The following is a 57671-nucleotide window of genomic DNA, read 5'->3' as shown; positions in this document are numbered from 1 at the left end:
AGGACCACTGACCGGCGCACGCGTCGACGATGGCCGGGCTTCTGCCCGGCCATCATGCTTTGACGGGTCATCGTGTTTTTGCAGAGCCATCGCGCCTTTCGGCTTTCGCCGCGCCATCGCGCTTTTCGGCTTTCTCGGGGGGCCGTCGCGCTTTCCGGCGGAGCCGCCCGCGGCGGGCGTCAGATGCTGATGGTGCTGACCAGGCCGTAGAGGCCGACCACGGAGCAGGCCACCGGGATCACCGCGATCACGGCCAGGCCGTCGAGCAGGTCGGCGGCGCGTCCGAGGTACGGCGACGGTGCCCGACGCGACCAACTAGCCCCCGCGGCCACGGTGGCCACCGCCAGCAGCAGCCCGGCCACACTCAGGCCGAGCAGCATGACCTCACCCGCTCCCACGAGCAGGTCGACGCCGAGCACGAAGGCGCCGAACAGGCCGCCGACGAGCAGCGGCACCCGCTGACGCAACGTCACGAAGAGCCGGGACCGCAGCAGCAGGGCGGCGACCGCGAGGCCCGTCAGGATCCGCGCGGCCATCCCGTCCGACGACGCGAGCACCACGAAGGCACCCGCGGCGAGCACGGCGTGGCCGATCAGCATGCCGGTGAGCAGTTCCTCCGTGCGGCTCACGGCGACGAACACCCGCCTGCGGTCGGGCAGTTCCCGCGCGGCGTCGTCGCCCGCGGGCCGAGCGGCGGTGAAACCCTGCTCGGCGTCCGTGCCGGTCGGCAGGGTGACCGGCGGCGTGGGCAGCTTGCCGAAGCGGATCGCCAGCAGCGGCAGGGTGCCGATGCCGCAGACCAGCAGCGACATGAGGACCGCCGCCGCCCCCGCCGCCGTCGTCAGCAGGCCGGTCAGCGCGGTGAGGGCGCCGAGCAGGCCGACCGTCACGCCCGCGGCGAAGATCCGCAGCGAGGCGGCCACGCCGACCCCGCCCAGCGCCGCGAACAGCAGCACGGCCGCCGAGCCGGCGAGCAGCTCCGGGCCGCCGAGCCACGGCAGCAGCGGGAAGACGCCCGCCCGGTCCACCACCCCCTGGCCGACCAGCACCGCGCCACCGGCGAACGCGTACGGCAGCGCCAGGCCGCCGAGGGCCGCGCCGGCGCGCGCGTCCCCGTACGCCCGGGATGCGGTGATGCCCGCGAGCGTGAGCAGCAATGCCACGCCGAGGCCCGCGAACGCCGCGCCGCCCCACCCCGGCCCGGCCGTGAGCACCGCGAAGAGGCCGAGCGAGAGCAGCACCGCGGCCGCGGCGAGCGTGGCCGTCCGGGTCGCGGCCGCGGACCACACGGTTCCTCGGCGGCGCGCGCCCTCGGCGATCGCCTCCACCACGTCGTCGTACTCGAGCTCGGGCCATTCCTCGCGCGCCGGGACGAGGTGCAGCACCTCACCGTCGCGGACGCCCTGGGGAAACAGGCCCTGGGCGGTGGCGAGCGCGACACCGTCCGTACGCCGCAGCACCCACCCGCCGTGCTTCTCGCCGTCGTCGGCCAGGCCCTCGCCCGCGTGGCGCAGGACCTCCGGCAGGAGCTCCACGAGCGGTACGTGCTCGGGCAGCGCCACGTCGACGCGGCGGGAGGGGGCGCTGATGGTGATCCGGGCCAGGCCGATGCTCATGCCGTCACCCCGCCGCGCCCGGCGTCGAGGCGAGCCGTCATGACGCGAAACTCGATGACGAGCACGCTGGGCTCACTCATGGCCAAATTCCCATCGGTGGTGACGAGGCTGCGGAACTGCAGGAACTTTACCTATCCTGGGCCGGGCGCGGTGATCCGGCGACGGCCGCCGCGGACGGGAAGGCCGCCATCGGCCTTTGTGGACAAGTGCCACGAAAGCCCAGAGTGCGGACGAAAGGGATAACTACGGTATGAGCACGGTGGTGATCAAGCGGGCCGCACGACGGCCGGCACCGGAGATCCCGACCGGCGAGCTCGCCGTGGATCCGCCGCCCGAGATCCCGCAGGCGGTCGGCGGCCGCTGGCAGCAGGCGTTCATGGTGCTGCCCATGCTCGGCGGGTCCGTGGCCATGGCGATGATGATGGGCCGGGGCCAGGGCGGCGCCTTCGCGTACGTGATCGGCGGACTCTTCGGCATCTCGTCCCTCGCGATGCTCGCCACCTCGTTCGGCTCCAGCGGCTCGCCCAAGAAGGCCGAGATGATGGCCGCCCGCCGCGAATACCTGCGGCACCTCGCCGGCCTGCGCCGCCGGGTGCGCGACACGGCCACCCGCCAGCGCGTCGGCCTCTACTACCGGCATCCCGACCCGGCCCGGCTGTGGTCGACGGTCGGCAGCCACCGGGTCTGGGAACGCCGGGCCACCGACCCCGACTTCGGCGTCGTCCGGCTCGCCGTCGGACCGCAGACCCTCGCCACCCCGCTCGTCCCGCCGGTGACCCGGCCCCTGGAGGACCTGGAGCCGATGACCGCGGGGGCGCTGCGGCGGTTCCTGGACGCGTACTCGGTCGTCCCGGATCTCCCGGTCGCGGTCTCGCTGCGCGGCTTCGCGCGGGTCTTCCTGCGCGGCGACGGCCCGGACGCCGAGGCCGACGCCCGGGCGCTGACCCGTGCCGTGCTCACCCAGCTCGCCACCTTCCACGCCCCCGACGACCTGATCATCGCGGTGTGCGCGGGGCCCGGACGCCGGGAACGGTGGGAATGGGTCAAGTGGCTCCCGCACAACCTGCACCCCACGCGGACCGACCGCCTCGGCCAGGTACGCCTGGTCGCCAGCGCCGGTCCGGACCTGGAGAGTCTGCTCGAGGACGTCATCGGCAACCGGCCGAGGTTCAACCCGGCCGGTTCCGGCACCTCCGCGCCCCACGTGGTGATCGTGCTCGACGGCGCCGACCTCAAGGGCGCCACCCAGCTCGACGACGGCATCGACGGCGTCACCGTGCTCGACCTGGACGACGTGCCGCCGCGGCTGCTCGACCGGTCCCTGCTCGTGCTCGAGATCCGCGCCGACGGCAAGCGGCGCGAGCTGCACACGTACGCGATGGACCACGCCGCCGAGGTGGGCACGCCCGACCGGCTCAGCGAGGAGGAGGCCGAGGCCGTCGCCCGCCGTCTCGCACCGCTGCGGCTCGCCGCCCTGTCGAAGTCGGCGGACACGCCGCTGGCCGCCGAGATGGGCCTCGCCGAGCTGCTCAACCTCGGCGACCCCGACTCGTTCAGCGTGGCCCAGGCCTGGCTGCCGCGACCCGACCGCGACAAGCTGCGCGTGCCGATCGGTCTCGGCGGCGACGGTTCCGCGATCGAGCTCGACCTGAAGGAGTCGGCCCAGGACGGCATGGGCCCGCACGGCCTGCTGATCGGCGCGACGGGCTCCGGCAAGTCGGAGCTGCTCCGCACGCTGGTGCTCGCGCTGGCCGCCACCCACTCCTCCGAGACGCTCAACTTCGTCCTGGTCGACTTCAAGGGCGGCGCGACCTTCTCCTCGCTGGACCGGCTGCCGCACACCGCCGCCGTCATCACCAACCTCGCCGACGAACTGCCCCTGGTCGACCGCATGGTGGACGCGATCGACGGCGAGCTGATCCGGCGCCAGGAACTGCTGCGCAAGGCCGGCAACTACGCCAGCCTGCGCGACTACGAGAAGGCGCGGGCCGGCGGCGCCGCCCTGCCGCCCCTGCCGTCCCTGCTGATCATCTGCGACGAGTTCTCCGAGCTGCTGTCGGCGAAGCCCGACTTCATCGACCTGTTCGTGCAGATCGGACGCCTGGGCCGGTCGCTGGGCGTGCACCTGCTGCTCGCCAGCCAGCGGCTGGAGGAGGGACGGCTGCGGGGACTCGACACCCATCTGTCGTACCGGATCGGTTTGCGGACCTTCTCGGCGCTGGAGTCCCGGGCCGTGCTCGGCGTGCCCGACGCCTACGAGCTTCCGCGCTCGCCCGGGCACGGCTACCTCAAGTTCGGCACCGAGCCGCTCGTACGCTTCAGGGCCGCGTACGTCTCCGGGGTCTTCCGGCAGGCCGGCAGCCGCCGTCCCGGCGCGACCCGTGACGGCGCCGCGCCCGAGATCCTGTCCTACTCCACCCACTACGTCCCGGCGCCGAAGCCGGTGCGGCTCCCCGAGCCGAAGCCGGAGGAGGTGCCGGCCGGCGAGAGTCTGCTGGATGTGATCGTGGCGCGCCTCAACGGCCAGGGGCCGCCCGCGCACCAGGTCTGGCTGCCCCCGCTGACCCGGTCGGCGACCCTCGACGAGTTGCTCGGCCCGGTCGCCGCCGACCCCGCGCGCGGCCTGTCCTTCGCCAACCCGGAGCTGCACGGCGCCCTGCAGGTGCCGATCGCCCTCATCGACAAACCCCGCGAGCAGTTGCGCGACGTGATGTGGCTGCAGCTCGACGGCGGCTCGGGTCACGTGGCCGTGGTGGGCGGCGCGCAGTCCGGCAAGTCCACGGCGCTGCGCTCGCTGGTCTGCGGGCTGGCGCTCACCCACACGCCCGCCGAGGTGCAGGTCTACTGCCTCGACTTCGGCGGCGGCTCGCTCGGCACCCTGCGCGACCTGCCCCACGTCGGCGGCGTGTACGGGCGCCTCGACGCGGTCGGCGTCCGGCGTACCGTCGGCGAGGTCTCCACCCTGCTCACCGAGCGGGAGCGCCGCTTCGGCGAACTGGGCATCGACTCGATGGCCTCCTACCGGCGGCGCCGCGCGGCCCGCACCGAGCTGGGCACCGGCGCCGACGCGGACCCGTTCGGCGACGTCTTCCTGGTCGTCGACGGCTGGACCACGCTGCGCAAGGACTACGACGAGCTCGAGGGCGTCATCACCGACATCGCGACCCGCGGCCTGTCGTACGGCATCCACGTCGTGACCAGCGCTCCCCGCTGGATGGACTACCGCCCGGCGATCCGCGACCTCTTCGGCTCGAAGGTGGAGCTGCGCCTCGGCGATCCCACCGACTCCGCGGTCAACCGGCGCCAGGCGATCACGGTGCCGGAGAAGCCCGGCCGCGGCATCGTCGAGCACCCGACCGACAAGAACAAGGCCCTGCACTTCCTGACCGTACGGCCGGAGCTGAGCAACGCCGAGTCCACCGAGCTGGTCAAGATGATCGCCGCGTCGTGGACCGGGCCGGTGGCGCCGCGCGTACGGTTGCTGCCGCCCTCGCTGCCGTACGCGGACATCGACCTCACCCGCTCGACCGGCCTGCGCCTGCCGATCGGCATCGCGGAGTCCGACCTGCAACCCGTCGAGATCGACTTCGCGGGCGAGCCGCACTTCCTGCTCTTCGGTGACGCCGAGTGCGGCAAGTCGTCCTTCCTGCGCGCGCTGGCCACCACCATCACCCGGCGCTTCCAGCCGACCGAGGCCCGCATCATCCTGGTCGACTACCGGCGCAGCCTGATGGACCTGCCGGAGAGCGAGCACCGCATCGGGTACGGCATGCAGGCCCAGAAGACCCTCGAGCTGATGGAATCGGTCGCGGGCTACATGGAACGCCGCCTTCCCGGGCCGGACGTGACCGCCCAGCAACTGCGCGAACGCTCCTGGTGGAACGGCCCCGAGCTGTTCGTGCTGGTCGACGACTACGACCTGGTCGCCTCGGGCCCGACGAACCCCCTGCAGCCGATCCTGGAATACCTGGCCCAGGCGCGGGACGTGGGTCTGCACCTGATCGTCACCCGCCGGGCCGGCGGCGCCAGCCGGGCCATGTACGACCCGGTCATCCAGCGCCTGCGCGAGCTGTCCTCGCCGGGGCTCGTGATGAGCGGTCCCGCGGACGAGGGTGCGCTCATCGGCCCGGTCCGCCCGGCCCTGATGCCACCGGGACGTGGCCGCCTGGTGACCCGGCGTGAAGGGGTGCGGTTGGTGCAGTTATCGCATCTCCCCCCGTACTGAGCCGTCGCCCTTGCCCGGACGCACCTCCGGTGCGATCCGCATAGACAGACCACCGCGACAACGCGCGGATTCGGAGTAATCTCGCTCCATCGACCGTCCATCCTCAGAATGGCCCGCCGTCCAGTGAGCGCTGTGAGCGAAGCACCGATCGCGTCCCGTCCAGCCCGGCCTGACGCTTCCGCGCCCCGCGCGCCCCGCGGCGGTGCCCGTTGGTGAGATACCTTCCCGCGCGGGTCACAGCGGCCTGCCTGGCCGCCGGCCTGACCGCGGCTCCCGTCCTCGCTCCCGCCTTCCTCCCCACCGGCTTCTCACCGGCCTCGTCGCCGGGCTCCTCCGCGGCCTCGTCGTCGGCCTTCCCCGGGGGCTCGTCGAGCTACTCCGCGGGCTCGTCGAGCTTCTCCGCGGGCTCGTCGAGCTTCTCCGCGGGCTCGTCGGGCTTCTCTTCGGCGGGGGCAGGTGGGATCGCGGGTCCGCTGGCCGCGCCCGAGCCACTCCAGGGCGACACGGTCCGGGCCGAGCAGTGGCACCTGAAGACGCTCAACGTCGCCGGCGCCTGGAGCCACTCCGCCGGCGAGGGGGTGACCGTCGCGGTCATCGACTCCGGCGTCGAGGCGAGCCATGTCGACCTGCAGGGCCAGGTGCTCAAGGGCCTCGACCTGGTGGACCCGGACGGCGACGGCGACACCGACCTGGTCGGCCACGGCACCACCGTCTCGGCGCTCATCGCCGGCCGCGGCGACGACAGCTCCGGAGTCGTCGGCATCGCGCCCAAGGCCAAGATCCTGCCCGTCCGCGTCCTGGACCGCGACAACCGGTACGACGACGCGATGATCGTCGCCAAGGGCGTCCGCTGGGCGGTCGACAACGGCGCCCGCGTCGTCAACCTCTCCCTCGGCGGCAACGGCAGCAGCCCGGCCCTGGCCGCGGCGCTCGACTACGCCTTCGCCAAGGACGTGGTCGTCGTGGCGTGCACCGGCAACGCCAGCACCTCGACCTCGTCCGGCGTCTGGTATCCGGCCCGTGAACCCGGCGTCATCGCGGTGGCGGGCATGGAGAAGGGCGGCGACACCCTCTGGAGCGGCTCGATCACCGGCAAGGAAACCGTGGTGACGGCCCCGGCAACCCAGCTCACCGGCGCCCGCCCGGACGGCTACTGGCGGGTCCAGGGCACCAGCTTCGCGGCGCCCATGGTGTCGGGCACGGCGGCGCTGATCCGCGCCCGCTGGCCCGCCATGTCCGCGGGCGAGGTGGTCAACCGGATCATCAGGACCGCCCACGACCGGGGCCCGCTGGGACGCGACAGCGATTACGGCTACGGCATGGTCGACCCGGCGGCGGCGCTCACCGCGGATATCCCCGCGGTGACCAGCAACCCCCTCGACACGACGGCCTCCCCGGGCATCGCCCGATTCGGCAGCGCCCCGGCCTCGGGCGAGGCCCAGTCGGCCCCGGACGCCGCCACGTCAAGCTCGGCCGGCGCCCCCGCGTCCGGCGCCAACGCGGGCACCGCGATCACCATGAGCGAGACCGGCACGACCGAGGAATCCCGCGGCTGGTGGGCGGCCGCAACCCTCTTCCTGGCATCCCTCGTCGCCGCGGCCTGGACCATGCGCCGCTTCGCCGGCGTCACCTGACGACCCGCCACCCGCTCGCCCGCGCGGCCACCGCCGCGCTCGGTCACCGCCGCGCTCGCCTCCCGGCCGCTCTCCGCCGGCACACCCGCCCGCGGGCCAGCACGCCCGCTCGCCGTCCGAACCCGAATCCCCGGCGTCGAGCACGGTCGCTGCACGGCCACCGGAAGGCGCCCGCCACCGGCACAGTGCGCACGGGAAGCCCACACCGGGCACCGGGCACCCGGGACAGCGTCACCGCCGCCCAGTGGGAGTGCCCTCGCGGCAGCGTGTCCAGGTCCGCCTACGCGCGCGGCCGTCCGGCCGGCGCAGCGAGGGTCAGTCCGGCGCAGCGGGAGTCAGGCCGGCGCAGCGAGGGTCAGTCCGGCGCAGCGGGAGTCAGGCCGGCGCAGCGAGGGTCAGTCCGGCGCAGCGGGAGTCAGGCCGGCGCAGCGAGGGTCAGTCCGGCGCAGCGGGAGTCAGGCCGGCGCAGCGAGGGTCAGTCCGGCGCAGCGGGAGTCAGGCCGGCGCAGCGAGGGTCAGTCCGGCGCAGCGGGAGTCAGGCCGGCGCAGCGAGGGTCAGTCCGGCGCAGCGGGAGTCAGGCACAGTCGCCCGTCTTCACTCCTCGGGTGCGTTCGATGCCGAGCTTGGCCGTTCCGGCCGCCTCCGCCGCGGTCAGGGCGAAGCCGACGTTGCGGTCGTCCGCGGCCGCCGCGAAGATGACGCCGAGCACGTCGCCGTTGGGGGCGATCAGGGGGCCGCCGGAGTTGCCGCTCTGGACCAGGGCGCGGATCGTGTAGATCTCGCGGGTCACGTTGCCCGAGTCGTAGATGTCCGGCCCGGTGATCTTGCTGACGTCGCGGACCCGGGCGCCCTGGGCGTTGTACGGGCCGTCGAGCGGGAAGCCCAGCACGATCGCGTTCGCACCGGTGCCCGCGGGCTTCCTCACGAACGGCATCAGCGGCGCCTTCAGGCCCGGGACGTAGACGACGGCGAGGTCACGGTCGGGGTCGTACACGACCACTTTGCCGTCGAGGCGGTCGTTCTGCGTCTCCACCTGGACGTTGCGGGTGCCCGCCACCACGTGGGCGTTGGTCATCACGCGCTCGTCGGCGTACACGAATCCGGAGCCCTCGATGCGGCGTGAGCAGCTCGGGGCCGTACCCAGGACCTTGATGACCGACTTGCGGGAGTTGACCACGACCTGGCTCTTCGCCAGGGCCGGGTCCGGGGCCGCCACCTCGCGGGCGTTGGTGCGCCTCAGGCCGCCGAGGACGTCCGGGAAGCCGTTGGTGTTCAGCGACTGCTGCAGCCCCGCCGACAGCGCCTGCGCCTGCTCGGGCATGAGTTTGTTGATGCCGTTGAGCACGGCGCTGCTGCGGACCTGCCGGTTGATCTCGGGGAACGGCGTCGATCCCAGCGGTACGGCGATCAGCCACGCGACCAGCAGCACGGCGACCAGCGACACCATGGCGCCACCCGCGTCGTCGACGCGCTGCAGCGGCCGGCTCTCGATGGTGCGGCGCACCTTGGTGCCGAGCCAGCCCGCCAGGGTCTGCCCGAGCACCGCCAGCGCGAAGATCGTCACGAGCGACACCACGAGCCGGACCGTGCCGTCGGCGAACTGGTTGGCGATCAGCGGCCCGATCTGGAGGCCGATCAGCACGCCGCTGAAGAAGCCGCCGAAGGACAGCGCGCCGATGACGAAACCCTGCCGGTATCCGCTGATCGCGAAGACCAGCATGAGCAGGATCAGGAATCCATCGACCACGGGCACTCGCTCCAGGTAGAAGTGACGGTCACGAGACCACCTCGTCGGAGGTGGCGGCGGCCGACGCGTCGGCGACCGGAACGGATCCGTTGGGCAATGGCGCGGGGCCGGGCAGGTGTGCGGGATCTGGTAGCTCCATGATGCGACCCGGATGCCAGGGTCGGCTCCAGCCGGCCATGTCGAGTAGCGCGGAGATGACGGCGGCGGTGAAGCCCCAGACGAGCATGCCGCTGGTCTGGAAGGCCGGGCCGATCCAGCCGCTCGGGTGGCGTACCCGGATCCGGTTGTCGGGGTCGACCAGGTCGGCGATCCGCAGCCGCGCGACGTGCGCGACCTCGGCGGGGTCGCACGGGCGCACCGGATGCGGGGCGTGCCACCAGGCCAGCACCGGCGTGACCACGAACCCGCTCACCGGGATGTACAGCTCCGGCAGGGTGGTCAGGACGGTCGCCGTCGCCGGATCGAGCCCGACCTCCTCCTGGGCCTCCCGCAGCGCGGTCGCCGCGGCGTCGTGGTCCTCGGGATCGGCGGCGCCGCCGGGGAACGCCGGCTGACCGGCGTGGTTGCGCATGGTCGCGGCTCGCTGGAGCACCAGCAGGTCCGGCTGACCGGTCCGGTCCTCGCCGAGCAGGACGAGGACGGCGCTCGGCCGGGCTCCGGACGCGGGTGGCCGCAGGCTGGTGAAATCCTCGGCACGTGCGGCGGTGGCGCGGGTCAGCAACGGCTCCCACCAGCCCGGAAGCCCGCCGGGACGCTCGTTCGGCGGCCCGCCGGACCGTGCGCTCGCCGGTCTCATCCGGTCACCGTCACGCCAGTGTGGGTACGCACGAGCGTCCCCAGCGTCAGCTTGTCGAGAGCCTTGCCGGTGTAGACGAACTGCTTGCCCTGAGCGTCGAGGAAGACGGTCACAGGCAGGGATGCACGTCCGAGCGCCGACAGGAGCTCCTGATCGCGGTCGAACAGCGTCGGCATCGTGACGCCGTGGTCGGCGGCGAACGACGCCCCGGCGTCGCGGTCGTCCCTGGTGTCGACGCCGAGCACCCGCAGCCTGCCGGATGTGGCGTCGGCCAGCTCCTGCATCAGCGGCAGTTCCTGGCGGCACGGGCCGCACCAGGAACCCCAGAGGTTGATGACGGCGGGACCGCGCAGATCGCTGATCCGCACCTGCGCACCCCCGGTGAAGCAGGGCAGCGAGACATCCGGAAGATCCGAAGAGCCGGGGGGCGAGGAAGAGGCCGCGGCCAGGATCGCGCAGTCGGCGAAGGGCGACGGCCTCTCGGGGTCCGGCGTGCCGACGGAGGTCGTGCAGGCGGCGAGGAGCAGCGCCACCGACGGGACCAGCCACAGCGACGGGTTGAACCACCTCGCAGGGCCGGCCCGACGTGCATCCGCGGTGTCACAGCGCCGCACAGCCCCCGGGACGCGGCGCCCAGGGCCCAGGGAGTCACTGCTCACGGCGCCTCCGGGGTCGCCACGGCCGCCGCGGGGACGAGGCCGGGGTCGATGCCCGCCTGCACGGCCAGCTCGCGTGCCCGGGGGCCCTTGAGCAGCCGGGCGGCCGGGGCCGCCTCGGTCGGGCCGGTGCCGTACGACGGGCACACCGCGGCCAGGGTGCAGGCGCCGCAGGCCGGCTTGCGGGCGTGGCAGACGCGGCGACCGTGGAAGATGATCCGGTGCGACAGCATGGTCCAGTCGCGCTTCTCGATCAGCTCGGCGACCTGAAATTCGATCTTGACCGGATCCTCTTCCTGGACCCACCCGAAGCGGTTGACCAGGCGGCGGAAATGCGTGTCGACGGTGATGCCCGGGACGTCGAAGGCGTTGCCCAGGATGACGTTGGCGGTCTTACGGCCGATGCCCGGCAGCGCGACCAGCAGGTCCAGCTTGCCGGGCAGCTCGCCGCCGTGGCGCTCGACCAGCGCCTGGCCCAGCTTGATGAGCGAGTCGGTCTTGGCACGGAAGAAGCCGGTCGGCCGGAGGATCTCCTCGAGCTGCGCGCGGTCCGCCGCCGCGTAGTCGGCCGCCGTCAGGTAGCGCTTGAAGACGACGGGCGTGACCTCGTTGACCTTCTTGTCGGTGCACTGCGCCGACAGGATGGTCGCCACGGCGAGCTGCAGAGGCGTCTCGAAGTCGAGCTCGCAGTGGGCGTCGGGATGGGTCTCGGCGAGCAGCCTGGCCGTCTTACGGGCTCGGCGCTTGCGTCCGACGGGTGTCTCTCCCGCGAACCGCCTGGCCGACCGGTCGAGCACGGCCGCACCGGTGGACGCGGCAACAGGAGGACGACTCACGCGAGCAAGAGTACGTCGCGCCTCCGACATTCCTCGCCCGCAGAAAGGTCATGAAAACCCCACAAACGGGCGGGATATCGGGCAGTACGGTACGGCATCCATCAATGGAAGGCGCCACGATTCGATTACGCAAAGTGATTACCGCCGAACGGCCGAGGGCCTCTCACCGAGAGCGACGGATTTTTGGGTCTTCTGCGGCTGGAGCGGTTACGCTGCGAGATCCAGATCGAGGGGTGCCCGCCCGTTTGAGGGTCGCGTACGCCTAGACTGATCGTGCGCGGCGAAGCGCGTAGTCGGAGGTACAGCGATGGATGAGGTACTGGCTCGCAGCGGGATCTTCCAGGGCGTTGACCCGGAGGCTGCCGAGGCGCTCGCCAAGGAGATGGAGACGATCGAGTTCCGCAAGGGCGACATCGTCTTCAATGAGGGCGAGGCGGGCGACAGCCTTTACATCGTTCTCTCCGGCAAGATCAAGCTGGGCCGCCGCGCCGCGGACGGCCGGCAGAACCTGGTCTCAATCATGGGTCCGTCGGACATGCTCGGTGAGCTGTCGCTGTTCGACCCGGGCCCACGCACAGCGACGGCAACCGCGGTGACCGACACCCGGCTCGCCCGGCTCAAGAAGTCGTCCCTGCGGCCCTGGCTGAACAACCGTCCGGAGATCGCCGAACAGCTCCTGCGTGTCCTCGCCCGCAGGCTCCGCCGGACGAACGACGCGCTGGCGGACCTCATCTTCACGGACGTGCCGGGCCGCGTGGCCAAGAACCTGCTGCAGATGGCGGGCCGTTTCGGCACCCGGGACGGCGGTGTGCTGCGGGTGACGCACGACCTGACCCAGGAGGAGCTGGCCCAGCTCGTCGGCGCCTCGCGCGAGACGGTCAACAAGGCGCTGGCCGACTTCGCGTCGCGGGCCTGGCTGCGGCTCGACGGCAAGAGCGTCATCATCCTGGATCCGGAGCGCCTGGCCCGCCGGGCCCGCGTCTAGGTTTTCCGGCACCGCGCAGCAGTACGTAAGGGGTCGTCCCGACGGACGACCCCTTCGGCGTGTCCGGATAACGGTCATAGCGCCGCATAGTTTGCGAATCGCCACCTGATTGGAGGACAGAACCCGCCCGTCAAGATCCGTGTCGCACCCGGTCAGCCGCTCGTTACGGAGGTGGTCGATAGGCACTACGACGGTCGAGAGGGCGCGGCTTTGAACGAGGTGGCGGGCGTGCAGCGCAGCGGGGTGACGACGTGACCGTGCTGGACACCGCGATCGACCCGCGCACCCCCGCCTATCTGGCCAGCCGCAGCGCGATGCTGGAGCGGCTCGCCGAGCTCGAGACGGCGCTGGAGGCGGCCCGCGCGGGCGGCGGCGAGAAGTGGGTGACCCGCCACCACGCGCGCGGCAAGCTGCTGCCCCGCGAGCGGGTCGAGATGCTGCTCGACCAGGACAGTCCCTTCCTCGAGCTCTCACCGGTGGCCGCGTGGGGTTCCGAGTTCCCCGTGGGCGCCAGCGTGGTGACCGGCATCGGAGTCGTCGAGGGCGTCGAGTGCGTGGTCATCGCCAACGATCCGACGGTCGACGGTGGCGCGGTCAACCCGTACACGGTCGAGAAGATTCGGCGGGCCGCGCGGATCGCCTCGGTGAACCGGCTGCCGCTGGTGAACCTGGTCGAGTCGACGGGCGCGGCCGCGCCCGCGGGTCCGCCGCCCGGCGGCGCGATCGCCCGCGATCTCAGCCAGTTGACCGCCGACCGGGTGCCCACGGTGTGCGTGGTCTTCGGCGCCACGACCGGGGACGCGGCGTACCTGCCCGCGCTCTCCGACTACACGATCATGGTGCGCGGGCACGCCAAGATGCTCACGATCCACCCGCAGCCGGTCCGCGCCTCGGGTGCGAACGGCCGGCCCGCTCCCGAGGTACGCAGCGCGCCCACCGTCCCGGCCGGAGTGACCGGCCCGGCCGACCAGTTGGCCGAGGACGAGCGCGACGGGCTGCGCCTGGCGCGGCAGTGCGTACGCCGCTTCAACTGGCGCAAGCGCGGTCCGGCCCCGCGCTCGTACCCGCCGGAGCCGCCGAAGTACGACGCCGAAGACCTGCTGACCATGGCGGGTACGGATGCGGCGCCGCCCTTCGACCCCCGCGAGGTCCTGGCCCGGATCCTCGACGGCAGCGACTTCGACGAGTTCAAGCCCGCCCAGGGCACCGGGCTGGTGACCGGCTGGGGCGAACTGCACGGCTATCCGATCGGCGTGGTCGCCAACCTCGGCGGCGCGTTCTCGCCGGCCGAGACGCAGAAGGCCGTGCATTTCATCCAGTTGGCGAACGCGACCGCGACCTCGCTGCTGTTCGTCCAGTACACCGGCGTTCCCACGGCCGAGCCGCACGAGGCCGCCGACGTACGCCACGGCGCGCCCCTGGTCCACGCGGTGGCCAAGTCCACGGTGCCGCACCTGACGTTGATGATCGGCGCCACTCCGGCCGGGGAGGCCGGGGGTGTCTACGGGCGCGCGTACGAGCCGCGGTTCCTGTTCAGCTGGCCCGTCGAGCGGCCTGCGGACGGGCCCCTCGGGAAGCTCCCGGACGACGGCGTCATCGACCCCCGAGACACCCGTACGGTGCTCGGGCTCTGCCTGTCCGCGGTGCACAGCGCGGCCGTCGAGGGCGCCGAGCACATCGGCGTGTTCCGGCCCTGACGCGATTTTCGAAAGGTAGAGCAGAGCAGTGATCCGACGTCTTCTGGTGGCCGATCGTGGGGAGATCGCCCGCCGGGTCTTCGCCACCTGCCGCCTGGTCGGCATCGAGACGGTCGCCGTCTACTCCGATGCCGACTCCGACGCGCCGCACGTCACGGAGGCGGACTACGCGGTCCGCCTCACCGGCGGCTCGCCGTCCTCGACGTACCTGCGCGGCGATCTCATCATCGCGGCGGCGAAGCGGGCCGGTGCGAACGCCGTCCATCCCGGCGACGGCGTGCTCGCCGAGGATCCGGCGTTCGCGGCCGAGGTGGCCGACGCGGGCATGATCTGGGTCGGCGCACCGGCCAAGACGCTCGGCACCCTGCACAGCAAGATCGAGACGAAGGCGGTCGTCGCGGAGGCCGGCGTGCCGGTCCTGCCGACGTTCACCGATCCCGAGGCGGTCGACGACTTCCCGGTGCTCATCAAGCCCGCCGGCGGCAGCGGCGGCGCGGGCATGCGGGTCGTCCGGGACCCGGTCACCCTCGCCGAGGCGGTCGCCTCCACCCGACAGGAGACCGGCGACAAGGTCTTCTGCGAGCCGTACCTGGAGAACGTGCGGCACATCGAGGTGCCGATCATCGCGGACGCGCACGGTGCGGTGGTGCCGTTCGGCGAGCGCGAGTGCTCGGTCCAGCGCCGCTATCAGAAGATCATCGAGGAGACGCCGTCGCCGGCGGTCGACCCGGCGCTGCGCGAGCAGCTCTGCCGGGCGGCGATCATCGCGGTCCGGTCGATCGGGTACGTGGGCGCCGGCGCCGTGGAGTTCCTGCTGGAGGAGGACGGCGACTTCTGGTTCGTCGAGCTGACCCCGAGCCTGCAGGTCGAGCACGCGGTGACCGAGTGCGTTTCCGGGTACGACCTGGTCCGCCTGCAGTTGCTGGTCGCCGAGGGCGGCAACCTGCCGATGCCCGGCCCGCCGCCGATCCGCGGCCACGCCATCGAGGTGCGGATCTGCGCGGAGGATCCGGCGTACGCCTGGCTGCCCGCCACCGGCACCCTGCACCGCTTCAAGGTCCCGGACGTGGCCGGCTCCTTCCGCCCGCTGCCCCAGCCCGGCCTGCGCCTGGACGCCGGCGCGGTGGACGGCTCGGTGGTCGGCGGCCAGCAGGACTCGATGCTGGCCAAGCTGGTGGCCTGGGCGCCGACGCGGCAGGAGGCCGCGCGGATGCTGGCCTCGGCGCTGACCCGTACGGAGCTGCACGGCGTGGTCTCCAACCGGGACCTGCTCGTCCGCGTGCTGCGGCACGGCGCGTTCCGGGCCGGCGACGTGGACACCGGCTTCCTCGACCGGCACCCGGAGGTGTTCGCGCCGTTGCTGTCGTCGGTCGACGCCGTCCGCATCTCCTGCCTCGCCGCCGCTCTCGCCGGCGCCGCGGCCCGGCGCTCGTCCGCGCCCGTGCTGCGCTCGCTGCCGTCGGGCTGGCGCAACGTCCCGTCCGGCTCGCAGACGGCCGTGTACGACGGCCCGGCCGGTCCGGTCGAGGTCGGCTACCGGATGAACCGGCACGGCGAGCTGGCGGGCTGGTGGGTGCGCGCGGTGGATCCCGAGGAGCTCGACCTCGCGGGGCTCGGCCAGGCGCCGACCCTGGACGACCACCCGCCCACGGTCGTCGTGCGCGCCGACGGCTCGCGGGTGGACCTCGACGTCAACGGCATCCGGCTCAGCCTCAAGGTGCACCGGGTCGGCGAGGTCTCGTATGTGGACAGCCCCGAGGGTTCGGTCGCCCTGCGCGAGCTGTCCCGCTTCCCGCTGCCCGCCCCGGAGGCGACCGAGGGCTCGTTGATCGCCCCGCTCCCCGGGGCCGTGCGCCGGGTCCTCGTGGTGCCGGGTCAGCGCGTCCGCGCGGGCGAGCTGCTGCTCACCCTCGAGGCGATGAAGCTGGAGCACCCGGTGCACGCGCCGTCCGCGGGGGTAGTGGCCTCGCTGCCGGTGCATCCGGGCGCCGAGGTCGACACCGGCGAGCTGCTGGCCGTGCTGGACCCCGAGTAGGACCGGGCCGGGTCAGCCGCGGGCCAGGACCGGCCCGTGGAGCTGGTCGGTGCCGCGCCCGGCGAGGCAGCGGAAGGTCCGGTCGTCGGTCGGCGGGAGCACCGACAGCGCCCATTCGGTGCTGTCGGTGCGCGTGGTCGTACGCCGGAACATCGCCCGGCTGCACACCCGCCGCACGCTGGGATTCGTGGTCACGGCGGCCCGGTCCTGCGGGTCCACGTACGACGGCAGGGAACCCACCGCGAAGACCTCCCAGGTGTGCCTCCGGGCGCAGGACACCTCGCGGGCGACCGCTCCGGACTCCGGCCGCAACGCGAAGCATTCCAGCTCGCCCGGGCAGTGCGCGCGGACGGCGAGGCAGCCCGGCAGGCGCGACATCGCCGTCGGCAGCGTCGAGGTGGCCGGGACGGCGAGCCGGGAGGCGAACGAGCGTACGGCCGGAGCATGCGACGACGTCAGCAGCGCGCCGGCCACCGACGCGCCGATCAGCAGGGATACCCCGAAGCCGCCGAACAGCCAGCGGCGCTTGCCGCGCTTGGGGTTCCCGGTGTGCACGGTCGGGGTCTCGTCGGCCGCATCCCGGGTGGGCGTCACCGGCGGCACCGGACGCGGCTGCGGCGAGGGCGGATACGGCCGCGGCACGGGCGGCACGAACGTCGACGACCGATAGACGTTCGGCGCGGGGTGACCGGCGGGGTGCATGTGCAGGCCGGCGAGCATCTCGCGCAACTGCTCGGCGGTCGGGCGGTCGCGCGGGTCGTTGGCCATCCCGTACCGGAGGACCTCGGTGAGCGCGTGCGGAACGCCAGGAAGGTCCGGGATCGGCTGGTTGAAGAGGTCCATCAGCGAGATCAGGCTGGGGCTGCGGTCGGACTCCCAGCGCGGCGGCCGTCCCCGCATGACGGCGTAGAGGGTGGCGCAGAGCGCATACACGTCGACGGCGCCCGAGGGGTCGGCGTGCGAGAACATCTCGGGCGGCGCGTAGGCGGGGGTCAGCACCTCGAGGGTCACCGACGAGTCGCGCATCTCGCCGAGCACGGCGAGCCCGAAGTCGGCGAGCACGGCCGGGTTGAAGTGCGAATACAGGATGTTGGCCGGCTTCACGTCGCGGTGCAGGACACCGTTCGCGTGCGAGTGCACCAGCGCGTCGGCGATCTTCACCCCCAGGTCGCGGGCCTCCACCGCGCCGAGCGGGGAGACGCGCATGCGATCCAGGTACGAGCCGTCGCACAGCTCCATGATCAGGTACGGATGCTGATCCACCGTGACACCGACGTCGAAAAGGTCGACGACGTGCGGATGCGAGGACATCCGCCCGGCCGCCTTCGCCTCGCGCAGGAAGCGGGCCTGGTCACGCGGATTGTCCAGAGTCCGGTTCTCGACCTTGATGGCGACGTCGCGACCGACCGAGTCCTGTGTCGCTCGGTACACGGTCGCGTACCCTCCGCGAGCCATGACGGTCAAGCCGGACATACCTGGCACGTAGGGCACGGGCAGGCGACCAGGCGGGGTATCCGTCACGGCTTAGAAAATACGCGACCCGCGTGCGGGATCATCCCGGCACGTCAGACGCGAACGCGACAGATTCCGGCGGTTCCACGATGGAGGATGCCAAAGCGTCCCGCAGATCCTCCGCGACGACCCGCTCACTCGCCTGTTCGGTCGCGTACGCCAGCAACACCGCCTCCTCCGCCGCGCCCCGCGCGGCCGACATGTCCCCGGCGGCCGCGCTGACCCTCGCCTGCACCATGGCCGCGACCACGCCGCTGCGCACGTCCTCGGCCGGGATCTCCCGCGCCCGCCGGATCCACGCACCCGCCTCGCCCACCCGGCCGTCGGCGAGCAGGGCGGACGCGTACGACGCCAGCGCCTGCCGCCGTGAGAACAGCAGCGAGCCGCTGGTGTCGCTCGCGATCGGGGCGAGCAGGCCGATCGCCGTGCCCGGATCGCCCGCCCGCAGGCGCGCCTCGGCGAGCAGCACCCGCGGTCCCACCTGCGCGGGCGCCAGCGGATTGTGCGGCTCGACGGCGGTCATGACCCGGCGTGCGTCGGCCTCGGCGGCCTCGCCGTCGCCGCGCTGCAGCGCCACGAAGCCGCGGATCGTGCCGGCCATGCCGAGCAGCAGGGGGTGACCGGTGCGCCCGGCGTGGTCGAGGGCGTCGGTGAGCAGGTCGTCGGCGTGGTCGAACTCGCCCAGGCCCCGGGCGATGACCCCGCGGACGACCAGCGCGAGGCCGCGGCCCCAGTCGTCCGAGACCTTGTCGAAGTCCCGGTACGCCCGGCGCGCCTCGCCGTCGGCCTCCGCGAGGTCGCCGAGCTCCGCGGACGCGTACGCCTCCACCGCCCGCAGCGTGCCGACCGCCCAGCCCTCGCCGACCCGGTCGCCGAAGGGCAGGAAGATGCGCGCCAGCCGCCGCGACTCCTGCAGCCGCCCGGCCAGCAGCCGGGCGAACGCCGTCGTGCCGCGCAGCCACGCGCGTCCCACCGGGTCACCGAGCTCGGCGAAGAGCCGGGCGGCCCGGCCCAGCACCGCGTCGGTGCCGGGGAAGTCCCCGCGCGTGGTCGTCACCCACGCGAGGTTCTGCAGCGCCCACGCCTGCCCGTGCCGGTCGCCCGCGGCCAGCGTCACCTGGTACGCGGCCGCGAACCGGCTGCTCGCCTGGCTGAGCTTGCCGGCCAGGAAGTCGGCCATGCCCAGCCGGCGCATGGCGTTGGCCCGCTCCGGAGCCAGCTCGGCGTCGGTCGCCACCTTCAGGGCCTCCTGCCAGGCGGTCACCGCCCGGGGCACATCGCCCATCGCCTCCCGCGCCCGGCCCACCACCAGCAGCGCCTCCGCCCGGCACACCGGCTCGTCGTCGGCGGTCTCGGCGATCTTCTCGCCGCAGGTCAGCGCCTCGTCGGCGCGGCCCAGGCGCAGCAGCGCCCGCGCGTGCACGAGTTGATCGGACAGGGGCAGAGCGTCCTTGGCGAGCGCTGCGGCACGCTCGGCGTACGCGATCGAGGAGGCCGGTTCGATGTTGGCGAGCGCCCGCCGGGCCAGCCGGCCGAGCGCCGCGACGCCCAGCGGCGCGACGTTGCGGACGCTGGCGTCGGGGCGCAGCCGGACGGCGTCGGCCAGCTCCATCGCGCACTCGGCGTGGGTGGCCACGAACGCGTCCCGCTCGTTCTCGCCCAGACTCAGCCGGGAGGCGCCGTCGTAGCCGAGCGCGTCGATGGTCTCCGGCGCCGCCCAGCGCGCGAGGTAGGCATGCCGGCCCGCCAGGTCGGCCTTGCCGATGCCCGCGTAGGCCGCCTCGCGCATCAGCGGCGTGGTGAACGCGTATCCGCCCCGCACCCGGTGCAGCATGCGGCGCTGCAGCAGCTCGTCGACCGCTCGCTCCAGCTCGACCGCGGCGACCGCGCCCGAGCGCGCGTCGCCCGGCGACCGGCGCTCGCGCAGCGCCTCCACCACCCCGGTCGGCACGGTGTCGCCCACCACGGCGGCGTCGCGCAGCACCGAACGGGGCTCGCTCGGCAGGGCGTCGATACGCGCCGCGAGCACGGCGGCGAGGTCGCGGGAGAGCAGCCGGCTGTCCATCGCCCCGCCGGCGAGCTGCCACTTCCCGGCCGCGTTCGCACCGACAGCGGGCATCAGCGCGCCGCGCTCCAGCAGCAGCGTGACGAGCTCGGCCAGGTAGAAGGCATTGCCCTGCGCGGTGGCCAGCAGGCGGTCCGCGTCCGCCTGCGGAAGCTTCCCGCCGTTCAGGTACGACGTGAGCAGCCGGGACGCGTCCGCACCGCGCAGCGGCGGCAGGGTGTGGATCTCGGCGTCCGCGAGGCGGGTCAGGGCGCCCGCCGTACGCACCAGCTCGGGGCGACCGAGCAGCAGCATGACCACCGGCCCGTCGAGGCGCGACAGCACTCCGCCGAGCGCGTCGATGGTCTCGGCGGTGGCGTCGTGCAGGTCGTCGACGATGACGACCAGCGGCGCCTCCCTGGCCAGCGCGGTCAGCAGCCCCGCGACCGCGATCGGGATCGTCTCGGAGTCGGGCTGGGCGCCGCCGGTCGGCTGCCACTCCGCGACCGCGGCCACGCCGACCGGGTTCGCCGGCACCTCGCCGTACCCGAGCAGCGCGAGCAGCCGGTCGATGTCGATCTCCGGCGCCTCGCCGTCGCGGCTCAGCCGGGCGACCAGCTTGCGCAGCCGCTCCTCGACCACCGCGCGGCTGATCGTCGAGGCGACGTCCTTGGGCAGGCCGACGGACTTGCGCACCAGGTCCGCCAGGGGTGCGAACCGCCGCCGCTCGCCGAACGCCCGGCACCGGGCCCGCAGCACGCGGGCACCGGTGTGCGCGGCGAACCGCCCGGCGCCCACGTCGTAGCCGGCCGCCAGGCGCTTGACCTCCCCCGCGAACCGGGTCTTGCCGATGCCGGCCTCCGCGGTCATCACCATCACCCGCGGATTGCCGGAGTCGATCACCTCGGCGAGCCGGCCGGCGACCCGGCCCAGCTCGGTCTCCCGGCCCACGAAGGGCGCCTCGTCGCCCACACCCGACCGGGTTCCCGGGGCGTCGTGCAGGCCGAGCAGCTCGTACGCCGGCACCGGCTCCCGCTTGCCCTTGAGCCGCAAGGCCCGCAACTGCCGCCAGGAAGCGACGTGCCGGGTGCCGGCGGAGGTGCGCGCGCCCGCGTAGACGGCACCGACCGCGGCGGCGTCGGCCAGCCGGGCGGCGGTGTTCACGGTGTCGCCGATGACCGTGTACTCGATCGAGGCCTGGATGCCGGCGACGACCTCGCCGGTGTTCAGGCCGACGCGCAACCCGAGCGGGGCGCCGCCGCCGCGCTCGTCGTCCAGCACCCGCCGGACCGCGCGCTGCATGCTCAGCGCGGCGCGAACGGCGCGCTCGGCGTCGTCCTCGTGCGCCACCGGCGCCCCGAAGACCGCCATGATCCCGTCGCCGGTGAGCTTGTCGACGTGCCCGCCGAAGGTCTTGACGGCGCCGGCGAGCGCCGCGAGCACCCGGTCGGTGACCGCGCCGACGCGCTCGGGGTCGAGGTCCTCCGACCAGGAGGTGAAGTCCGAGAGGTCGCCGAAGAGCACCGTCACGATGCGCCGCTCCGCCGCGGGCAGGGTCGCGGCGGCGGGCAGGGCCGCACCGCAGTTGTGACAGAACCGCGCGCCGGGTACGGCCACGGTTCCGCACACGGGACAGGTCACAGCGGGTCCAACCGTTCCCGGGTGGGCGGTGATTCCCGCCTCAGAAACTCGAGTTGGGCGCGCGCGGACCACTCGGCGGCAAACCGCACGCCAGGATCGATGTCGGGATAAACCGCGTCGACGACCTGCTCGGCGGTCCCGGCGCCCGCGGCGAGCGCGGCGCGGACCTGGTCGAGCCGCTCCCGCCGGTGCGCCAGATAGGCCGTCGCCACCTCGGCGCAGTCGGGCCGCACCGGGCCGTGACCGGGCAGCATCAGCAAGGGGTACGCCCGCAGCGTCTCGAGGCTGTCCAGGTACGCCCCGAGGTCGCCGTCGGGCCACGCCACCACGGTCGTGCCCCGGCCCAGCAGGGTGTCACCGGTGAACACGGCGTCCTCGACCACGAAGCACACCGAGTCGCCGGTGTGCCCCGGCGTCGCGACGACCTCGATGTCCAGTCCCGCGAGCCGCATCCTGGGCGGCAGCGGATCGCCGTGTCTCGGATCGGCGGCGAGGACCGGCACCCCGCCCAGCATGCGGGAGAGCGTCTCGGCGCCCTCCACGTGATCGTGGTGGCCGTGCGTGATCAGGATGGCGCTCAGCGGCCGGTTCTCCGCGATGGAGGCGAGATGCCCTGCGTCGTCGGGGCCGGGGTCGACGACCACCGCGTCGTGGGCGCCCGGCGCCCGCAGCACCCAGGTGTTGGTGCCGTCCAGCGTCATCGGCCCCGCGTTGGGTGCCAGCAGCGTCGTGACCCACTCCGGCAACCGCTCGACCTGCGACGACACAGACGCCACCCCCCAGCGCATGGTACGTCCCCACGGCCACGGGACCGAACACACGTGGTGCGACCGGCGGTCACCCGGCGCCCGGCCCGGCCCGGGATCTCGGCCCGGGCCGGACCCGGCGTCAGGCGACCTCGGCGATGACCTCCACCTCGACCGGCGCGCCCAGCGGCAGCTCCGACACGCCGACGGCGCTGCGGGCATGCCGTCCGAGCTCTCCGAAGACGTCACCGAAGAGGTTCGAGGCACCGTTGATGACCGCCGGCTGCCCGGTGAAGCCCTCGGCCGACGCCACGAAGCCGGTCAGCTTCACGATCTTGGTGATCCGGCCCAGGCCCACCAGCGCGTCGATCGCCGCGAGGGCGTTCAGGGCGCAGTACCGGGCCATCTCCGTGCCCTGCTCGGCGGTGACGTCCGCGCCGACCTTGCCGGTGAACGGCAGCTTCCCGTCCACCATCGGCAATTGCCCGGAGGTGTAGACGTAGTTTCCGGACTGCACCGCCGGCACGTACGACCCGATGGGCGCCACCACGGTCGGCAGGGTCAGGCCCAGCTCGGCCAACTTCGCGTACGCGTCCGCGCCGCCCTCGCCGCTGACCGGCGTCGGCGCGCTCACGCCTTCGCCCGCTTCATGTAGGCCACCAGTTGCTCCGGGTTCGGGCCCGGCACGACCTGCACCAGCTCCCAGCCGTCGTCACCCCAGTTGTCGAGGATCTGCTTGGTCGCGTGGACCAGCAGCGGCACGGTCACGTACTCCCACTTCTGCATTGCTCGCAGCTCCCAGAGATAGTCCGCTCGAGCCCGCCGGCCCGCACTTCGGCGACAGCCTAGCCAGGCGGGCGGAGCGGCCTCGCGGCCGACCGGATTCCATTACCCTGACGTGGGGGTGGTGCGACTCCTCCGCAGGTGGAAGACAGGGGGGCACGATGACGCGACCGTCGCAGGGAGAACCCGGGCGGACCTCATCGATCGCGGCCGCGGAGGCACCCGCCACCGACTTCATCGACGCCACCGCGCCGAGCGCTCCCCCGGCCTGGCCGCCCATGGGCGCGTACCCGGGCGAGCCCGGCCACCCCGCTGTCCCGGCGACGGCTCCGCCGGAATGGCCGCCGAACGGTCCGCAGACCGCGGAGCCCGGTCACGCACAGCCCCCGGCGCAGGCTTCCATCGGGCTGACGGCGGTGGTCGGGGAGCCGCTGCAGGGCGACGCCCTGCACGCAGAGACGGTCGAGGGCGAGGTCGTCTGGCATCAGCCGCCGCCGACCGAGCCGTTCCACGCCAAGCACGAGAAGCCCGGCGAGTGGCACACGCACCCGCCCGACCACCTCGCCTTCGAGCACTCGCCGCCGGCGGAGGTGCAGCCCGGCGTCCAGCACGACCAGCCGACCGAGGCGATCCCGCTGAGCATGCTGCCGCAGCCGTGGCAGGTGCCGTTCGACCCGCACCACACCGAGACGGTCGCCGAGGAACAGCCGCGCCGCGGTAAGCGCCCCGGACTCTGGATCGGGCTGGCCCTGGGGGTGCTGCTCCTGCTGTTCGGTGGCGGCACGTTGTCCGCGCTCCTACTGCTCCGCAACGCCGACAGCGGCAAGGGCTCGCCGGATCCGGGCACGGCCGTCGACCGCTTCCTGACGTCGGTCTACACGCAGAAGGACGCGACCTCGGCCGGCGACCACGTCTGCCGCGAGGCGCGCGACGAGGACAAACTCCAGGAGCGGGTCGACCAGATCAAGGGGTACGCGAACGAGTACCAGGCGCCGACCTACCGCTGGAGCGAGCCGGCCGTGTCGGGTCAGGACGAGGAGAAGGCCACGGTGGCCGTCCAGCTCACGGTGACCACCGACGACGAGAAGAGCGCACAGCAGCAGTTGACGTTCACGGTGGTCCGCAAGACCGGCTGGCTCGTCTGCGACGTCGCCGGCTGAGCTTCGCGACGTGAGCCCGTACGCTCGAAGGCGTGGGTAGAAGCGATTGGCCCGCTCGGCTCCACGTGGTGACGGGCAAGGGCGGCACCGGCAAGACCACCGTGGCGGCGGCGCTGGCCCTGGGCCTGGCCGCCGGCGGGCACCGCACGCTGCTGGTCGAGGTGGAGGGACGGCAGGGCATCGCCCAGCTCTTCGGCACCGAACCGCTGCCCTACGCGGAGCGGCGCATCGCCATCCCGCCCGATGCGCACGGCGAGGTCCGGGCGCTCGCCGTGGACCCCGAGGAAGCCCTGCTCGAATACCTCGACATGTTCTACAAGCTCGGTGCCGCCGGGCGCGCGCTCCGCAAGATCGGCGCCATCGACTTCGCCACCACCATCGCTCCCGGCCTGCGCGACGTGCTGCTCACCGGCAAGGTCAAGGAGGCGACCACCCGCTCGTCGGACGGGCGCCGGGCGTACGACGCGGTCGTGCTCGACGCGCCGCCGACCGGCCGCATCGGACGGTTCCTCAACGTGACCGCGGAGACCGCCAAGCTGGCGAAGATGGGACCGATCAAGACGCAGAGCGACGGGGTCGCCTCGCTGCTGCGCTCGCCGATCACCTCCGTGCACGTGGTCACGCTGCTGGAGGAGATGCCCGTGCAGGAGAGCCTCGACGCCATCGCGGAACTGAACGCCCTGCACATCCCGGTCGGCCGGATCATCGTCAACGGCGCCCGGCCTCCGCTGCTGGCCGGCGCGAAGGTGACCAAGGCGGAGCTCAAGCGCGGCCTGACCGCGGCCGGGCTGCCGACCGACCCGGCGACGGTGGCCGCGCTGCACGCCGAGGCGAAGGCGCATCTGACCCGGCGCGAGCTCGAGGAGTCGCTGCGCGCCGATCTCGCCGAGAGCGACCATCCGATGGTGGAACTGCCTCTGCTGGAGGGCGGGGTGGATCTCGACGGGCTGAACCGGCTCGCCGACATACTCATGGGTGTCTGAGCTCATGCTGATTGTCTGACCGGCCACACAGCACCGCGCTCCACCCCGCGACCCGAGCCCCGAGTCAGTACGCTCGAATCGTGGCCGCTGATCAGACCGCCCCGCGCCTGGACGTCGACGCCCTGCTGGCGGACCCGTCGACCCGCATCGTGGTGTGCTGCGGCGCCGGCGGCGTCGGCAAGACCACCACGGCGGCCGCGCTCGGGCTACGCGCCGCCGAACGGCACGGAAGGCGCACGGTGGTGCTGACCATCGACCCGGCGCGCCGCCTGGCCCAGTCGATGGGCCTGACCGAGCTGGACAACACGCCCCGGCAGGTCAAGGGCATCGACACCGAGGCGGCCGGCGGCGAGCTGCACGCCATGATGCTCGACATGAAGCGCACGTTCGACGAGGTCGTGCAGGCGCACACCTCGCCACAGCGCGCCGCGGAGATCTTTGGGAACCCCTTCTACCAGGCCATGAGCTCCACCTTCTCCGGCACGCAGGAATACATGGCGATGGAGAAGCTCGGTCAGTTGCGCTCCCGCGACGAGTGGGACCTGATCGTGGTGGACACGCCGCCGTCGCGCTCCGCGCTCGACTTCCTCGACGCGCCCGCGCGGCTGTCGCGCTTCCTCGACGGCCGCATGCTGCGCATGCTGATGGCTCCGGCGCGCGGCGGGCGGAGCATGTTCAGCCTGGTCACCGCCTCGTTCGGACTCTTCTCCCGGGCGGTGCAGAAGATCCTCGGCGCCCAGCTCCTCACCGACCTGTCCGGCTTCGTCGCCGCGCTGGACTCCATGTTCGGCGGCTTCCGGCAGCGCGCCGACGAGACGTACCGGATCCTGCAGGACCCGCAGACGGCCTTCCTGCTGGTCGCCGCGCCGGAGCGCGACGCGGTCCGCGAGGCCGCGTACTTCGCCGAGCGGCTGGTCGCCGAGCGCATGCCGCTCGCCGGTCTGGTGCTCAACCGCACCCACCGCGCGGCGCTGGAGTCGGTCCCGCTGGCCGCGGCCGAGGCCGGGGCGGCCGCCCTCGACGCCGAGGGCGATCAGCAGACCACGGCCGACGCGCTACGGGTGCATGCCGGGCTGCTCCGGCAGATCGATCGAGAGGTACGCGTGGCCGCGCAGTTCACCGGCGCTTTCCCGGACGTGCCCACGGTGTCGGTGACGGCGCAGCCCGCCGACGTCCACGACGTCGACGGGCTGCGAACGATCGGCGATACGCTCACCGCCGGAATTTCCACCTAATCAGCGGGTGGAGACGAGCACCTTGTCGGCGCCCTTCTCACGCAGTGCGGCTTCGAACATCTTGCGCCAGCTCGCCACGTGCGGGTGCCGGCGCAGCAGAGCCCGCCGCTCCCGTTCGGTCATGCCTCCCCAGACTCCGAATTCGATCCGGTTGTCCAGTGCGTCGGCGAGGCATTCGTAGCGGACCGGGCAGCTTCGGCAGATTCTCTTCGCCACGTTCTGCTCGGCGCCCTGCACAAAAAGCGCGTCAGGGTCGCCACTCTGACACGCCGCCATGCTGGGCCAGTCGCTGATCATCCCCATCTGTTCACGTCCCCCCTTGCAATTACCCCCTGACGCCGACGCGCTCATGTCCCCCAAGCCGCGCAGACGTCGTGCGATAGCTCGCCGGACCCATCATGCTCCGTAGTCAGGCGATTACGCAACGTTGTCCCTCAAATACGTATACCTCGGAAGTTCCGGGCATCACACTCTGACCGGACGGAGAAAACCTCGCGGGATATCTCAGAAAACGCTCCGCCCGGCCGATCGAGGGGGCAGAATCATTCTGGGCGAACCGTGACCAACTCGTCGCGTGGTCACGGGCCTCTTTCGCGTACCCTGCTGTCGTGACCTCCTGGATGCGCAGACGCGATCACAACATCTTCGCCAATGCGACCTCGTTGCTGATCTGCGGCCTTCTGGCCGGAGTGGTGGTCGCCGCTGCCGCTTTCCCCGCCGTAGCGATGTCCGGATTGGCCGCAAAGGCGGGCGGGGAGACCTTCGCAAGCCTTCCCGGCGAACTCAAGCAGGCGAGCGCGCCCCAGATCAGCCGAATCTTCGCTTCGGACAACAAGACGCAGATCTCGGTCTTCTACGACGAGTTCCGCAGCGACGTCCCGCTGAAGGACATCTCGAAGCACATGCAACACGCGATCGTCGCGGCGGAGGATCACGAGTTCTACAAGCACAACGGCGTCGACCTCAAGGGTGTCGCCCGCGCGTTCGTCAACAACAACAGCGGCAAGTCCTCCCAGCAGGGCGCCTCGACGCTGACCATGCAGTACGTGCGCATGTCCCTGGCCTACTCGGCGACGAACCCCCAGGAAGTCGTCAACGCCACCAAGGACACGCCCAAGCGCAAGATCACCGAGATGAAGTACGCCATGCAGGTCGAGAAGGAGCTCACCAAGGACCAGATCCTCGAGCGCTACCTCAACCAGGCGCCCTTCGGCAACGGATCGTACGGCGTCTACGCCGCCAGCCAGGTCTACTTCAAGAAGAAGCCCAAAGACCTCACGATCGCAGAGTCGGCCCTGCTCGCCAGCATGGTGAAGGCGCCCACGGCGTTCAATCCGACCACCGCCAGCGGCCACCCGCAGGCGCTGGCACGACGCGACTACGTCGTCGCGGACATGCTCGAGCTGAAGTTCATCACCCCGGAAGAGGCCAAGAAGGCCACCGAGACGAAGATCGCCAAGACCGTCCAGCGGGTCGGCAACGGCTGCGTCTCCGTGGTGACGAATAGCTGGGGCTTCTTCTGTGACTACTTCTACCGCTGGTGGCTGAGCCGCAACGAGTTCGGCGCCACCACGTACGACCGCGAGCGGCGGCTCAAGAGCGGCGGCTACCGCATCCAGACCTCGATGGACGTCAAGGCGCAGAACGCCGCCCGCGAGAACATCACCGACCGCATCGGCGACAAGAACAAGAACGCCCTGCTCCTGGCCGGCATCCAGCCCGGCACCGGCAAGGTCCGCACGCTCGCGGCGAACCGCCGCTTCAAGCTCGACGATCCGGCGCAACCGAAGAACAAGCTCTCCTCGGACCCGGCCAAGGCGAGGAAGGGCATCCGCGGCACGTACCCGAACACCACCAACCCGCTGATGAGCGGCGGCGGCGACATCACCGGCTACCAGGCCGGCTCGGTGAGCAAGATGTTCACCATCGTCGCGGCCCTGGAGAACGGCTACCCGCTGGCGTACTCGATCAATGCGCCCAAGAAGTACGTGTCGAAGTACATCATCGCCCCCGGCCCAGCTACCTGTAACGGCAAGTACTACTGTCCCGAGAACGCGAACCGGCAGGCCGGCGGCGTGCTCAACATGTGGAGCGCCTTCGGCAGATCCACCAACACCTACTTCGTCCCGCTGCAGGAGCGCGTCGGCGCCGAGAAGGTCGTCGACGTCGCCAAGCGCTTCGGCATCCAGTTCCGCACGCAGACGGACATCGACCTCTCCTCCACCGAGGAGGCGGCACACCAGTGGGGTGCCTTCACGCTCGGCGTGAACTCCACCACCCCGCTGGAGATGGCCAACGCGTACGCAACCCTGGCCGGCGACGGCATGTACTGCACCCCGACACCGGTCGAACAGATCACGTCCCAGGATGGCGACAAGATCGACGTTGGCAAGCCGCACTGCGTCCGGGCCACCAGTCCCGACGTGGCCCGCGCGGCCCTCGACGCCGCCCGCTGTCCGGTCGGCGACCGGGCCCAGTTGGGGAACTGCAGCGGCTCCACCGAGGCCCAGGCCTACAACACGATCCGGCATCCGATCTACGGCAAGACCGGCACCACCGACGGCTTCAAGACGGCGTCGCTCATCGTCGGCAGCAGCTCATTGACCGTCGCCGGCTATCTGGTGAACCCGGACTATCAGAACCACCGGGATTACATGTCACACAACATCGTCAATCCCGCCGTCTATCGCACGATGGCGGACTACCTGGACGGCACGCCCAAGGTCGACTTCAAGAAGCCGGACAGCAAGAAGATGGCCTTCGGCGACCAGCGCCTGATCCCGGAGGTGACCTGCGCGACCCTTGACGGCGCCCGGGCCCGCCTGGAAGGCGCCGGCTTCAGCGCCACCGTCGGCGCCGAGGTCGAGTCCAACTGTCCGAAGGGCACCGCGGCCGGCACCAACCCGAGCGGCCGCACCATCAAGGGCGGCTTCGTGAGCATCGAGGTCAGCAAGGGCCGCGACGGCAAGCCCGACGACCCGGAAGAGGACGACGGCGGCAACCGCCGGCGACCCGGACGCCGCTAGCGCACGGTTTCACGGGAAACGGGCGAGTCACCCTTCGATGGCCCGCCCGTTTCCGATCGCCGGGCGGACTTCAGCCGAGCTGCTTGCGTACCTCCGCGGCGACGCGGCCACCCTCCGCCCGGCCGGCCACCGCCGCCTGGGCGGCCTTCATGGCCGGACCCATCTGCCCCTTCCCGCTGAAGCCACCGGCGCGCAGCGCCTCCGCGACCAGCTCGACGATCTCCTCGTCGGAGAGCTGGACCGGCAGGTACCGGTCGAGAATGCCGCCCTCGGCGTTCTCCCGCGCGGCCTGCTCGGCACGCCCGGCGTCCTCGAAGGCCGTCGCGGCCTCACGGCGCTTCTTCGCCTCCTTGGTCAGCACCGTGAGCACCTCGTCGTCGGAGAGCTCCCGCGCGGCGTCACCGGAGACCTCGGCGTTGCGCACCGCCGAGAGCGCCATCCGCAGCGTCGAGGTGGTCAGCTCGTCGCGGCCCTTCATCGCGGCACGCAGGTCATCGTTCAGGCGGTCCTTCAGCGTTCCCATGGACGGTCAAACTACTCTGACCGTCATGCGCAAGCGCCCCTTTATCGCCCTGGCCGCCGCGATCGCCGCCGTCGGCGGCGCCACCTTCGCCTATGCCTCCCTGGTCGAGCGCAACCTCTTCACACTGCGCCGCTTCAGCGTCCCGGTGCTCGAACCGGACGCGGAGCCCCTGCGCATCCTGCACCTGTCGGACCTGCACATGATGCCGTCCCAGCACCGCAAGCAGGCCTGGGTCGCCGCCCTCGCCGGCACCGACCCCGACCTCGTGGTCGTCACCGGCGACAACATGTCCTCCCCCGACTCGGTGCCCGGCGTCCTGCGCGCCCTCGAGCCACTGCTGGGTCTCCCGGGAGCCTTCGTGTTCGGCTCCAACGACTATCGCGGCCCGGTCTGGAAGAACCCGCTGCAATACCTGCTGCCCGAGCGCGAGTACGTCCAGGGCGTCGACCTGCCGACGGAAACCCTGCGCCAGGCCCTGTGCGAGGCGGGCTGGGCAGACCTCAACAACGCCCGTACGGTGCTCAAGGCCGGCGGCCGGTCGATCGAGTTCGTCGGCGTCGACGACCCCCACGTGGACCGCGACGACTACCCCTCGGTGGCGGGCGAAGCCTCCCCCGGCGCCGACCTGCACATCGGCGTCACCCACACCCCGGCCTCCCGCGTCCTGGACGCGATGGCGGCGGACGGCTTCTCTCTCCTGCTGGCCGGCCACACGCACGGCGGCCAGGTCTGCGTCCCGGGCTACGGCGCACTGACCACCAACTGCGACCTGCCGCAGGCGATGGCCAAGGGCCTGCACCGCTGGCCGGGCTCCGAGGCGTGGCTGCACGTATCGGCAGGCCTCGGCACCCACCCGACGGCCCCGATCCGCTTCGCATGCCGCCCGGAGGCCTCCATCCTGACGCTGATCCCCCGCTGAGCCGGCGACAGATGCTCGTCCCGCCGCCTCTGCGCTGTTGTCGGTCGCCCGAAACTTCTCCCGAGCGTCCCCACCTCGGTCTTCACCCTGGCTGAACCGGCGGCACCGGCCCGCTTTGAGCCTCACGCCTCACCCTTGCCCGAACCCGCGACACCGACTCGCCCTGAGCCTCACGCTTCGCTCTCGCTGGACCGGCGGCATGAGCCCGTCAGTGGAAGAACTTGAGGCCGACGACGCCGCTGATGACGAGGAGCAGGCAGAGGAGCCGGGGCAGACTGGTGGACTCACCGAGGGCGACCATGCCGACCAGCGCCGTGCCCACGGCTCCGATCCCCACCCAGACCGCATAGCCGGTGCCGATCGGGACGCTGCGCAGCGCGTAGCCGAGCCCCGCCATGCTCAGCACCAGCGCCACGGCGAACACGACGCTCGGCACGATGCGGCTGAAGGACTGGCTCTTGGCGAGGGCGACGGCCCAGACGGTCTCGAGCAGGCCGGAGATGATCAGGACGATCCATGCCATGACGAACTCACCCCTGGGGCGGTCGTCTTGTCAGGCCGGGTACGACACGCACTCGTCCGGGATGTCCGCGATGCGGCATCACCCCCAGGGTAGCCACCCCCGATGGCGGCGGCAAAACGCCGGTGGTGGCACACCGTGTTCGGCGTACCACCACCGGCGTTCTCTACATTCCGATCGGCTACATCGGCCGGCGACCGGCGACGCTGCCCCGGTCCTGCCTGCGCTGTCGCGCGCGGAGCGCGGCGGCGCGCCGGCGATGCGCTTCCTGGCTCAGGTCTGGTCGTCGGCCAGGTTGATGCTGCCGTACGAGCCGAACGTGGCGGAACTGTACGCCTTGACCGGGGCGGCGAACGCGCCCGTGGTGTCGGCGGTCAGGCTGTGCAGGGCGACCGTACCGTTGTCGTATCCGTGGAGGAATGCGACGTCGTCACGGCCGTCGCCGTTGAAGTCGCCGGCGGTGAGGCGGGTGCGATCCCAGGAGCCGAATGCCGCGGTCGTCGACTTCCAGGAGACGAGCGCGTTGTTGAAGCCGCCGCCGAGCTTGGCGGTGAACGTGAACATGGCCAGCTTGCCGTCGGCGTACCCGTAGAGCCCGGCAGCGTCGCCGAGGCCGTCGCCGTTGAAGTCACCCGCGGTGATGGTCAACCGCTTGACGTCGCCCCAGTACGGGGTCGACGGCGCATGCCAGGCCCGGGTCGGGTTTCCGAAGCCGCCGCTGGTGTTGGCGGTCCAGGTGTAGATCGCGACGCTGTGGTCGGCGTGCCCGTAGAACGACCCGATGTCGGTACGGCCGTCGTTGTTGAAGTCGCCGCTGAAGATCTTCATCCGGCCGACCTCGCCCCAGTACGGCTGCGCCGGGGCGAACCAGCTCCGCGTCGGGTTGCCGAAGCCACCGTCCTCGCGCGCGAGCCAGGTGTGCAGGCCGATGGAGTAGTCGGGGTAACTGAGGAACCCGGCGATGTCGGTACGCCCGTCCTTGTTGAAGTCGCCGCTGGTCAGCCGCATCCTGTCGTACGCGCCGAACGTCTTGTGCTGCCACGAACGCAGGCCGGCCTGGTAGGTGCCGTCGGGCTTGGCGAGGAAGGTGTCCAGCGACATCGACCCGTCGGCCGCGCCGTTGAGCACCGCCTGGTCGACGATCTTGTCGCCGTTGAAGTCGCCCCGGAACGTCTTGATCTTGCTGATGTTGTAGGCGCCGTCGGCCGTCTTGGTGCCCTTGCTCGACGTGAATGCACCCGTCGGCCCGGTCGTGAACGTGAGCGGCGCGATGGCGCCGGTGGCGTACCCGTAGACCACGGGGATGTCCGCGCGGGCGTCCTCGGTCAGCGCGTCTGGCCCGACCTCGAACTGCCCGGTACGCCGGAACCAGCTCACGTCATCCCGGGTGCCGGCCAGCGCCGCGCGGGCCGCGGCGGCGAGCTTGCGGTGCCGGATCTTCTCTGCCCGGACCAGGATCTCCTCGACCTGGCGGCGGTCCTCGGCCGCCGCCGCCTCGAAGGCCCTCTGGGTGTCGCGGTCCTTGGCCTGGTGAATGCCCACCTCGATGAAGGACTTCCACACGGCCGGGTCGTTGCTCCGTGCCGCGGCGATGGCGGCGGCCTGGACCTCGCTGCCGCCGGCGGCGTGGTTCCACACCTCGGTGACGAAGTCCCGGTCCGGCAGGTTGAGGAGCTGAGGTGTGGGCTCCAGCCCGATCTTGTGTGCGGCGGACTCCTTCGCGGCGCGTGCCAGCGCCGCGGCCTTCTCGGCTTCGGACTTCTCCTGGTCCTTGGCGATGATATCGGCGATGTCCTGCTTGGCGGCGGCGGCCAGGCCGGAGGCGATGAACGTACGCTGCTGCTCGGCGGTGCCCGCGAGCGCGGCGGCGGCCGCCTCCTTGACCTTGGGCCAGTCGGTGTCGTTCTCGACACGCTTCCAGATCAGCTGGGCGAAGGCCCTGTCGTCGCCGTTGAGCATGGCCGCGTCGGCGACGACGTGGATGCTGGCCGCGGCGGCGGCACGCGCGAGGTCGCTCTGCCGCTTGGCGTCGGCCTCGGCCTTCTCGCGGGCGAGGTCCCGTTCGAACGCCGCGAACACGCCGGTGACGATGAACTCCCGGCAGGCCGCTGCGGTGGCGTCCGAGCCTTCCGGCGCGGACAAGGTGCCGTACGCCAGCTCGGCGGCGGCGCTCACTTCGAGGTGGTCCGGATCGTCCTTGATGAGCTTCCAGAGCCCGATGACAAAGTCGCGGTCGGTCCGCTCGATCAGGGCGGCGTCGTCACCGCGGCCGAACTTCACGGCCACCTTCAGCTTCTGCTCGTAGCTGGCCGGACCCTGGTCCGCCACGTCCGCGGCCAGCACACCCGCCATCGGCGCGGCCTGCGCCACCGTGGGCACGCCCAAAGTCAGAGACACCGCGGTCACGCCTGCGGCCATCAGGCGACGAGCCGACCCCAAGGTCGAAAAATTCATGAAAGCGTTCCCCCGTAGCGAAAGGACTGGTGGCCCGGGCTGTCGATGCCATCGGAGCCGCGAATCGAAACGGGACCGTATCGGCCGCGAGCAGCGCCGAGCAAGAAATGTGGATGAGACGATCGCCTCCCCCCGGTCCGGAGCACTCAGGTGGACTTCGCCGAAGTTCCATGTTTAGATGCCGACCATCGCCGGGCCCGCGCGCCGAGATCGATGATCGCCTGGCTCCACCACCTTCGATGCCACCGCTAGAACGCGCTGGTTGTTCCGGGCTTGGTGCGGAGGAGCTCGCGGGCCTGTTCTGCTGCGCGGATGATGCTTTCGCCGATGAAGTCGAGGAAGCGGGCGATGTTCTCCAGGCGGGTGGCGCAGTCACGAGGACGCAGATGCAGGAGCTTGGCGTTCCCGCCGTTCTTCAGGACGGCGACGGGCGGCGGGAAGCGGCCTCCGGCGTTGACACATCACTAATTCGGCGGGTCGTTCTCACGCCGTCCTGCAACGGCTCCAACGACTCGAACAAGCGTTATCAGAACCATCACGGTAATCGTTGCCTCGAAGGCTGACTCCGCCCGCTCGGCGCTCCAGAACAGCAGCATGAGCCCGACAATGGTCCCAGCGAACACGAGCACGATGGTGACGGTGGCCAGCCACACGCCCCAGGCGTCGCCAGCCATCTCGCGCAGCCTCGCTACCGGTGCGGCGATCAGCCCGGCGGCTAAAGAACGACCCCCATCCGACCGTGCACGCCTTTGATTCGGACGAACAGCCCTTTTCGTCGTCGAGACCAACGAGACACAGTCCCACTTCAAGATCATTTAGCCGCCGGAGTGTGGGCGTCCGACGACGAGCGTCAATCTGGTCGCAAAAAAAGGTAGCGGGTCGTCCGAAATTGACTGGGTTCACGGCATTCTGCCAGCGCAACGTCCGTGGACGCATGTAGATCTTGCGCGCGTGGACGGAGAGCGCGATGTTAAATCGATACCGAGAACATCTTGCCGCCCTGCCGGGGCAGGACCACGATGGCAGGAATGCCCCTCCACTCACTCCGGTTCCATCTCGTCGATTCGCCGACTTCCTATGGCGCGAAACGGCGTGCGCTGCGCGCTGCCTGGCTGTCCGACACCTTCCCGGACCTTGCCCAGATGACCGTCCTCGATCTCGGCGGGCGGGTCAGCAGCTGGACCCAGGTTCCCGTGCGCCCGGCACGCGTGCACGTGGTCAACCTCGAGCCGTTGCCCACCGAGCTGCCCGACTGGGCCGAGGCCGACCATGCCGACGCTTGCGAACTGCCCGCCAGCATCGCATCACGCCGCTATGACCTGGTCTTCAGCAACAGCGTCCTGGAACATGTCGGTGGTCACGAACAGCGCCGGCGGATGGCCGAGGCCGTCAGCACCCTGGCGCCGCGCTACTGGGTACAGACCCCGTACCGTTATTTCCCGATCGAACCGCACTGGGTCGCACCCGGAATGCAGTTTCTTCCGGTGGCAGCCCGGGTCGCCGTGGCTCGGAAATGGCCGCTGGCTTATACCCCCGGCAAGTCCTGGGAGCTGGCGATGAAACAGGTGCTCACCACCGAGCTCGTCGGAAAGGCGGAGATGCGCTATCTCTTCCCCGACGCCGAGATCCGCTCGGAACGACTGCTGGGGATGACGAAGTCGCTGATCGCCGTCCGCACCGTGTGAGCGGGCAGCTTCCGTGAAGCGTCGACCGCCGCATCATCGCCCCATGGCGACGGCCGGCGGGCTTGACAGGGTGGACGATTCGGTAGGGCCTTTCACCAGGGGAGGGGCGCTGACGGCATCTATTAGCTGTGCGGCCCGCCGCTTCGGAGGTACCTCTCAGGGGGAATCCTCATGCGTTGGGCATGGAGCTCTTGAAGCCGGGCTGTCGTTCTAGGTGATGCCAGTGGTTGTCCGAATCGAGCTGCCCAGATGGCTTCAAGAATCGCCCGCAGGTCTGCGTCCAGAAGTTCACCTCGCTCCACTTCGGCCGGGGGGATACGGCCGAGTCCTTCGAGCGCCCATCGCCGACTTTCTGGTTCACGGACAGCCTTGAGAAGTTCCGTTGTCCGTCGTGCGTGGGCAAGGAGATACGCGGCTATCGCGGAGCGGGGCAACCTGTCGGACAGTGCATCCACAAGGATCGCGGCGAAGTCATCGGGCACTTCGCCGATGGCGGCGACGGCGTGTGTGCGAATGTCGTCGTCATCGGAGGTCACATGCGGCCACACGTCAATCGGTCGCTGGAGGCCCGCGCTTCCCAGCCCCCAAACTGCGGCACACCGCATCTCGACAGAGAGCCCTTCGTCAGCAACGACGTGCCGCAGTTGCTCGGCCGCGGCCGGATGCTCGGCCTCGCCGAGCATGAGGACGGCCTCCATCGCCATCCCATCCCGGCGTATGAAGGATGACGCCAAGCTGAGTCTCGTCTTCAGCAACTCCTCGGGCCGCCTGTGGGCACTGGTGCAACGGGCGATCCGCCAGGCGGGGTTCCGGATCGAAGACGACGGGATTCGTCTGCTGGACAAGGGGCAGCGGTCGGTAGAGGGGCTTGCCTCCGGGTTCGAGAACGTCGTGACGATGGATCTCATTCTGACGATGCGTAAGTGCCCCGACGAGACCCGCGAGTGCCCCGACGAGACCCGCGTGCTCCAGGAGATCGAGTCGGCCGAGGCCGCCGCGGCCGGATGCAGCGATGAATGGGCCGCCATGGTCTGGGTGACCGGCACGGACAGCGCCACGAGGCCGGCCGAAGACCTGGCCGACCTGGCCGGCGACGGTGCCCCGGTTCACGTGTGCATCTACCGGGTCCCGGCGGGTGAGCAGCGCAGTGACAAGCCGCGCGGTGAGGTCATCTTCCGGGATCTGCTGCCCGCCGGACGATGGGCGGCCATCAAACGGCAGGTCCAGGCAGCCGGGCCGGTGCAGGCGTGCAGCACCCCGGCGAGCCGCTTTGCCCTGCTGACGCCGGATGAGATCTACGTGGAACTGGACGGCTGCCGACGAATCCTGGCGCCGGCGTCCCCCCGCGGCGACGACACCAGTTCCGACACGCTCCGGCAGGCCCCTGCGGCCCTGCCTGCCCTGCTCTCCAAGCCATAGGTCGGGAGGCCGGCGGTCCGCCCCGGCTCCCTGCCACCGCGCCCACTATGGGCTTCCGGAGCGTCGACCAGATCACTCCCCAGAGCGGGCCGGGTGACAGCTCAGGTCCGGTCGGCGTTGCCGACGGTGTTGACGTGGTGCCCGGCGCGGTGCAGAAGCGAGGTCGGGAACGTTCTCGCCGACGAGGATCGTGGTCACGGTTGTCTTCCTTGGAGTCGGGGTTGCGGTGTGCGGCTGCGGCGCGGCAGCCGCAGCCGCACGCTCGCGCCGGGCTGGTGATGTTTGATGTCGAAGCTGATGTCGCCGCGGTGCAGGGCAGTGATGGCGTGCACGAGGGCAAGGCCGAGGCCGGCGCCGGGGAAGCCCTGGTGGGCGACGTTGCTGGCGCGGTAGAACCGGTCGAAGAGATGGTGGTGTTCGCCGGCGGGGATGCCGATGCCGGAATCGGTGATGCGCAGTTCGGCCATCTCGGGGCGTGCGGTGAGGCGGATACGGACGTCGCCGCCGTGAGGGCTGTAGGTGATGGCGTTGGACAACAGGTTGTCCACGGCCTGGCGGAGCCGGGCGGGGTCGCCGTGCAGGGATAGGCGTTTGGGGAGTTTGGTGTGCAGCCGTACGCCGTTGGCCGCCGCGGCCGGTTCCGCGGCGGCTACTGCGGAGGCGACGATGTCGACCAGGTCGTGCTCGGTGACGGCGAGCTGGAGGTGTCCGGCTTCCAGGCCGGACAGGTCCAGCAGGTCGTCGACGATGGTGCGCAGACTGCCGGCGTTGCGGGCGATGACGTGCAGCATGTGGCGGGCCTCGTCGGCACCGATGGTGGGGTCGTCGGCGAGCATGGTGGCGTAGCTGGTGATCGAGGTCAGCGGGGTGCGCAGTTCATGGCCGACCAGGGTGAGGAAGTCGTTACGGGTTCGTAGCAGTTGCTCGGCCAGGTCGGCGCTGCGGCGCAGGGCCACGAACATGCCGAACTGGGCGGCCACACCGCTGAGGAGCACGGTGAGCAGGTCCTGGTCCTGCTCCCGGGTGCCGCAGTAGTAGGCCAGCACGCCCAGCACGGCGTCGCCGTCGCGGATCGGCACCGCCAGGAAAGTGTGCAATCGCGTGTGGGCGCAGGTCTGCGCCTGGACGAGGGACTGCTCGGTGGCCGAGTCTGCGGTGTCGGTGATGTCCGGCACCCACAGCGGCTGGCCGGTGGCCCACACGGTGCCGATGACGCCGACGCCTCGGGTCACCGGATCGAGGTGCAGGTCCCCGCACTGCCCTTCGGCGGTGCTCCAATGCCCGGTCATCTGCAGGGTGTCGGTGAGCGGGTCGACGAGCCACAGTTCGCCGTGCGGCCAGCCCAACGTCTCGGACACGGCGCGCAGCGTGGCGGGCGCGGCGTCGCCGACGGTGGCCGCAGCGGCCAAGACCTGCCAGACCTGTTGCTCGCAGTCCCGGAATCCTTCCGCGCGGCGGATCGCGGTCACGTCGTGCAGCGCCGCTACGGCGCCCAGTCGCGTCCCCTCGCTGGTGGTGATGGGTTGCGCGTGGGAGACGAAGATCCGGTCCGGGACGCCGGGCATTCTGACCAGCACGTCGGCGGCCCGCACGTGTTCACCACGGAGAGCGCGCAGCAGCGGCGTTTGCGACAGCGGCAGCGGCGTGCCGTCGAGATCGCAAACGCTCTCGGCGACTGCTTGGGTCACCTCCGCGGCGCTCCAGTCCTCGCCTATACCGTGCACCCGGCGCAGCGCCCGGTTGACCACCAGCGGCGTGCCGTCCGGGCCTAGCGCGACGACTCCGACGTCGAGGTTGTCCAACAACGTGGCCAGGAATCGGCGTTGCCGCTCGGCGTCGTTCTCGGCCGCGGTCTGCTGCGACAGGTCGGTGACGAACACGCAGGCCAGCGCTCCGGCGGCGCCGCGGATCACCGACAGCACCATCTGGGCGGGCAGCCGGCGGCCGTCACGGTGGCGCAGGCTGACCCGGCGCGGCACCGAACGGGGCCGTGCGCCGGCCGCGAACAGCCGGTTCAGCGCTTTCCCGATCGGCTCACCGTCGTAGTCGGGTAGCACCGTGTCGGCGAGATGCCGGCCGAGGACCTCCTCCGCGGGCCAGCCCAGCAGGTCGTGCGCGGCCCGGTTGAACTCCACCACCACGCCGTCCGGATCCACCGCAACGAACGCCTCTTTCATACTTTCCACCAACGCGGCCGAATTCAGCGCCGCCGTTGCCGCGCGGGGATGGCCGGTCGGTGTGGCCGGGGTCTGGTGCGGGTGGGCGTTGGCGAGGCCGACGGCGGCGAACCCGGCGAACGTCTGGGCCAGCGTGATCGCGTCGTCGTCGAAGGCGTGCGCCTCGGTGGCGTAGATGTTCAGCCCGCAGGCTGCCTCTTCCCGCATCGGCAGGCCGATCGACAGGGAACTACCCACACCGGCCTGCCGGGCCGTGGCCGTCCAGTCAGGCCAGCGGTCCTCGCTGGCGATGTCGGGCACGGACAGGATCGTGGTCCCGACGGAGGCATCCAGGCACGGACCGTGTCCGCTCTCGTACTGCCTCTCATCGAGCTTGCGGGCGAGCTCACCGGTGACCGCGGCAGTGTGAGCCTGGTCCCCCTGCAAAAGGGTTATGCTGACCTCGCTCGCGCCGGCGATGGAGCGCTTGGCCAGCTGTGTGATCTTGACCAGCAGCGTGTCGACGTCGGGGTCGGCGAGCCGGATGCGGCCGAGCTCAGCGAACGCCTCCGTCACCGTCATAGGTTCGACGTACGTCATGCAAAAGCGCCCCTCGAACGGCGTACCACCAGCCGGCTGACGACGACGGTGGTGCGCGACTCGCTGCAGGACTCCTGACTCGGAGCTCAAGATCCACGCCGGTTCTCGACGCCGGTCTCGGCGGCGCCTACCGCAGGCACCGCACCACAGATTGCCTGGCTACCCCCCATGCCGGGCGGTAAACGGAACCCGGCTTCGCCAGCCGCCTCAGTCGTCGATGCACCGAACCGCTCAGATGACCACCTTCCCACCCTCGAGGACGAGTCCCCGTACCGCGAACTCCTCGATGGCTTGCTGCGGAGCGGGACCGGGCTGCCCGGCGGACATGTCCGCCACGGTGGGTAGTACAACCTCGTCGTTGTAGCGGTCGAAGTGCGCCCGCGACTGCCATACCTCGAGGACCTGGAATCCTGTGGCGGTCGGGCGGCCGACGTGGACGAGCAGCCCGTCCACGGTTCCGCCGCTGCGGCGGACGATCTCCGCGTGCAGCGCGTCGTACATGTCGATCGGCCCTGGGACGTCGACGACGTGGGCGTATGTCACGGTGACCTCCGGCATCTGGATTGGTACGATGTTCTGACTATTTCATCAGGTCGTAGAAGGGTCAAGGCTGGCGTGGTCGTACGCACGAAAGGGTCCTCCCGGAAATCGGCGCCGTCCGGCCGGGCAACGCCGTCGTCTGCGGAACCCGAGCTGAACCTCGGGTTGCTGATGTTCATCCCGTACCGGGCCATGGAGAAGGAGGTGCTGGATGCGCTCGCCGCGGCCGGGTTCGATGACGTCACGCTGGCCCAGGCGCGGGTGTTCCAGCGCATCAACCCGGACGGGTCGCGGCTGACCGAACTGGCCGAGGCGGCGCAGTTGACCAAGCAGACCGTGGGTTTTCTGGTCGACCAGCTGGAGCGGGCAGGCTACGTCGAGCGGACACCGGACCCGCGCGACCGGCGTGCGCGGCTGGTGCGTGTCGCCGATCGGGGCGCCGCGGCGGTTCGGGCGAGCGCGGGTGTCGTCGCCGAGATCGAGGCTCGGTGGGCGGAGCATCTCGGTCCCGCCCGGACCGCCCATCTGCGGGAAGCGCTCACCGCACTCCGCGAGATCACCGATCCGTACGCCTGAGCGAGCCTGGACTAAGTCAGATTATCTGACTAATATAGTACGAGTATCGAACCACATCCCGGAGGTCGACGAGGGAAGGCAGGCGGCCATGGACGCCGAACAGACGTGGCACCTCATCCACCAGCAGCGCCTGGCGATCGGCGACCTGCTCGACGGGCTGATCCCGGCACAGTGGGAATCACCGTCCCTGTGCGACGCATGGCGGATCCGCGATGTAGCGGCGCACCTGACGACCGTGCCGATGCCACCGTCACCCGGCTCCCTGTTCGTGGACCTGGTCCGGGCGCGCGGCAGCTTCCACCGGTTGAACAACCTGGCCACCCGGCGCCGCGCCGCGCGGCCGACCGCGCAGATCGTCGCCGACCTGCGCGCACACGCCGCCTCCCGCGAGGTGCCCATCGTCTCCAACGTCCGTAACGTCCTGTTCGACGTGCTGGTCCACGGGCAGGACATCGCCATCCCGCTCGGGATTCACCTGCCGGTGCCGCTCGACGCTGCGGCCGCCGGGGCCAGCCGGGTCTGGTCCATGGGTTGGCCGTTCTGGGCGAAACGCCGCCTGCGCGGCATGCGACTGACGGCCACCGACACGGAGTGGTCCGTCGGGTCGGGAGCGGAGATCAGGGGGCCCATCCGTGCCCTGCTCCTGTTGCTGACCGGTCGCACCTCCGCCGCGGCGCCACTGCTGTCCGGCGAGGGGGTCACGCACGCTGCCAACCGCAGCACGACTAACCGCAGCACGACCTGATCAGCTCGCCGTGGTTCCATGGCGTGAGGCTTGACTGCCCTCGGCTAGTGTGCTGCGCCGGAAATTCGCCTACAAAATCGGGCGAGTGATTCGAGGATCTCTTCGGCGGTCTTGGTCCAGATGAACGGTCGCGGATTGCTGTTCCAGTCGGCGATCCAGGACCGGATGTCGGCTTCCAGGGCCTGGACGCTGTTGTGGGTGCCGCGGCGGATCTTCTGGTCGGCGAGGAAGCCGAACCAGCGTTCGACCTGGTTGATCCAGGACGAGCCGGTCGGGGTGAAGTGCATGTGGAAGCGGGGATGTTTCGTCAGCCAGGCCCGGATGGCGGGGGTTTTGTGGGTGCCGTAGTTGTCGCAGATCAGGTGCACGTCCAGGTCGGCCGGGACGGTCTTGTCGATGGTGATCAGGAACTGTTTGAACTCGGTCGCGCGGTGCTGGCGGTGCAGTTCGCTGATGACGGTGCCGTCGGCGGTGTCGAACGCGGCGAACAGGCTGGTGATGCCGTTGCGGTGGTAGTCGTGGGTGCGGCGTTCGGGCATGCCGGGCATCATCGGCAGGACCGGCTGGGAGCGGTTGAGGGCCTGGATCTGGGACTTCTCGTCCACGCACAGCACCACGGCTCGTTCGGGCGGATGATGGTAGAGGCCGACGACGTCGACGACTTTCTCGATGAACTGCGGGTCGGTGGACAGTTTGAACGTCTCAGCCCGGTGCGGCTTGAGGCCGAAGTCGCGCCAGATCCGGCCGATCGTCGACTTCGACAGCCCGGACTTCTCCGCCATCGACGCGCGTGACCAGTGAGTGGCGTTACGCGGTGTCTGTTCCAGGGTGGCGACGACGACTTCTTCGACCTTGTCCAGGGCGATCGACGGCGGCCGGCCCGGACGTTGTTCATCGATCAAACCGTCGAGACGTTCGGCCAGGAACCGCCGCCGCCACTTACCCGCAGTGGACAGGTGTACGCCCAGAGCCGTTGCTACATCAGTGTTCGCGGCACCTTCGGCGCACGCCAGGATGATCCTCGATCGCACAGCGAGGGCCTGCGAAGACTTCGCCCGACGCGACCACCGGGTCAACGTCGCGCGTTCCTCATCGGTCAACACCAGCGGTGCAGTCGGGCGCCCGGTACGTGCCATCAACCCACCCTACACCGACTTATCAGGCGAATTTCCGGCGCAGCACACTAGTACGTCGCCAAGTTGCCTGCCGGCCTCCGGCTCTGAGGGGACGGGAGGTCGTCGAGCCTGTGTCACCCGACAAGGCGGCAGCTTCCGCTGTCGCCCGGCTGACAGCGGGCCTGCTTCTCGTGTGGCATCTTGGCGTCTTCGGCATGCCGGGAAGCGGGAAGAAGGACAATGATCCGATCCAGCCTGCGGCTCGCCTCCATCGTCGGAGCAGTGGCCATAGCGTTGGTCGTCGGCCTGTGGATCATTCCGCCCCTTCTCTATCCGCCGCTGTCCGCGTCCTCCCTGGTCGGCGTCGTGGACCCACAGGCACGTATCGAGCTGCAGCAGGCGCAATCCAAGCTCCAGAACGAGTTGCGGTCGAGCTTGCTGCAAGGACTGGCGGGAATCCTGGTCATCGTCGGCGCGGCAGCCACATGGCGACAAGTGCAGATCAGCCGGGACGGACAGATCACCGACCGGTTCTCCCGCGCCATCGAGCACCTTGGCAGCGACAACTCCGACGTCCGGATCGGCGCCATCTACACGCTGGAACAGGTTGCTGCCAACTCACCCGCCGATCGGACCCCGATCCAGTACCTCGTCGCGGGGTTCGTCCGCCGACACGCCCAGTGGCATGACGGCGCACCGGATTGCCCGATGCACCCCGATATCGACATGACCCTGCCGTGGCTCTACATGCGTGCTCCGGACGTCCAGGCGGCGATGAGTGTGTTGGGCCGCCGACCACCATCCCTGCAGGCACGGCGCTTGTATCTGTCGCGGACCGACCTACGCAGCGTTGAGCTCGGCGGCGCAGACCTCACGGAAGCGCAGATCCGGTACGCCAATCTCGCCCGCGCCTGGCTGCCGGGCGCCACGCTGAACCGCAGCGACCTCAAGGGCACGGACCTCCGGCACGCGAATCTTGCCGGCGCTCGATTGGTCAACTCGTCGATGGCCGGCGCCTGCCTGATGGAGGCCGATCTCACGGGGGCAGACCTGCGCGGTGCAGACCTCCGAGGTGCCGACCTCCGCGCTCGGAACCTCGATGCAGCACGCCTGGACGGAGCGCACTGGGACGCGACGACAAAGTGGCCCGAAGGTCGCCCATAGGGCCACAGCGGCGGCCAGATCCGAGCGTCGGTTGGCGCGTAGGCGGCTCGCCACGACCGCGGACTCGATAGCCACCCGTTGCAGTCGCGTGGTTGCCCATCGGCGGGTGCAGCGCTCCACCCGCTCAAGATCGCTGTCACCTTGGTCGATGCTGTCCAACAGGGCGAGCAGGTCACCAGGGGTCCCGGACCAACGTCCTCTGCCTGGCGTCGTCGGGCCTGACCAGCGACGGGTTCGAGGGCCGGGAGGAATGGGTGCCGCCGGGCCGGCTGAAGACGCATGGGGCCAGCGTCGAGGAGTTCCTGTTCGAGGAACGCCGCTGGGAGGCGGTGCGGCAGGCGTCCGCGCCCGCGCTGGAAATCCGTTGAGCACCGGGCGGCGGATCTTGTTATCGACCTGGTGGAACCGACCACTTTCGTCGATCAAATGGACTTCATGGACGCACTATCGGCACGATCTATCGCCAACTTGAGAGCCCGCTTGCTACCCATGCTCTCCATAGAGCTGGACATCCTCCCGGAGCCCTCCGGCTCCTGATCGATGTCCGTCAAAGCGGGTCAGGTCCAGAATTGCACGCCTCGCATCCCACGGTCCGCAAGGTCTGGGTCGATGGCGGCTACCAGACCACCGTGTGGCGGCGCGGAGCCCGACATGGCATCGACGTCGAGAGAGTCACCCGCCGCCCGGCGGAGAGAGGCTTCCGCGCGTCGCCTCGCCGCTGGGTGGTCGAGCGAACCTTCGGCTGGCTGATGCAACACCGCCGGCTCGCCCTCGACTACGAGTCCCCGCCCCAAGGATCACGCGCCATGATCCTCTGGGCCATGGCTAACACAATGTCCCGCCGACCGGCGGGAGAATCCACACAAACCTGGCGCGACTGAACCCCACCACGACAGGTCAGATCCGGCCCCCGGGATCAGATGCCCTCTAACTGGACGTTTCGTTCGCCTTACGCGGTGGCGGGAGCACCAGGTCGAGGGCGCCGTCGTCCGTGCGCACCGGGCCGCTACGCCCGGCGGCGGTCGCCCGCGCGGTGTACAGCGCCTGGGAGAGCTCTACGCTCTCGATCCTACGGTCGGCTGTGCGGCGTCATCCGGGTTCGGGTCAGGCCGGTCGCGGTGACCGGAGCGCCGCGGCGTCGTGAGGTCCCCGGCTCTATCTGTTCTGTCATCCGAGCGGGTCGGCCACGACCCGGTTGCGCCCCATGCGCTTCGCCGCGTAGAGATTGTGGTCGGCCCGGGCGAGCAGCGCGGACGGCGTACTGTTCCCGTCGCCGATAGTCGTCACACCGACGCTGACGGTGACCTGCAGGTTCCCGGTGACCGGGTGCCATGGATGGCCGGCGATCGCCAGCCGCAGCCGCTCACAGCGGCGCACTGCCTCGTCGATGCCGGTGTCCGGCAGGAGGAGCAGGAACTCTTCGCCGCCGAGCCGGGCGGCGACAGCCGAGTCGGTGGCCGTGTCGGCAAGGAACGCGGCGACCTGCTTCAGGACCGCGTCGCCGGTGGCGTGCGACAGGGTGTCGTTGATGCGCTTGAAGTGGTCGAGATCGATCAGCGCCGCGGAGAGCGGGGTTGCGCGTTCGGCCGCCTGCTCCAACAGCAGCGCCAGGTGTTCGTCGACGAAGCGGCGGTTGTAGAGGCCGGTAAGCGAGTCGCGCTGCGCCATCTCCCGGAACCGTACGCTTTCCTGGCGCGCCTCGTCCGTTTCGAAGACCGCCTGGAGGGTGCGGGCGCGCGCCTCGCGCTGGGCGGACTGCAACGCCTGGGTCTCGGCGTGGAAGCGCCGGTGCTCCTCGTACGCCTCACGGTATCGACCGGTCGCCGCGTACAGCTGGGCCTGCTCGCCGCGTACCCGCGCCCGTGCTGATGCGATCTCGTACTCCTCGCACACCACGACCGCCCGGTCCAAGGTGAGCTGGGCAGCCGCGACGTCACCACGCAACCGCTGCGCCTCCGCCACGGTCAGCAGAGACTCGGCCAGGGTGTGGCTGTCGACCGGCGGTCCCTCGGCCGCGGAATCCAGGACCGGGCGCAGGGTCGCCTCCGCCTCGGCGTACCGGCCACGCGTCACCTCGATCCGCGCGATCGTGTCGAGGTACGCGGCTTCCAACGGCACGCCGTGACGGGCCGCGAACGCCCGCATCTCACCGACGAGAGTCTGGACCTCCTCGCCGTCGTTGTTCTTGGACGCCGTGTAGGCCAGGTTGTTGAGCAGGCGAAGGGACAGCTCGAAGTCGCCGATGGCGGTGGCGACGGTGAACGCCTCGCGGTACCGGCGCGAGGCCTCGTCCAACGAGCCGCTCTCACAGAGCGTCACGGCGAGGTGCGACAGGTGCCGTGCGCGGATGCCGGCGGGCACCTCGTGGCCAGTGAGTGCCAGGCACTGGACGGCGTGGCCGAGGGCGTCGGACGGGTCGCCGAGGTGGCGGCGGAAGCGGGACAACACGAGGTGGCTGCGGGCCAGCACGTAGGCGCGGTCGTGCTCGGCGGCCCACGCGCTGACGTCGCGCGCGATCCGGCCCGACGCCGTCAGGTCGCCCTGCCGCATGAACGCCTCGGCGCGCACCAGCCGCGCCCTCATCACCAGGTCGGTGCGGCCCAACTCAGCCGCCAGCCGCTCCGTGCGGTCGGCCGACTCGGCGAGGGTCCGGAGCTCTGCCACGGAGGCCATCTCCAGCGCCTGGACTGCGGCCGCCAGTCGCGCCTCGGCATGCGGCGCCGACGCGGACAGTTCGGCGACGGCACCGGCGATGCCGGTGATCGTAGCCGGTCGATCATCGGTGTTCCCTGCGGTCCGTGTCTGGACCGCCGCGTTGGTGCCCACTCGGATCCCACCTTCGTTGACGTCAGCCACGTCAAGCTATGCGAGACCGGTTGCCGACGCAGGATGGTCGGGTTGCAGAAGGGATGCGACGGGCGGCGTCGGGAATGTCGCGCCCGGCGGTTCGCGTGACCGATGTCGTGCGGGGGCTCCACGCGCCGAGGCCCTGGCCGGGGCACATGTCCCGGCCAGGGCCTCAGTCGATCCCGAGGTCAGTTGAAGGTCAACGGACCGCTGGTTCACCTGGACGGCTTCGCGATGATCCCGCGGCGGTGGTGCGTCGAGCGCACCCGGGCCTGGATCACCGCTCACCGCCCCCTGGCCCGCGACTACGAACGCCTGCCGGCCACCTCCGAGGGGTTGATCCGCTGGGCATTCATCGCAGGCGCGCTCAACCGCCTCGACTCCGGCCACCCCGCGGTCCGACAACCCCGCTGGCGCTGGCTCCGACACCCACGACTGACACCTATGTCAAACACGCACTGAGCACCCGAACAGCTAGATCGTCTCCAAAACTGTCTCCAAAACAGCGCCGAAAACCACTCAGGGCCGGTCCCCTTGTGCGGAGGACCAGCCCTGAGCTGGTGTTTCTCTGGTCGGGGTGGCCGGATTTGAACCGACGGCCTCTTCGTCCCGAATTAGGATCATGACCCGCCGGGGTCCCGTGTTCCATCCAAAGGCCCAGGTCGTGACGTGGGATCACGTCGGGATGACCAGGACTGTGAGGGCCAGCTTCTCAAGATCCACTCCCCGATCACTCCCAAGGCTCAGAAGATCGTCCGGTGGAGGCCGGTCTGTCCGAACGGCAGCTGATCGGCTCGGGGAAGGTGTTCGTCCGTGCCCGTTTGTGACCGTATGCGAGCTCGGCTGCTGTCCCGCAGCTGGCCCGGCTGTTCTAGCCTCGCACGATGATCGAACAGCGGATTCAGCCATCGGGATCGTCGCTGTGATCGGTCGACGCGGCGCAGCGCTCGCGGCCACCGTGCTACTCACCCTTTCCGTCTTCGGCTGCGCGGACCAGACAGGCAATACCGCACAGCCGCTCGCGCCGGCCGTGCCCGCGCAGGACCTGCGGTCACCAGGCGCACCGCAGGTCCACCCGCGGTGGCAATCGTGCAGCAAGGAACCGTCTAGCTACCAACGCGGGGACGACGACAGCGCCGCGTTGACGATGCCTCGCCTCGCCGGCAACTTCCACCCGGTGGCCGCCATCATCTGCGGGCTGGGACCACAGCACCGGCCAGACGGCGGCATCGACGCGATCGCCGCCGAGGACCGTGTCGATGACGTGGCGGCCCTGCTCACGGCGCTACATCTGCCCGACGAGCCGCCACTGCCCGAGCCCTCCGACGATGACGAGTCACCTGTCAGGGCCTGCACCATGAATCTTGTTCTCCCGCCGTGGCTGGCGCTGCTCGACGCCGAGGGTCGGTGGGTACGTCCGGGAATTCCCCTCGACGCATGCGGCCATCCTCGCTACGAAGTCATGACTGCGATCGACAAGGCGCGGCGGACGCGCATCGCCACCCGCGTACTCCAGGAGATCGAGTCGGCCGAGGCTGCTGCGACCGGATGCAGCGATGTGTGGGCCGACATGGTGTGGGTGACCGGCATGGACAGCGCCACGAGGCCGGCCGAAGATCTGGCTGTTCTGGCCGATGACGGTGCATCGGTTCACGCGTGCATCTACCGGGTCCCGGTGGGTGAGCAGCGCAGCGAGAAACCGCGCGGTGCGGTCGTCTCTCGGCATCTGCTGCCCGCCGGACGCTGGGCAGCCATCAAACGACAGGTCGAGGCAGCCGGGCCAGTGCAGGCGTGCAGCACACCGGCGAGCCGATTTGCCCTGCTGATGCCGACTGACATCTACGTGGAACTGGACGGCTGCCAACGAATTTTGGCCCCGGCGGCCCCCCGCGGAGACGGCACCAGCTCCGACACCCTCCGGCAAGCCCCTGCGGCCCTGCCTGCGCTACTCACCAAGTAGTAGATCGTCCAGCACCTGTCCGAAAGTCGAAGGTCGGCGACTCGACCTCACCCCTGGCCACCCAGCCGCGAGTAGCCCCCAAGCCATCCCGTCCGCCGTCGACCCACCTACCGGGGAGCGGGCCTGCTCCAGGGTGCCAAGGTGGAGCGCCCTACCGGACGAACGACCTTGGCACCCTGGAGCAGGTCTGCTCGGCTTCGCTGGGTCGGCGGTGGGCGGGATGGCGCACCATCCCAGAAGCTCGAGCGCTCCCGCCGGAGGCATCGTCTGATGCTGGCACCGTCGCAAGATCGGCCGGCGCGCCGGCCGATGCCGGCCGAAGGCCGCCAGCAGGCCGAGTGCGTCCGGCCGCGCCGCGCTCGCGCGGCGCCTTGATTCAGAAAAGATCAATTCGGCAGTTGCCTATCTTCCGGAGTGTGACCTGCCAACTGATGTGCGACGCGGATCCGCCACATGATGTGCGACGGTGGAACGCGCCTTGTCGGCGGCATGTGAGTGCGCCGCCCGAGGGGCAGCATCCGGGATGTCCAAGGGTCGAGGTCAGTGGCCGGGCACGATTCGTTCGATCTTGCTTAGTTCCTCGCGCAGAAGGTCGTCGTGGGCGATGGCGAAGTCGCCGTTGGGTAGCAGGTCGTGGGAGAACTCGACGCCGGTGACCCTGTCCGACAGGAATTGGCGCAGCTTGTGCCGGATGCCGGCGGGATATTCGACCGATGCTCCCCAGCCCTCCGGCGCGGCATCGCTGGCGAGCAGCACCCAGTGATCCGGTCTGACGAGGGAGCCGAGGTCGGGAACGCCGCCGGTGTGACAGTCCAGTGCGGGTAGTACGAGCCGGTCGGGGTCGGCGGGCGGGTACCACATGAGAAGCGGCTTGGCCCGCTGCGCCTGGGCGTTGTCGAAACAGCACAACGCGATCGTGTAGCCCGGGAACGCATCGGCGTAGAACTCGAACAGCTCGCGATTGAGCGGTGGCCGCTTGTGTGGCGGCACCTGCAGCAGCGCGGCTGGGATCTGTGTCGGGTCACCGGCCAGTACGACGGTGTAGATATCGTGGTCGAACACCTCGACCGCTGAGTCGGCGCCCATCCACGCGATGCCAGCGCTACGCGCCACGGGCTGCGCGCGGGCCGCCACATCGCGCATCCTGATCAGGACATCGGCGCTGTGGCCGACGGAGATGAAATTCCGCGGGGACATACGGGCGGCGGGAAGGTGCAGCAGCATGGCGTTCGGGCCGTCGGCCAGATTGACAGCAGTGTTCTGGTAGCCGAGGACCTGTACCAGCCCATGCTCAGGATGCCAGCACCGGCCGGCGTACAGGATGGTCCCGGTGAACTCCGCTTGATCCACCGATACACACATCCGCACCAGCTTATCCGCCCGGCGGCCGTGACAGCGAGACGGTCTGATAGCTGCCCACTCGGCAGTCGCCAGGGCTTGCCAACCGAGTCCACGCCGCCGGACATGTCGCTTGCCGACCAGCAGGACCGGCGCCTGCCGGCTGGTAGGGCAACCGCGCACCCAGCGGTGATCCGCACGATCGGCGGATCCGGATGGCTGTAGATGCCTCCATGCCTGTGCCATTAGGTACTGGGTCATCACCCGCTATCGTCTGACCGTCTCTCGATCGATGCAGGCAAGGTAGCGGAGGGCTCCATGCCAGACGCGTTGGCAGCGCTTGTGAGCTGGATGTCCGTGGTGCTGGGCGTCGTTGGCCTGTGGCGGGGCACGACACTAGTTCTCCGTGGCAAACAGGCTCGTGATTCCCTTGGCACACCAGGCTGGATGGTATTGACCGAAAGTGGCAGCCTCGCCCTGCTCGGTGCCGCATTCCTGTCCGGCGGCGGCTGGATGCACCTGATCTGGCCGGCGTTCGCCCTCATGACCGTCGGCACCGTCGCGCGGGTCAGAACCCGGCTACATCGCCGACCACCCCGACCACCCGCTGTGATCCGCGATGGTGGCACTGCGGCGTCTTGATCTGCAAGTCGGACTGACTGGATCCAGCGCACGGTCCGTGACGGCGTCGAGACGAGCGTACCCGTGCTCCGCGGCAGATGAGGATGCACCGCAGTGGCCCCGGTTAAAGTATGAAGTTGGCATGGAGGCGCATTTCGGGCACAAGCGGGGGAATCGCTCGGTACGTTTGAGGACGTGGGCGAGTTCGTGGCGGCGACGGCGCTACGCACGAGCGACCTCGATGCCGTGCAGGCGGCCGCCGCTCGCCACGGGCGCGTGCGCGATACGGCCGGCGACGACGAACGACTGACGACGGCGAGTATTTGGGCGCCGGTCAACGGCTGGACCGTAGTGATCTGGCCTAACTGGTTCACCGATCTGAATATCGTGTCGCCCAAGCTGTCGGCCGACCTCGGCACGCTGGCCAGCGCAATCGACGTGTATGACGGCGACTTCTGGACCCACCAGCTGTGGCGCGACGGCGTGGAGCTCGACCGGTTCAACTCCAGCCCGGAGTACTTCGCGCAGGACCGCCAGGAGCTCCGGCGTCTGCGGGAGGAATGGGCCGGCCGGCCGAATGTGGTTGCGGAGGCGTTTGGCGTCGACGCCGGCGTTGTTGCTCGCTACTTGATCCCGCCTTACACCGGCTTCTTCGGCCGCCTCCGGGGTCGCCGCAAACCCTTCCCCGACGACGCCAGCACCCTCGACGATGTATGGGTCTTCGTCGACTTCTGGCGTCGCCTTGGTATCACCTCGTTCGACGGCACGCCGCCGGCCCGGGCCGTACGCCTACCAACCTTGCGTTTCGATTAGGCCGGGCCGCACGCATCGCGGCTAGATCCGGATGGTGGTGCCGCGCCCGTTCAGGCTTCGGGGTGGAAGTCGCTAAGGCTTGCGCGGTACCACGAGCCGTTGATGATGGCGTGTAGCTCGGGGCCACGGCACGTCCAGCGCGCGTTTCGGATCTCCATGCCATCGGGCAGGACCAGACGGGATTGGTCACCGGCCACCTGGACGCCCTTAGCGTCGATGCTGATGGGCGTGGCAAGGTCGTAGTCGGCGCCGTAGCCTCCGATCAGTACTGCGTGCTCGCCGTGCACGAGCAGTGCAGCGGCTCCGCCTTGTGGTGCCTTGCCGTGGTCAACGCCGTGCGAACCGCGGACGCTGATGAGGTGATGGGCGCGATACACCGACGCGTAGGCGTCTTCTTCATGGACGTTCAGAGCCTCGCAGTCGTCGATGCAGGGCAGGTCGGTGTTGAAGGGGTAACGCCACCGAGGCTGCATGTCGGGGCCGAAGCGCACCAGGCCGTGCCCGCCGAGGCCTCGACCGGATGCTGCGGCTTCGTCGAAGTAGCCGATCCAGAAGTCGCCGCTCGGTGTGGCCAGGACATGCTCGACAGCGTCACCACAGTGCCCGCTGAGCACCCAGGTGCCTGCGACATCCCATACTTCGGCGCTTTCGGCTGTGCCCCGGGTGCGGGCGTCGACCAGAAGTACCTGGCCGTCAGGGAGCGGCTGCATGAAGTCGGCCGGACGCGCACCGCTCAGGATCACTGCGGCATGGTCGTTAGCGCCTGCCCCATGGTGGGTCAGCAGGCGAGCACCGGTGGCATGGTGATCCCATAACGCGACTGCTCGATCATCTACACCAATACCGACCGCCCGCGGCTGGCGCCGCCAGCAGTGGTCTGTGGGAGGCGGGCTCAGGTATGCGTGGTGGCGCAGCGCGACCATCGGCAAGTCGATCACCGACCGGCGGCGATGCATCTGCTCGAGCTGCCGTTGGTGCTCTCGCTCGTTCACGATCCCATGATCGCAACCGTACTATCGAGGCGCTGTTCAGATGCCATGCACCGCACCCGCTCGTCGGCAGAAGTTCGCGTCGACGAGCGGGAGGCGAGCACACGGAGCGTGACCCTGATGCGCCACCTGGCGCGCATGCTCGGCGGCAGTTGAGTGCACCCCCGGAGCTATCGCAGAGAATGCGGCCTCGGGCCCAGCCCGGGGCATGCTCGAATACCCTATGCGCATGAGCTACGACAGCGAGGCGAACGCGGCATACCTCGCCATCGAGCAGGACATCCCTAGTGGGTCGGCAACTGAGAACGTCGTCGTCGAACGGCCTGGCCAGGGCGACATCGTGCTCGACTTCGACTCTGACGGCCGCCTACTCGGCGTGGAGGTCATCGGCGCGAGAGAACTTCTCAGCGCCGCTGTACTCACGACAGCCGACGACGCGTGAATCGAAGCGCGGTCAGCGGCCAGATGAGCGCACCTGATCTTGGCGGTGCAACTTCTCTCCGCTAGAAGCGTGCGGATCACCGGAGTGGTGATGCGGGCGAAGCGAGCAGGGCAGAGATGAAGGCGCGCCTACTTGCATGGTTGCCAGGAGGAGGACATCTAGCGGAGGTAGTTCCTTAGCGTCGTCAAGGGAGGCGGAAACACTCCAGCGCGAGTGATACACATGCGGGCATGACGGAGTCTCCACGCCCGGCGCAGACTGTCCAACGTGCGGTGGGGCGCGGGTAGCCACAGGGGTGCGAACCCACGAGCCCGAAGAACGGCCCATTTGGCTCTGGCGGCGAACTCGCCGAGGCTGGGGTACCCGTAACGTGACGGAGGTCCGCGCCCTGGCGTGTATCGAGTGCGGTTACGTGACGCTCCACGTGAGTGACCTGGCTCGCCTCCGGGAGGACGCGCACAAGCATCCCAACCTGTTCCACTGGGAATGAGCACCAGCCGATGGAGGCAGGATCTCTGGCGTCGTCGAGGAAGGCAGAAACACACTTCTGGCGCGCGACTTCAGGGCTCGGTTCTGGGGTAAGCCGTTCAGGATCGCGCCGAGATCGTGCGGTCGTCTTGCCCTGGGCTACTGCGGCACGCCGAAGCCTGGCTGGAACCGCTCGGAAGGCGGCCCGGCCTCGGCCCAGTACCGCCCACGTCGGACTTCTAGTCCAGGTAATTCGCCCAGCACGCGATCAAAGTCCACCAGGCTGGCAACCGACTCTGCCAGATCGCTCTTCATTTCCTTGACCGCTTCGTCAAGCGTGTTGGACTCGTTTGACCAGTCGATCTCGGCGTCCCGCAGTCCTTGCGCGGCATGGTTCAGCACCGCGTTCAGGTCCTCGACCGCGACCTCAAACCGGCAGTAGAGCTGGACGATGACCGGCTCGGAGTCCTTCATGCGCGCAAGCCTGACACGGCGCGACGGCTGGGCGTTGGATCGCCGAGGTGTAAGTATCTCTGGCGTCGTCGAGGGAGGCAGAAACACGCCCCTGCCCCGGTCAGGCCGCACGCTGCGGAGGCGCGGACTAGGGCCCCAAAGGCGTGATCATGGGTTGAGCGGCGCAGGAACCCCCTGCGACCTGCTGATTCTTATCACCAGCCTTTGTTGTCTGACGTTGCTTTACGAGTCTATGTGTCGCCGATGATCTTCCGCAGATCGCGTGTGGTTCATCGAACGACTGTCAGTGCCGATCGATCGTCGGCACGCGACCGTCTGGATTGGCTGCTGTTGCGGACGTGCCGGTTGCGGTCACGACTACCGGTAGTTTGTCGCCTTCGTAACCTTCCTTCGCTCTGCGGCGTTGCACCGGCTGGTGTCGGGTCGAGCGGGTGGGGTGCTGGTGGTTCGTGCGGTGTGTCCGCCGGCTGCGGGTCCGTTAGAGGATTATGCAGCTTGTTTCGATGAGTTGTTCTCCCGGCTGGCTCAGCGGCGGGGGTTTCGGGAGTATTTGACTGGTCTGCTCGCGCCTCGCGATCGCAACAAGACGTTGACGGGCCTGGCCGGCGCGGAGCCGGTCGAGGGGGCGCAACACGCTGCGGTACAACGGCTGCAGTACTTCCTGTCGCAGTCCACGTGGGACGCGGATGAGGTCAACCGGCGGCGGCTGGAGCTGCTGGTGAACGCTCCGGTGACCGCCCCGCATGCTCGCGGGGTGATCGCCATCGACGATTCCGGCGACCGCAAGGATGGCACCCGCACCGCGCATGTCGGGCGGCAGTGGCTGGGCCGCTACGGCAAGACCGACAACGGCATCGTTACCGTGACCACGGTGTGGGCCGACGAACGTGTCTACTATCCGTTGCACGCCGAGGCCTACACCCCTGCCTCCCATTTCGCCCGCAAGCAGGCCGACCCCGGTTTCCGGACCAAGCTGCAGATCGCCGCGGACCTGATCGACAAGGCGCTTACCGCCGGCGTGGTCTGCCGGGCAGTGGTGGCGGACAGCTTCTACGGCGAGCACGACGACCTGCGCGGCGCACTGCGCCAGAGCGGCCTTGGTTTCGTCATGGCTCTCAAGCCGTCCCGGGGCACCTGGCAGTACGGCGCTGACGCCCACACACCGAAAGACGCCGCCCGAACCGTGCCGTGGGGCGGGCCTGAGCATCCCGGCGGCTGGCAACCGGTCCAGCGCCGGTTCCGCGACGGGCACACCGAAACATGGTGGGCCACCGACGCCCGGCTCGGTTGGTGGGGACCCGACGGACATACCCGCCTGGTCATCGCCACGACCGACCCGGCCACCCTGCCCGACAAGGCAACCTGGTATCTGGCCACCAACCTGGCACGCCCCGGCGGCCCACACGACATCCCCGAGGCAGCCCACGAACCGGCGGACTTGACCGAAGTCGTGCGGCTCTACGGAATCCGACATTGGATCGAGCAAAGCTACAAACAAGTAAAAGACGAACTCGGCTGGGCGGACTTCCAAGTCCGCTCTGCCACCGCGATCCGCCGCCACCAAACCCTGGTGAACTGCGCGTTCTCGTTCTGCTGGAACACCTGGTTCGACCCACCATCCACAAACGACAACGTAACGACTCCTGCGGAGCCCGTCCCCGACGACTCCGGAGAGAGGGGGCACCACAGCCGGCCACACGGCTGAACACCCGAGCTGGCCCAAAGCTCTCCGCGCCGTCCGCGCCTGGCTCACGCCATGGCTGCAACTGCACCGCTACTGGACAGCGTGGAGCAAGAAACCACCGCCCGCCGAACTCCAAAAACTCCTGAACGCCGTCGGAAACGGACATGCCCTGAACCTCTATTTACCCCCATGAAGACGACAAACTACCGCTACAGAGGTTGAAAGGCTGAGGTGCGATGTACGAAAGGCCAGGTCAGACTGGCAGCGAGGCTGACTGCTGTCGCCGTTCGTGGCGGCCCGAGGTTCGCGCTGCTGGTCCGTGACTGGTCTGTCAGCTCCTAGGCTGGTGATCATGCTTAACCCGCTCAGGCCGCCGCGGAAGCCCCTTATCCGAGTGCTGCTCGCCGGGTTGCTCGACCTCGCGATCGTCGGCTCTGAGAGCACGCTGAGCCTGGCCGTGCAGGACGCCACGGGCAGCAGCCGCCTTGGTGGCCTGGCCGCCTGGCTCCTGGCGGTTCCGTTCGTGGTCTGGCTCGCTCCGAAGGTTTCCTACCGCCGCCGGGACGCGGTACTCGCCCCCTGGGTCCTCCTGATCGTCGCGTGGCGGATCACCTCCTTGCCGTACCGAGACTGGCCGCCCCGTGACGACGAGGTGCCGCGGGCGAAGTACATCCGCGCAACGGAGTTCGGCACCTCCTGGAAGCCCGAGTACACCGGCCTCTGGCGGCTGCCGAAGACGAACGACGTCGAGGCGACTGCCGGCGCAGCGTGACGGCGTGCTGTTGGTGTCAGTAACTCTGGCATCGTCGAAGTAACGCACTCCGTGGAGTTAGCGGCACGGCTGTGTCGCCACTCGGGCGAATGACTCTGCCGGTGATAGGCACGCACTCACATCGGCACGAGTGTGCGGCGGGCGGAAGCTGGCGACACGTAGCGTGACGGCGCGACGCGACACAGGCACGCGTACTCAGCGGCATGTCAGTGCGTCAAACAGATCAGGACGGACATGGGTGATATTGGTGGATCAAGCTGGTGTAATACGACAGTGAATCGTCGAGTGATACTCATAGCGTCGATCGCTTCGTCAGCGCTCAGTGCCGTGGGATGCGCCCGGCGGAGCGGTCGGGATGAAACGTCGGGCGCACCGTCCACACCTCCCGCAACCAAAGCCGCGAAAAGCTCGAGGAGTTCCACCATGGGAAGTCTTCCGCTCACCAACGGGGTGCCCTTCATTCGCGCCGACTTCACCAACCCGGCAGCGTGGGAGAAGATGGTGAGGCTCGCAGGCCTCCCAAATGAGGAGAACTACGAGGCGAATCTCGAATACGTGGAGGATCGCACCCTGGCCGACCTGGGCGAAGATGCTCTGGCGGCAAGGTTCCCTCGGCTGTATCCCGAGGAGTACGAACATCCTGTGGTGTTCGTGGCGGACGCCGCTGCGATGTCCCCGCCCGACTACCCCATCCTGGTCGTCAACCTAAACGCAACAGAGGACTCTCGACCCTTCCGGACGGTGCCAAGCGAGATCGCCTCCATCGAGGCAAACCTGTCCCTGGCCAATATGGACTTCTTTGAATTCGCTGAAAGCGCCGGAAGGCGAACACTGCGCAGATCGGGCCGTCGAAGTCGATCAGCAGGCATCGGGCGCGGCGGATGAGTTCGGCGAGGGTCATGGCCTGTCCTCGTTGGCGATGCTGGTCCATTCGGTTGCACTACCGGCAGTCGACAGAGGCACGCGGCGAGGTACGACACGGTACGGGCACGGCTTGCGAGGTAACGCCGCTGCGGTCGTCACACTGAACTCTCTCTGACTAAATCGCCCTATGGCTGGCGAGTTAAGCTCGGCGCCATGATCCGAGCTGTGGTGTTCGACGTCGGTGAGTGTCTGGTGAATGAGGCAAGGGAGTACGGCACCTGGGCGGACTGGCTCGGGGTACCTCGCCACACCTTCTCCGCGGTCTTCGGAGCGGTTATCGCACGCGGCCAGGACTACCGCGAGACCTTCCAGGTGTTCCGACCCGGTTTCGATCTCACCGAGGAGCGGGAGAAACGGGCGGCGTCGGGTCAGCCGGAGTGGTTCGGGGAGGACGACCTCTACCCGGACGTGCGCCCAGCGTTGACTGCCCTGCGGAAGGCTGGCCTTTGGGTGGGAATCGCGGGCAACCAGACAGTGCGCGCCGGCGGGCTGTTGCGCTCGATGGATCTGCCCAGCGACATGATCGCTACGTCGGATGACTGGGGCGTCTCGAAGCCGGATGTTG

At 70.0% G+C, this 57671-nt stretch carries 47 protein-coding genes, 1 pseudogene and 1 riboswitch (2 of these 49 only partly in view); of the genes and pseudogenes, 26 read left to right on the top strand and 22 right to left on the bottom strand.

The features are described 5' to 3' along the window. Positions 1-11: the final stretch of an inorganic diphosphatase gene (locus tag EDD30_RS21770; protein WP_071805768.1), read on the top strand. Its footprint begins 490 nt before the window's first position; the window shows 11 of its 501 coding nt (coding positions 491-501); the start codon falls outside the window, past its left edge; the stop codon is at positions 9-11. Between the two features lie 168 nt (positions 12-179). On the opposite strand, the gene eccD is transcribed toward EDD30_RS21770, so the two are convergent. After that, positions 180-1616: a type VII secretion integral membrane protein EccD gene (gene eccD, locus EDD30_RS21765; protein ID WP_071805769.1), complete on the bottom strand. Its 1437-nt coding sequence runs from the start codon at positions 1614-1616 to the stop codon at positions 180-182. 250 nt (positions 1617-1866) lie between these two features. On the opposite strand from eccD, the gene eccCa reads away from it, so the two are divergent. Both eccCa and mycP read left to right on the top strand, forming a co-directional pair. Further along, complete coding sequence (gene eccCa, locus EDD30_RS21760) at positions 1867-5841, top strand: type VII secretion protein EccCa (protein ID WP_071805770.1); 3975 nt, start codon at positions 1867-1869, stop codon at positions 5839-5841. A gap of 212 nt (positions 5842-6053) precedes the next feature. Then, positions 6054-7475 carry a type VII secretion-associated serine protease mycosin gene (mycP, locus tag EDD30_RS21755; RefSeq protein ID WP_244945353.1) on the top strand — a complete coding sequence of 474 codons (1422 nt, stop codon included), beginning with the start codon at positions 6054-6056 and terminating at the stop codon, positions 7473-7475. A gap of 575 nt (positions 7476-8050) precedes the next feature. On the opposite strand, the gene EDD30_RS21750 is transcribed toward mycP, so the two are convergent. Genes EDD30_RS21750 through nth form a run of 4 tightly spaced genes read right to left on the bottom strand, consistent with a single transcriptional unit; the run spans position 8051 to position 11511 of the window. After that, a complete protein-coding gene (locus tag EDD30_RS21750) occupies positions 8051-9229 on the bottom strand; it encodes a MarP family serine protease (RefSeq protein ID WP_071805771.1) in 1179 nt (392 codons plus the stop codon). 22 nt (positions 9230-9251) lie between these two features. Further along, positions 9252-10019: an NUDIX hydrolase gene (locus tag EDD30_RS21745; RefSeq protein ID WP_071805772.1), complete on the bottom strand. Its 768-nt coding sequence runs from the start codon at positions 10017-10019 to the stop codon at positions 9252-9254. Further along, a complete protein-coding gene (locus tag EDD30_RS21740; protein WP_244945352.1) occupies positions 10016-10678 on the bottom strand; it encodes a TlpA family protein disulfide reductase in 663 nt (220 codons plus the stop codon). The genes EDD30_RS21745 and EDD30_RS21740 overlap by 4 nt, the downstream gene beginning before the upstream one ends. Continuing rightward, positions 10675-11511 (bottom strand): endonuclease III, encoded by an 837-nt coding sequence (nth, locus tag EDD30_RS21735; RefSeq protein WP_244945351.1) that lies wholly within the window; start codon positions 11509-11511, stop codon positions 10675-10677. Before nth ends, EDD30_RS21740 begins: the two co-directional genes overlap by 4 nt. A gap of 307 nt (positions 11512-11818) precedes the next feature. On the opposite strand from nth, the gene EDD30_RS21730 reads away from it, so the two are divergent. The 3 genes from EDD30_RS21730 to EDD30_RS21720 all read left to right on the top strand — a co-directional run bounded on the left by EDD30_RS21730 (position 11819) and on the right by EDD30_RS21720 (position 16228). Next, positions 11819-12496, top strand: coding sequence for a Crp/Fnr family transcriptional regulator (locus EDD30_RS21730; protein WP_023562908.1), 678 nt, complete (start codon positions 11819-11821; stop codon positions 12494-12496). Between the two features lie 251 nt (positions 12497-12747). Continuing rightward, a complete protein-coding gene (locus tag EDD30_RS21725) occupies positions 12748-14193 on the top strand; it encodes a carboxyl transferase domain-containing protein (protein ID WP_071805774.1) in 1446 nt (481 codons plus the stop codon). Between the two features lie 28 nt (positions 14194-14221). Continuing rightward, positions 14222-16228, top strand: a complete 2007-nt coding sequence (locus EDD30_RS21720; protein WP_071805775.1) for an ATP-binding protein — start codon at positions 14222-14224, stop codon at positions 16226-16228. Between the two features lie 12 nt (positions 16229-16240). On the opposite strand, the gene EDD30_RS21715 is transcribed toward EDD30_RS21720, so the two are convergent. From EDD30_RS21715 to sp36, 5 genes are all read right to left on the bottom strand, one after another. Beyond that, complete coding sequence (locus EDD30_RS21715) at positions 16241-17749, bottom strand: serine/threonine-protein kinase (RefSeq protein ID WP_071805776.1); 1509 nt, start codon at positions 17747-17749, stop codon at positions 16241-16243. Between the two features lie 31 nt (positions 17750-17780). Then, a complete protein-coding gene (locus EDD30_RS21710; RefSeq protein WP_071805777.1) occupies positions 17781-21425 on the bottom strand; it encodes an adenylate/guanylate cyclase domain-containing protein in 3645 nt (1214 codons plus the stop codon). Beyond that, positions 21422-22213 carry an MBL fold metallo-hydrolase gene (locus tag EDD30_RS21705; RefSeq protein ID WP_071805778.1) on the bottom strand — a complete coding sequence of 264 codons (792 nt, stop codon included), beginning with the start codon at positions 22211-22213 and terminating at the stop codon, positions 21422-21424. Before EDD30_RS21705 ends, EDD30_RS21710 begins: the two co-directional genes overlap by 4 nt. 100 nt (positions 22214-22313) lie before the next feature. Beyond that, on the bottom strand, positions 22314-22805 hold the full coding sequence (locus EDD30_RS21700) for a RidA family protein (RefSeq protein WP_071805779.1): 492 nt from the start codon (positions 22803-22805) through the stop codon (positions 22314-22316). After that, entirely contained in the window at positions 22802-22957 is a 156-nt protein-coding gene (gene sp36 / locus EDD30_RS39280) for a Sp36 family protein (protein ID WP_170047281.1), read from the bottom strand. The genes EDD30_RS21700 and sp36 overlap by 4 nt, the downstream gene beginning before the upstream one ends. Positions 22958-23115: 158 nt before the next feature. Here sp36 and EDD30_RS21695 point away from each other — a divergent pair, with 158 nt between their 5' ends. The 3 genes from EDD30_RS21695 (at position 23116) to bagB (ending at position 26332) form a co-directional block, all read left to right on the top strand. Next, positions 23116-24114: an Rv0361 family membrane protein gene (locus EDD30_RS21695; RefSeq protein ID WP_084556417.1), complete on the top strand. Its 999-nt coding sequence runs from the start codon at positions 23116-23118 to the stop codon at positions 24112-24114. Between the two features lie 32 nt (positions 24115-24146). Beyond that, the gene (bagA, locus tag EDD30_RS21690) at positions 24147-25097 is read left to right on the top strand and encodes an ATPase BagA (RefSeq protein ID WP_071805780.1); all 951 of its coding nucleotides are present in this window, start codon (positions 24147-24149) and stop codon (positions 25095-25097) included. Positions 25098-25177: 80 nt separating this feature from the next. Then, a complete protein-coding gene (gene bagB, locus EDD30_RS21685) occupies positions 25178-26332 on the top strand; it encodes an ArsA family ATPase (RefSeq protein WP_071805781.1) in 1155 nt (384 codons plus the stop codon). Here the strand turns inward: bagB and EDD30_RS21680 are convergent, their stop codons facing one another. Then, positions 26333-26635 (bottom strand): WhiB family transcriptional regulator, encoded by a 303-nt coding sequence (locus tag EDD30_RS21680; RefSeq protein ID WP_041832981.1) that lies wholly within the window; start codon positions 26633-26635, stop codon positions 26333-26335. 317 nt (positions 26636-26952) lie between these two features. On the opposite strand from EDD30_RS21680, the gene EDD30_RS21675 reads away from it, so the two are divergent. Next, complete coding sequence (locus EDD30_RS21675) at positions 26953-29358, top strand: transglycosylase domain-containing protein (RefSeq protein WP_071805794.1); 2406 nt, start codon at positions 26953-26955, stop codon at positions 29356-29358. Between the two features lie 70 nt (positions 29359-29428). Here EDD30_RS21675 and EDD30_RS21670 read toward each other — a convergent pair whose 3' ends face one another. Further along, the gene (locus tag EDD30_RS21670; protein ID WP_071805782.1) at positions 29429-29881 is read right to left on the bottom strand and encodes a GatB/YqeY domain-containing protein; all 453 of its coding nucleotides are present in this window, start codon (positions 29879-29881) and stop codon (positions 29429-29431) included. Between the two features lie 25 nt (positions 29882-29906). Here EDD30_RS21670 and EDD30_RS21665 point away from each other — a divergent pair, with 25 nt between their 5' ends. Continuing rightward, complete coding sequence (locus EDD30_RS21665) at positions 29907-30800, top strand: metallophosphoesterase (RefSeq protein WP_071805783.1); 894 nt, start codon at positions 29907-29909, stop codon at positions 30798-30800. 208 nt (positions 30801-31008) lie between these two features. On the opposite strand, the gene EDD30_RS21660 is transcribed toward EDD30_RS21665, so the two are convergent. The 3 genes from EDD30_RS21660 to EDD30_RS21645 all read right to left on the bottom strand — a co-directional run bounded on the left by EDD30_RS21660 (position 31009) and on the right by EDD30_RS21645 (position 34448). Continuing rightward, positions 31009-31323 carry a DMT family transporter gene (locus tag EDD30_RS21660; protein WP_071805784.1) on the bottom strand — a complete coding sequence of 105 codons (315 nt, stop codon included), beginning with the start codon at positions 31321-31323 and terminating at the stop codon, positions 31009-31011. Positions 31324-31338: 15 nt separating this feature from the next. Continuing rightward, positions 31339-31405: riboswitch (guanidine-III (ykkC-III) riboswitch) on the bottom strand. Between the two features lie 188 nt (positions 31406-31593). After that, positions 31594-33717: an FG-GAP repeat domain-containing protein gene (locus EDD30_RS21655; protein WP_143162699.1), complete on the bottom strand. Its 2124-nt coding sequence runs from the start codon at positions 33715-33717 to the stop codon at positions 31594-31596. Between the two features lie 521 nt (positions 33718-34238). After that, the gene (locus tag EDD30_RS21645; protein ID WP_071805786.1) at positions 34239-34448 is read right to left on the bottom strand and encodes a hypothetical protein; all 210 of its coding nucleotides are present in this window, start codon (positions 34446-34448) and stop codon (positions 34239-34241) included. Positions 34449-34802: 354 nt separating this feature from the next. Between EDD30_RS21645 and EDD30_RS21640 the strand changes: the two genes are divergently transcribed. The 3 genes from EDD30_RS21640 (at position 34803) to EDD30_RS21630 (ending at position 36878) form a co-directional block, all read left to right on the top strand. Then, complete coding sequence (locus tag EDD30_RS21640) at positions 34803-35459, top strand: class I SAM-dependent methyltransferase (protein WP_071805787.1); 657 nt, start codon at positions 34803-34805, stop codon at positions 35457-35459. Positions 35460-35686: 227 nt separating this feature from the next. Next, positions 35687-36187: a hypothetical protein gene (locus tag EDD30_RS21635; protein WP_143162700.1), complete on the top strand. Its 501-nt coding sequence runs from the start codon at positions 35687-35689 to the stop codon at positions 36185-36187. Continuing rightward, the gene (locus EDD30_RS21630) at positions 36177-36878 is read left to right on the top strand and encodes a hypothetical protein (protein ID WP_071805788.1); all 702 of its coding nucleotides are present in this window, start codon (positions 36177-36179) and stop codon (positions 36876-36878) included. The genes EDD30_RS21635 and EDD30_RS21630 overlap by 11 nt, the downstream gene beginning before the upstream one ends. Positions 36879-37072: 194 nt before the next feature. Here EDD30_RS21630 and EDD30_RS21625 read toward each other — a convergent pair whose 3' ends face one another. Next, the gene (locus EDD30_RS21625) at positions 37073-39610 is read right to left on the bottom strand and encodes an ATP-binding protein (protein ID WP_170047283.1); all 2538 of its coding nucleotides are present in this window, start codon (positions 39608-39610) and stop codon (positions 37073-37075) included. 255 nt (positions 39611-39865) lie between these two features. Next, complete coding sequence (locus tag EDD30_RS21620) at positions 39866-40177, bottom strand: hypothetical protein (protein ID WP_143162701.1); 312 nt, start codon at positions 40175-40177, stop codon at positions 39866-39868. A gap of 168 nt (positions 40178-40345) precedes the next feature. Between EDD30_RS21620 and EDD30_RS21615 the strand changes: the two genes are divergently transcribed. Next, positions 40346-40750 (top strand): MarR family winged helix-turn-helix transcriptional regulator, encoded by a 405-nt coding sequence (locus EDD30_RS21615; RefSeq protein ID WP_071805796.1) that lies wholly within the window; start codon positions 40346-40348, stop codon positions 40748-40750. Positions 40751-40838: 88 nt separating this feature from the next. Beyond that, positions 40839-41495, top strand: coding sequence for a maleylpyruvate isomerase family mycothiol-dependent enzyme (locus EDD30_RS21610; RefSeq protein WP_071805790.1), 657 nt, complete (start codon positions 40839-40841; stop codon positions 41493-41495). Positions 41496-41539: 44 nt separating this feature from the next. Here EDD30_RS21610 and EDD30_RS21605 read toward each other — a convergent pair whose 3' ends face one another. Next, complete coding sequence (locus tag EDD30_RS21605) at positions 41540-42631, bottom strand: IS630 family transposase (protein ID WP_123678074.1); 1092 nt, start codon at positions 42629-42631, stop codon at positions 41540-41542. 219 nt (positions 42632-42850) lie between these two features. Between EDD30_RS21605 and EDD30_RS40765 the strand changes: the two genes are divergently transcribed. Then, positions 42851-43774 carry a pentapeptide repeat-containing protein gene (locus EDD30_RS40765; protein ID WP_071806875.1) on the top strand — a complete coding sequence of 308 codons (924 nt, stop codon included), beginning with the start codon at positions 42851-42853 and terminating at the stop codon, positions 43772-43774. A gap of 569 nt (positions 43775-44343) precedes the next feature. Continuing rightward, the gene (locus EDD30_RS40760) at positions 44344-44655 is read left to right on the top strand and encodes a transposase (protein ID WP_394328279.1); all 312 of its coding nucleotides are present in this window, start codon (positions 44344-44346) and stop codon (positions 44653-44655) included. Between the two features lie 286 nt (positions 44656-44941). On the opposite strand, the gene EDD30_RS21590 is transcribed toward EDD30_RS40760, so the two are convergent. Then, the gene (locus EDD30_RS21590) at positions 44942-46600 is read right to left on the bottom strand and encodes a GGDEF domain-containing protein (RefSeq protein ID WP_244945349.1); all 1659 of its coding nucleotides are present in this window, start codon (positions 46598-46600) and stop codon (positions 44942-44944) included. A 246-nt stretch (positions 46601-46846) separates the two neighbouring features. Here EDD30_RS21590 and EDD30_RS42065 point away from each other — a divergent pair. Beyond that, positions 46847-46999: pseudogene (locus tag EDD30_RS42065) on the top strand (transposase); the annotation flags it as partial. A 544-nt stretch (positions 47000-47543) separates the two neighbouring features. Continuing rightward, positions 47544-48581: a hypothetical protein gene (locus EDD30_RS21580; RefSeq protein WP_071806876.1), complete on the top strand. Its 1038-nt coding sequence runs from the start codon at positions 47544-47546 to the stop codon at positions 48579-48581. 540 nt (positions 48582-49121) lie between these two features. On the opposite strand, the gene EDD30_RS21575 is transcribed toward EDD30_RS21580, so the two are convergent. Further along, positions 49122-50180 (bottom strand): hypothetical protein, encoded by a 1059-nt coding sequence (locus tag EDD30_RS21575; protein ID WP_211277864.1) that lies wholly within the window; start codon positions 50178-50180, stop codon positions 49122-49124. Between the two features lie 555 nt (positions 50181-50735). Here EDD30_RS21575 and EDD30_RS21570 point away from each other — a divergent pair. Continuing rightward, positions 50736-51353 (top strand): hypothetical protein, encoded by a 618-nt coding sequence (locus EDD30_RS21570; protein WP_071806878.1) that lies wholly within the window; start codon positions 50736-50738, stop codon positions 51351-51353. A gap of 50 nt (positions 51354-51403) precedes the next feature. On the opposite strand, the gene EDD30_RS21565 is transcribed toward EDD30_RS21570, so the two are convergent. Then, positions 51404-52345 carry a hypothetical protein gene (locus tag EDD30_RS21565; RefSeq protein WP_143162788.1) on the bottom strand — a complete coding sequence of 314 codons (942 nt, stop codon included), beginning with the start codon at positions 52343-52345 and terminating at the stop codon, positions 51404-51406. Positions 52346-52571: 226 nt separating this feature from the next. On the opposite strand from EDD30_RS21565, the gene EDD30_RS21555 reads away from it, so the two are divergent. After that, positions 52572-52784, top strand: coding sequence for a DUF2283 domain-containing protein (locus tag EDD30_RS21555; RefSeq protein WP_170047414.1), 213 nt, complete (start codon positions 52572-52574; stop codon positions 52782-52784). A gap of 627 nt (positions 52785-53411) precedes the next feature. Here EDD30_RS21555 and EDD30_RS21550 read toward each other — a convergent pair. After that, the gene (locus tag EDD30_RS21550) at positions 53412-53726 is read right to left on the bottom strand and encodes a hypothetical protein (RefSeq protein WP_071806882.1); all 315 of its coding nucleotides are present in this window, start codon (positions 53724-53726) and stop codon (positions 53412-53414) included. 415 nt (positions 53727-54141) lie between these two features. Here EDD30_RS21550 and EDD30_RS21545 point away from each other — a divergent pair, with 415 nt between their 5' ends. From EDD30_RS21545 to EDD30_RS21530, 4 genes are all read left to right on the top strand, one after another. Then, entirely contained in the window at positions 54142-55431 is a 1290-nt protein-coding gene (locus EDD30_RS21545) for an IS701 family transposase (RefSeq protein WP_425321280.1), read from the top strand. 331 nt (positions 55432-55762) lie between these two features. Continuing rightward, positions 55763-56182, top strand: coding sequence for a hypothetical protein (locus tag EDD30_RS39275; RefSeq protein ID WP_170047430.1), 420 nt, complete (start codon positions 55763-55765; stop codon positions 56180-56182). A gap of 423 nt (positions 56183-56605) precedes the next feature. Continuing rightward, positions 56606-57067, top strand: coding sequence for a DUF6924 domain-containing protein (locus EDD30_RS21535; RefSeq protein WP_123678449.1), 462 nt, complete (start codon positions 56606-56608; stop codon positions 57065-57067). Positions 57068-57259: 192 nt separating this feature from the next. After that, positions 57260-57671, top strand: partial view of an HAD family hydrolase gene (locus EDD30_RS21530; protein ID WP_071807123.1) — the 5' portion only. The gene runs 248 nt beyond the window's last position; 412 of the gene's 660 nt are visible here — the first part of the coding sequence; its start codon is at positions 57260-57262; its stop codon lies beyond the right edge, outside the window.

Origin of the sequence: Couchioplanes caeruleus, from assembly GCF_003751945.1 — a bacterium.
Taxonomy (GTDB): Bacteria; Actinomycetota; Actinomycetes; order Mycobacteriales; family Micromonosporaceae; genus Actinoplanes; species Actinoplanes caeruleus.
This window is presented reverse-complemented; position numbering and strand designations above follow the sequence as displayed.

Bases quoted from the DNA above. Each gene is read 5' to 3' on its own strand.
- eccD (WP_071805769.1), bottom strand. From the start codon at position 1,616: ATGAGCATCGGCCTGGCCCGGATCACCATCAGCGCCCCCTCCCGCCGC.
- EDD30_RS21610 (WP_071805790.1), top strand. From the start codon at position 40,839: ATGGACGCCGAACAGACGTGGCACCTCATCCACCAGCAGCGCCTGGCG.
- EDD30_RS40765 (WP_071806875.1), top strand. From the start codon at position 42,851: ATGATCCGATCCAGCCTGCGGCTCGCCTCCATCGTCGGAGCAGTGGCC.
- EDD30_RS21660 (WP_071805784.1), bottom strand. From the start codon at position 31,323: ATGGCATGGATCGTCCTGATCATCTCCGGCCTGCTCGAGACCGTCTGG.
- eccCa (WP_071805770.1), top strand. From the start codon at position 1,867: ATGAGCACGGTGGTGATCAAGCGGGCCGCACGACGGCCGGCACCGGAG.
- EDD30_RS21675 (WP_071805794.1), top strand. From the start codon at position 26,953: ATGCGCAGACGCGATCACAACATCTTCGCCAATGCGACCTCGTTGCTG.
- EDD30_RS21550 (WP_071806882.1), bottom strand. From the start codon at position 53,726: ATGAAGGACTCCGAGCCGGTCATCGTCCAGCTCTACTGCCGGTTTGAG.
- EDD30_RS21575 (WP_211277864.1), bottom strand. From the start codon at position 50,180: ATGACCCAGTACCTAATGGCACAGGCATGGAGGCATCTACAGCCATCC.
- EDD30_RS21615 (WP_071805796.1), top strand. From the start codon at position 40,346: ATGTTCATCCCGTACCGGGCCATGGAGAAGGAGGTGCTGGATGCGCTC.
- EDD30_RS21680 (WP_041832981.1), bottom strand. From the start codon at position 26,635: ATGGGGATGATCAGCGACTGGCCCAGCATGGCGGCGTGTCAGAGTGGC.
- EDD30_RS21670 (WP_071805782.1), bottom strand. From the start codon at position 29,881: ATGGGAACGCTGAAGGACCGCCTGAACGATGACCTGCGTGCCGCGATG.
- EDD30_RS21730 (WP_023562908.1), top strand. From the start codon at position 11,819: ATGGATGAGGTACTGGCTCGCAGCGGGATCTTCCAGGGCGTTGACCCG.
- EDD30_RS21645 (WP_071805786.1), bottom strand. From the start codon at position 34,448: ATGGCTGGCGACGCCTGGGGCGTGTGGCTGGCCACCGTCACCATCGTG.
- EDD30_RS21605 (WP_123678074.1), bottom strand. From the start codon at position 42,631: ATGGCACGTACCGGGCGCCCGACTGCACCGCTGGTGTTGACCGATGAG.
- EDD30_RS39275 (WP_170047430.1), top strand. From the start codon at position 55,763: ATGCTTAACCCGCTCAGGCCGCCGCGGAAGCCCCTTATCCGAGTGCTG.
- EDD30_RS21630 (WP_071805788.1), top strand. From the start codon at position 36,177: ATGAAGGATGACGCCAAGCTGAGTCTCGTCTTCAGCAACTCCTCGGGC.
- EDD30_RS21705 (WP_071805778.1), bottom strand. From the start codon at position 22,213: ATGCGCTGGGGGGTGGCGTCTGTGTCGTCGCAGGTCGAGCGGTTGCCG.
- EDD30_RS21555 (WP_170047414.1), top strand. From the start codon at position 52,572: ATGAGCTACGACAGCGAGGCGAACGCGGCATACCTCGCCATCGAGCAG.
- EDD30_RS21665 (WP_071805783.1), top strand. From the start codon at position 29,907: ATGCGCAAGCGCCCCTTTATCGCCCTGGCCGCCGCGATCGCCGCCGTC.
- EDD30_RS21640 (WP_071805787.1), top strand. From the start codon at position 34,803: ATGCCCCTCCACTCACTCCGGTTCCATCTCGTCGATTCGCCGACTTCC.
- EDD30_RS21745 (WP_071805772.1), bottom strand. From the start codon at position 10,019: ATGAGACCGGCGAGCGCACGGTCCGGCGGGCCGCCGAACGAGCGTCCC.
- sp36 (WP_170047281.1), bottom strand. From the start codon at position 22,957: ATGCAGAAGTGGGAGTACGTGACCGTGCCGCTGCTGGTCCACGCGACC.
- EDD30_RS21695 (WP_084556417.1), top strand. From the start codon at position 23,116: ATGACGCGACCGTCGCAGGGAGAACCCGGGCGGACCTCATCGATCGCG.
- EDD30_RS21535 (WP_123678449.1), top strand. From the start codon at position 56,606: ATGGGAAGTCTTCCGCTCACCAACGGGGTGCCCTTCATTCGCGCCGAC.